54 protein-coding genes and 1 pseudogene (2 of these 55 only partly in view) are annotated in these 56437 nt (G+C 61.2%); 42 read left to right on the top strand and 13 right to left on the bottom strand.

Features of this window, described 5'->3' with window-relative positions; genetic code table 11:
• The 4 genes and pseudogenes from cls to ACGLWX_RS01080 form a co-directional block, all read left to right on the top strand.
• Positions 1–1016 carry the 3' portion of a cardiolipin synthase gene (gene cls / locus ACGLWX_RS01065; RefSeq protein ID WP_396236632.1) on the top strand. Its footprint begins 403 nt before the window's first position, so 1016 of the gene's 1419 nt are visible here — the last part of the coding sequence; its start codon lies beyond the left edge, outside the window; its stop codon occupies positions 1014–1016.
• Positions 1017–1049: 33 nt separating this feature from the next.
• Positions 1050–1967, top strand: a complete 918-nt coding sequence (locus ACGLWX_RS01070; RefSeq protein ID WP_396236634.1) for a LysR substrate-binding domain-containing protein — start codon at positions 1050–1052, stop codon at positions 1965–1967.
• 159 nt (positions 1968–2126) lie between these two features.
• A pseudogene (locus ACGLWX_RS01075) lies at positions 2127–3026 on the top strand (YihY/virulence factor BrkB family protein); the annotation flags it as partial.
• Between the two features lie 21 nt (positions 3027–3047).
• A complete protein-coding gene (locus ACGLWX_RS01080; protein WP_396238148.1) occupies positions 3048–3323 on the top strand; it encodes an acylphosphatase in 276 nt (91 codons plus the stop codon).
• A gap of 39 nt (positions 3324–3362) precedes the next feature.
• On the opposite strand, the gene ACGLWX_RS01085 is transcribed toward ACGLWX_RS01080, so the two are convergent.
• On the bottom strand, positions 3363–4310 hold the full coding sequence (locus ACGLWX_RS01085) for a D-2-hydroxyacid dehydrogenase (RefSeq protein WP_396236636.1): 948 nt from the start codon (positions 4308–4310) through the stop codon (positions 3363–3365).
• A 187-nt stretch (positions 4311–4497) separates the two neighbouring features.
• Here ACGLWX_RS01085 and ACGLWX_RS01090 point away from each other — a divergent pair, with 187 nt between their 5' ends.
• The 13 genes from ACGLWX_RS01090 to ACGLWX_RS01150 all read left to right on the top strand — a co-directional run bounded on the left by ACGLWX_RS01090 (position 4498) and on the right by ACGLWX_RS01150 (position 15685).
• Positions 4498–4815, top strand: a complete 318-nt coding sequence (locus ACGLWX_RS01090) for an FmdB family zinc ribbon protein (RefSeq protein ID WP_396236638.1) — start codon at positions 4498–4500, stop codon at positions 4813–4815.
• A 64-nt stretch (positions 4816–4879) separates the two neighbouring features.
• A complete protein-coding gene (gene aspS / locus ACGLWX_RS01095; protein ID WP_252108739.1) occupies positions 4880–6661 on the top strand; it encodes an aspartate--tRNA ligase in 1782 nt (593 codons plus the stop codon).
• A gap of 144 nt (positions 6662–6805) precedes the next feature.
• Positions 6806–7357 carry a crossover junction endodeoxyribonuclease RuvC gene (ruvC, locus tag ACGLWX_RS01100; protein WP_396236640.1) on the top strand — a complete coding sequence of 184 codons (552 nt, stop codon included), beginning with the start codon at positions 6806–6808 and terminating at the stop codon, positions 7355–7357.
• A gap of 119 nt (positions 7358–7476) precedes the next feature.
• Positions 7477–8085, top strand: a complete 609-nt coding sequence (gene ruvA, locus ACGLWX_RS01105; RefSeq protein ID WP_396236642.1) for a Holliday junction branch migration protein RuvA — start codon at positions 7477–7479, stop codon at positions 8083–8085.
• A gap of 59 nt (positions 8086–8144) precedes the next feature.
• On the top strand, positions 8145–9182 hold the full coding sequence (gene ruvB, locus ACGLWX_RS01110) for a Holliday junction branch migration DNA helicase RuvB (protein WP_396236644.1): 1038 nt from the start codon (positions 8145–8147) through the stop codon (positions 9180–9182).
• Positions 9179–9625: a tol-pal system-associated acyl-CoA thioesterase gene (ybgC, locus tag ACGLWX_RS01115; protein ID WP_396236646.1), complete on the top strand. Its 447-nt coding sequence runs from the start codon at positions 9179–9181 to the stop codon at positions 9623–9625. The genes ruvB and ybgC overlap by 4 nt, the downstream gene beginning before the upstream one ends.
• A gap of 114 nt (positions 9626–9739) precedes the next feature.
• Positions 9740–10420, top strand: coding sequence for a protein TolQ (gene tolQ / locus ACGLWX_RS01120; protein WP_252108744.1), 681 nt, complete (start codon positions 9740–9742; stop codon positions 10418–10420).
• Positions 10421–10431: 11 nt separating this feature from the next.
• A complete protein-coding gene (tolR, locus tag ACGLWX_RS01125; RefSeq protein WP_252108745.1) occupies positions 10432–10875 on the top strand; it encodes a protein TolR in 444 nt (147 codons plus the stop codon).
• 7 nt (positions 10876–10882) lie between these two features.
• Positions 10883–12094 (top strand): cell envelope integrity protein TolA, encoded by a 1212-nt coding sequence (tolA, locus tag ACGLWX_RS01130; protein ID WP_396236648.1) that lies wholly within the window; start codon positions 10883–10885, stop codon positions 12092–12094.
• A complete protein-coding gene (tolB, locus tag ACGLWX_RS01135) occupies positions 12094–13380 on the top strand; it encodes a Tol-Pal system beta propeller repeat protein TolB (RefSeq protein WP_252108747.1) in 1287 nt (428 codons plus the stop codon). The genes tolA and tolB overlap by 1 nt, the downstream gene beginning before the upstream one ends.
• A gap of 76 nt (positions 13381–13456) precedes the next feature.
• Complete coding sequence (pal, locus tag ACGLWX_RS01140) at positions 13457–14005, top strand: peptidoglycan-associated lipoprotein Pal (protein WP_252108748.1); 549 nt, start codon at positions 13457–13459, stop codon at positions 14003–14005.
• An 84-nt stretch (positions 14006–14089) separates the two neighbouring features.
• Positions 14090–14905 (top strand): tol-pal system protein YbgF, encoded by an 816-nt coding sequence (gene ybgF / locus ACGLWX_RS01145; protein ID WP_396236650.1) that lies wholly within the window; start codon positions 14090–14092, stop codon positions 14903–14905.
• Between the two features lie 18 nt (positions 14906–14923).
• Complete coding sequence (locus ACGLWX_RS01150) at positions 14924–15685, top strand: YciK family oxidoreductase (protein ID WP_396236652.1); 762 nt, start codon at positions 14924–14926, stop codon at positions 15683–15685.
• Positions 15686–15734: 49 nt separating this feature from the next.
• On the opposite strand, the gene ACGLWX_RS01155 is transcribed toward ACGLWX_RS01150, so the two are convergent.
• Complete coding sequence (locus ACGLWX_RS01155) at positions 15735–16439, bottom strand: HAD family hydrolase (protein WP_252108751.1); 705 nt, start codon at positions 16437–16439, stop codon at positions 15735–15737.
• Positions 16440–17183: a bifunctional 2-polyprenyl-6-hydroxyphenol methylase/3-demethylubiquinol 3-O-methyltransferase UbiG gene (gene ubiG / locus ACGLWX_RS01160; RefSeq protein ID WP_252108752.1), complete on the bottom strand. Its 744-nt coding sequence runs from the start codon at positions 17181–17183 to the stop codon at positions 16440–16442. It abuts the gene before it with no gap.
• 207 nt (positions 17184–17390) lie between these two features.
• Between ubiG and ACGLWX_RS01165 the strand changes: the two genes are divergently transcribed.
• The 15 genes from ACGLWX_RS01165 (at position 17391) to yidD (ending at position 35798) form a co-directional block, all read left to right on the top strand.
• Positions 17391–18680 carry a nucleotide sugar dehydrogenase gene (locus ACGLWX_RS01165; protein ID WP_396236654.1) on the top strand — a complete coding sequence of 430 codons (1290 nt, stop codon included), beginning with the start codon at positions 17391–17393 and terminating at the stop codon, positions 18678–18680.
• A 9-nt stretch (positions 18681–18689) separates the two neighbouring features.
• On the top strand, positions 18690–19511 hold the full coding sequence (locus tag ACGLWX_RS01170) for a hypothetical protein (protein WP_396236656.1): 822 nt from the start codon (positions 18690–18692) through the stop codon (positions 19509–19511).
• 85 nt (positions 19512–19596) lie between these two features.
• Positions 19597–21447, top strand: coding sequence for an autotransporter assembly complex family protein (locus ACGLWX_RS01175; protein WP_396236658.1), 1851 nt, complete (start codon positions 19597–19599; stop codon positions 21445–21447).
• A gap of 9 nt (positions 21448–21456) precedes the next feature.
• A complete protein-coding gene (locus ACGLWX_RS01180) occupies positions 21457–25884 on the top strand; it encodes a translocation/assembly module TamB domain-containing protein (protein WP_396236660.1) in 4428 nt (1475 codons plus the stop codon).
• Positions 25885–25893: 9 nt separating this feature from the next.
• Positions 25894–26514 (top strand): peptide-methionine (S)-S-oxide reductase MsrA, encoded by a 621-nt coding sequence (gene msrA / locus ACGLWX_RS01185; protein WP_396236662.1) that lies wholly within the window; start codon positions 25894–25896, stop codon positions 26512–26514.
• Positions 26515–26722: 208 nt separating this feature from the next.
• On the top strand, positions 26723–28105 hold the full coding sequence (gene gorA / locus ACGLWX_RS01190; RefSeq protein WP_396236664.1) for a glutathione-disulfide reductase: 1383 nt from the start codon (positions 26723–26725) through the stop codon (positions 28103–28105).
• A gap of 248 nt (positions 28106–28353) precedes the next feature.
• Positions 28354–28935: a diaminobutyrate acetyltransferase gene (gene ectA, locus ACGLWX_RS01195; RefSeq protein WP_252108758.1), complete on the top strand. Its 582-nt coding sequence runs from the start codon at positions 28354–28356 to the stop codon at positions 28933–28935.
• A gap of 99 nt (positions 28936–29034) precedes the next feature.
• A complete protein-coding gene (gene ectB, locus ACGLWX_RS01200) occupies positions 29035–30306 on the top strand; it encodes a diaminobutyrate--2-oxoglutarate transaminase (RefSeq protein WP_396236666.1) in 1272 nt (423 codons plus the stop codon).
• 64 nt (positions 30307–30370) lie between these two features.
• On the top strand, positions 30371–30766 hold the full coding sequence (locus ACGLWX_RS01205) for an ectoine synthase (RefSeq protein ID WP_252108760.1): 396 nt from the start codon (positions 30371–30373) through the stop codon (positions 30764–30766).
• A gap of 259 nt (positions 30767–31025) precedes the next feature.
• Entirely contained in the window at positions 31026–31859 is an 834-nt protein-coding gene (locus ACGLWX_RS01210) for an ATP-dependent zinc protease (RefSeq protein WP_396236668.1), read from the top strand.
• 63 nt (positions 31860–31922) lie between these two features.
• Positions 31923–33446 (top strand): inactive transglutaminase family protein, encoded by a 1524-nt coding sequence (locus ACGLWX_RS01215; protein ID WP_252108762.1) that lies wholly within the window; start codon positions 31923–31925, stop codon positions 33444–33446.
• Entirely contained in the window at positions 33443–34444 is a 1002-nt protein-coding gene (locus ACGLWX_RS01220; protein WP_252108763.1) for an alpha-L-glutamate ligase-like protein, read from the top strand. Before ACGLWX_RS01215 ends, ACGLWX_RS01220 begins: the two co-directional genes overlap by 4 nt.
• 33 nt (positions 34445–34477) lie before the next feature.
• The gene (locus ACGLWX_RS01225) at positions 34478–34939 is read left to right on the top strand and encodes a transcriptional repressor (protein WP_396236670.1); all 462 of its coding nucleotides are present in this window, start codon (positions 34478–34480) and stop codon (positions 34937–34939) included.
• Between the two features lie 36 nt (positions 34940–34975).
• Positions 34976–35437 (top strand): phosphoribosyl-AMP cyclohydrolase, encoded by a 462-nt coding sequence (hisI, locus tag ACGLWX_RS01230; protein ID WP_396236672.1) that lies wholly within the window; start codon positions 34976–34978, stop codon positions 35435–35437.
• Between the two features lie 55 nt (positions 35438–35492).
• The gene (gene yidD, locus ACGLWX_RS01235; protein ID WP_396236674.1) at positions 35493–35798 is read left to right on the top strand and encodes a membrane protein insertion efficiency factor YidD; all 306 of its coding nucleotides are present in this window, start codon (positions 35493–35495) and stop codon (positions 35796–35798) included.
• Here yidD and ACGLWX_RS01240 read toward each other — a convergent pair.
• Both ACGLWX_RS01240 and ACGLWX_RS01245 read right to left on the bottom strand, forming a co-directional pair.
• Positions 35795–36211, bottom strand: coding sequence for a SufE family protein (locus ACGLWX_RS01240; protein WP_252108767.1), 417 nt, complete (start codon positions 36209–36211; stop codon positions 35795–35797). The genes yidD and ACGLWX_RS01240 overlap by 4 nt on opposite strands.
• Before the next feature lie 47 nt (positions 36212–36258).
• Positions 36259–37380, bottom strand: a complete 1122-nt coding sequence (locus tag ACGLWX_RS01245; protein ID WP_396238150.1) for a tyrosine-type recombinase/integrase — start codon at positions 37378–37380, stop codon at positions 36259–36261.
• Positions 37381–37614: 234 nt separating this feature from the next.
• Between ACGLWX_RS01245 and ACGLWX_RS01250 the strand changes: the two genes are divergently transcribed.
• Entirely contained in the window at positions 37615–38655 is a 1041-nt protein-coding gene (locus ACGLWX_RS01250; RefSeq protein ID WP_396236676.1) for a DNA-binding protein, read from the top strand.
• Positions 38656–38695: 40 nt separating this feature from the next.
• Here the strand turns inward: ACGLWX_RS01250 and ACGLWX_RS01255 are convergent, their stop codons facing one another.
• Together ACGLWX_RS01255 and nfuA are read right to left on the bottom strand one after the other, a co-directional pair.
• On the bottom strand, positions 38696–40336 hold the full coding sequence (locus ACGLWX_RS01255) for a BCCT family transporter (protein WP_252108770.1): 1641 nt from the start codon (positions 40334–40336) through the stop codon (positions 38696–38698).
• Positions 40337–40619: 283 nt separating this feature from the next.
• On the bottom strand, positions 40620–41222 hold the full coding sequence (gene nfuA / locus ACGLWX_RS01260) for a Fe-S biogenesis protein NfuA (RefSeq protein WP_396236678.1): 603 nt from the start codon (positions 41220–41222) through the stop codon (positions 40620–40622).
• Positions 41223–41501: 279 nt separating this feature from the next.
• Here nfuA and metH point away from each other — a divergent pair, with 279 nt between their 5' ends.
• The 3 genes from metH (at position 41502) to ACGLWX_RS01275 (ending at position 47591) form a co-directional block, all read left to right on the top strand.
• A complete protein-coding gene (gene metH, locus ACGLWX_RS01265) occupies positions 41502–45218 on the top strand; it encodes a methionine synthase (protein ID WP_396236680.1) in 3717 nt (1238 codons plus the stop codon).
• 179 nt (positions 45219–45397) lie between these two features.
• On the top strand, positions 45398–47053 hold the full coding sequence (locus ACGLWX_RS01270) for a nitrite/sulfite reductase (RefSeq protein WP_396236682.1): 1656 nt from the start codon (positions 45398–45400) through the stop codon (positions 47051–47053).
• Positions 47043–47591 carry a DUF934 domain-containing protein gene (locus tag ACGLWX_RS01275; protein WP_396236684.1) on the top strand — a complete coding sequence of 183 codons (549 nt, stop codon included), beginning with the start codon at positions 47043–47045 and terminating at the stop codon, positions 47589–47591. Before ACGLWX_RS01270 ends, ACGLWX_RS01275 begins: the two co-directional genes overlap by 11 nt.
• 91 nt (positions 47592–47682) lie before the next feature.
• Here ACGLWX_RS01275 and smrA read toward each other — a convergent pair whose 3' ends face one another.
• Positions 47683–48285, bottom strand: a complete 603-nt coding sequence (gene smrA / locus ACGLWX_RS01280; protein ID WP_252108775.1) for a DNA endonuclease SmrA — start codon at positions 48283–48285, stop codon at positions 47683–47685.
• A gap of 137 nt (positions 48286–48422) precedes the next feature.
• Between smrA and ACGLWX_RS01285 the strand changes: the two genes are divergently transcribed.
• The 4 genes from ACGLWX_RS01285 (at position 48423) to pdxH (ending at position 50719) form a co-directional block, all read left to right on the top strand.
• The gene (locus ACGLWX_RS01285) at positions 48423–49001 is read left to right on the top strand and encodes a gamma-glutamylcyclotransferase family protein (RefSeq protein WP_396236686.1); all 579 of its coding nucleotides are present in this window, start codon (positions 48423–48425) and stop codon (positions 48999–49001) included.
• A complete protein-coding gene (gene wrbA / locus ACGLWX_RS01290) occupies positions 48998–49621 on the top strand; it encodes an NAD(P)H:quinone oxidoreductase (protein WP_252108776.1) in 624 nt (207 codons plus the stop codon). The genes ACGLWX_RS01285 and wrbA overlap by 4 nt, the downstream gene beginning before the upstream one ends.
• A complete protein-coding gene (locus ACGLWX_RS01295) occupies positions 49618–50007 on the top strand; it encodes a DUF2069 domain-containing protein (RefSeq protein ID WP_396236688.1) in 390 nt (129 codons plus the stop codon). The genes wrbA and ACGLWX_RS01295 overlap by 4 nt, the downstream gene beginning before the upstream one ends.
• Positions 50008–50074: 67 nt before the next feature.
• On the top strand, positions 50075–50719 hold the full coding sequence (gene pdxH, locus ACGLWX_RS01300; RefSeq protein ID WP_396236690.1) for a pyridoxamine 5'-phosphate oxidase: 645 nt from the start codon (positions 50075–50077) through the stop codon (positions 50717–50719).
• A gap of 69 nt (positions 50720–50788) precedes the next feature.
• Here the strand turns inward: pdxH and ACGLWX_RS01305 are convergent, their stop codons facing one another.
• Complete coding sequence (locus ACGLWX_RS01305; RefSeq protein ID WP_396236692.1) at positions 50789–53536, bottom strand: GNAT family N-acetyltransferase; 2748 nt, start codon at positions 53534–53536, stop codon at positions 50789–50791.
• 99 nt (positions 53537–53635) lie between these two features.
• On the opposite strand from ACGLWX_RS01305, the gene ACGLWX_RS01310 reads away from it, so the two are divergent.
• Together ACGLWX_RS01310 and ACGLWX_RS01315 are read left to right on the top strand one after the other, a co-directional pair.
• Positions 53636–54589, top strand: a complete 954-nt coding sequence (locus ACGLWX_RS01310) for a histone deacetylase family protein (RefSeq protein WP_396236694.1) — start codon at positions 53636–53638, stop codon at positions 54587–54589.
• Between the two features lie 86 nt (positions 54590–54675).
• Positions 54676–55308 carry a helix-turn-helix domain-containing protein gene (locus ACGLWX_RS01315; RefSeq protein ID WP_396236696.1) on the top strand — a complete coding sequence of 211 codons (633 nt, stop codon included), beginning with the start codon at positions 54676–54678 and terminating at the stop codon, positions 55306–55308.
• A gap of 6 nt (positions 55309–55314) precedes the next feature.
• On the opposite strand, the gene ACGLWX_RS01320 is transcribed toward ACGLWX_RS01315, so the two are convergent.
• The 4 genes in view from ACGLWX_RS01320 to tusD are tightly spaced (at most 49 nt apart) and all read right to left on the bottom strand, a layout consistent with a single transcriptional unit that may run on beyond the window.
• Positions 55315–55665 carry a TusE/DsrC/DsvC family sulfur relay protein gene (locus ACGLWX_RS01320; protein ID WP_396236698.1) on the bottom strand — a complete coding sequence of 117 codons (351 nt, stop codon included), beginning with the start codon at positions 55663–55665 and terminating at the stop codon, positions 55315–55317.
• 1 nt (position 55666) lies between these two features.
• The gene (tusB, locus tag ACGLWX_RS01325; protein WP_396236700.1) at positions 55667–55954 is read right to left on the bottom strand and encodes a sulfurtransferase complex subunit TusB; all 288 of its coding nucleotides are present in this window, start codon (positions 55952–55954) and stop codon (positions 55667–55669) included.
• A 25-nt stretch (positions 55955–55979) separates the two neighbouring features.
• A complete protein-coding gene (locus ACGLWX_RS01330) occupies positions 55980–56345 on the bottom strand; it encodes a DsrE family protein (RefSeq protein WP_396236702.1) in 366 nt (121 codons plus the stop codon).
• Between the two features lie 49 nt (positions 56346–56394).
• A protein-coding gene (gene tusD / locus ACGLWX_RS01335; RefSeq protein ID WP_396236704.1) for a sulfurtransferase complex subunit TusD crosses the window boundary here: on the bottom strand, positions 56395–56437 show its final stretch. It continues 347 nt past the right edge of the window; only the last 43 of its 390 coding nucleotides appear in the window; its start codon lies off the right edge, out of view; its stop codon occupies positions 56395–56397.

The raw sequence follows: 56437 nt of genomic DNA on the forward strand, positions 1-56437 counted from the left end.
CAGACTACCTGCTGCTGCAATTTTTCATCGTACGTAACGACCGGCTTGGCCAGGCATTAAAAGCGCGCCTGCTCGAAGCAGCCCGGCGGGGCGTACGGGTTTATTTTCTCTACGATGAACTTGGCAGCCGCAAACTGCGCGACAGCTACTTCAAGGAGCTTGAAAGCGAAGGAGTAGCCATTAGCCCCTTTGGCTCATCCCGGGGGTTCAAGCACCGCTTTCAGCTCAATTTCCGCAACCACCGCAAGATCATGGTGGTGGACGGCAAAAAAGGGTGGGTCGGGGGCTTTAACGTTGGGGTCGAGTACTTGGGTGAAAACCCGCGTCACGGCCCCTGGCGTGATACTCACTTGGCGCTTCGGGGCCCGGGCGTACTCGGCCTTCAGGAAGCCTTTTGGGAGGATTGGCACTGGGCGACCGGAGAAGTCATCACCCTGAATTGGCATGCGGAAAACCACGCCCAAAGGGATCATCAGGTGGTGATCGTACCCTCAGGGCCAGCAGACAAGCACGATACCGCCAGTCTTTTGGTACAGCAGCTAATCCATAGCGCCAACGACCGGCTCTGGGTGACAAGCCCCTATTTCGTACCGGATCAGGGCGTTCAGGACGCGCTTCGCTTGGCGGCCATGCGAGGAGTGGACGTACGCGTGATGATCCCCGAGCGCCCGGACCACCTTCTGGTGTTTCTTTCGGCCTTCTCCTTTTTACCCGACATGCTGCGTGCCGGAGTGAAAATATACCGTTATCTTCCTGGTTTTTTGCACCAAAAAGTCATGCTGATTGACTCGGAAGCGGCAACCGTTGGCACCGTCAATCTGGATAACCGTTCGTTTCGTCTTAATTTTGAAATTACCGCGTATATGCCGTCTGAATCCTTTGCGCTAGACGTTGAGCGAATGCTGGAAGAAGACTTTACCCAATGTCGTCGCGTCACGATCGACGAAATTCGCAATCGTCCGCTTTGGAAAAAGGTCGTGTCGAGAGCCGCGTATTTAACCGCGCCCATTCAGTAGCGATTGCATGAAGGCCGAACCAAGGAGAACCGGGTGAATCTGGAAACCAAATGGCTCGAGGATTTCGTCGCGCTGGCCAATACGCGCAGCTTTTCGACCTCCGCGCGGCAGCGCCACGTCACTCAGCCCGCCTTTAGCCGGCGTATTCGCGCGTTGGAGCAAGCGCTGGGTACCACGCTGGTGGATCGCTCGACCACCCCGATCGGGCTAACCGCGGAGGGCCAGCTTTTTTTGGTCACTGCGCGCAACCTTGTCGATCAGCTCAACGAATCGCTGAACCACCTGCGGGGCTTATCGATTGCCAACGAGGCGCTGGATATCGTCGCGGCGCACTCGCTTGCGCTGAGTTTCTATCCGCCTTGGATATCGCGACTCCAAAAAGGGGTAGGGGAGCTGCCTACCCGATTAGTGGCGATGAACGTTGGCGAAGCGATTCACGTGCTGCGCGAGGGCAACTGCGATTTGATGCTCGCCTATTTCGACCCCTTTGCCACCATGCAGCTCGACACCAAGGTCTTTCCCTCGTTTTCGATTGGCAACGTCAAAATGCTGCCTGTATCGCTTGCCGACCCCCAGGGCAAGCCGCTGTTCACCCTCGACCAGCCCGAGCCGGTGCCATATCTGACCTATAGCCAAGGCGCTTTTTTGGGGAAAAGCGTGCATATGGTGCTCAAAAACGACCCGCGTCGGTTGAACCTGCGCACGGTGTACGAAACCGCGATGGCGGAAGGGCTGAAAGGGATGGTGCTGCAAGGCGTGGGCATGGCCTGGATCCCGGATTTCTGCATTCGCGAAGAGCTCAAAAGTGGCCGGCTGGTACGCGCCGGCGACGAGAGTCTCGATATCCCGCTGGAAATCCGCCTTTACCGCTGCTCGCTGGTCCATAAGCCCGGCGTCGAACGGCTGTGGCGCCAGATGATGAAGCTACCCCGCGACTTTTTGCAGGCCTGATGGTCACTCGGCTCAGAGCCGATGATTGTATGCCCACAGACAGGTTCTGCCTACAGCACGACAACGCTGCGAGGCAGGCTATAGTTAGGTATGCTGTTATTGATTTTAAAAGCGCTCGATATAAGGCGCACTTATAAAGCATTTTGCAAGGGAATCAACATGCTAATAAAACGAAGGCTGCTTTTTTGGTGGCAAGTGGTACAGGATGCCATCGCGCTCTGGCTCGAGCGAAACGCCTTTAGCTATGCAGGCTCGCTGGCCTTTTACACCCTTTTTTCGCTCGCGCCAACGATCATCATCGCGGTGACGGTCATCGGTATGGTGCTTGGCGAAGAGGCCGCCCAGGGGCAAATCGTCGCTCAGCTGCAGGGAACGCTCGGACTCGATGCGGCCTCCGCCATCGAGCAAGCGGTGGCCCAATCGCGTATCGAGGAGTCGGGCTTGCTGCCAACGCTTTTGGGCTTTGGAGCGCTGCTAATCGGTGCGACCACCGTTTTTGGGCAGATGCAGTTCTCGCTCAATACGATCTGGGACGTGACCGCCAAGCCTACCTCCAACAGCGTATTCATCTTCATCAAGACGCGCCTTTTATCGCTCACCGTCGTACTTGCCATTGGCTTCATCCTGCTGGTATCGCTGGTATTGGGCGTCGTGGTGCGGGGCATGCTGCAGGCCGCCAACTATATCGTGCCCTATATCAGCTTTTTTACCCGCACGGCGGAGTCGCTGGTGTCGCTAGGCATGGTAACGCTGCTGTTCGCGACCATCTTTAAGGTGCTGCCGGACGTTGTACTGCGCTGGCGAGACGTGTTCATCGGCGGTTTGGTGACAGCCATTCTATTCACCATCGGGCGCAATTTGATCGCCATTTATCTCGCCTATACCGCTACGGCCTCGACCTACGGGGCGGCGGGCTCGGTGGTCATGGTGCTTTTATGGGTTTATTACAGCTCGCTGATTTTGCTGTTCGGCGCGGCGTTTACACGCTCGCTGTTGACCCGCCGCGGGCGGGCGATCATACCGCGCAATAGCGCCGTTCGCGTCAAGCACGAGTTCGTCAAGGAATTCAAGGAGGCTGACATGTCGACCAAAAGCGTACGGGCGTTTGTGACCGGCAAGGTGCAGGGCGTCAACTTTCGCAGCACCACGCGGGAAAAGGCGCTGGCCACTAGCATCAGCGGCTACGCTAAAAATCTCTCCGACGGTCGTGTCGAGGTACTGGCATGCGGGAAAGAAGAGGCAGTTGATTCGCTCGTCGAGTGGCTATGGCAAGGCCCAGAAGGCGCTCATGTGACCGACGTGAGCATCGAGCAGATCAAGGAGGCCCACGTGCCCGAGAGTTTCACCACGGCCTGAAGGTGAAGGCAGTGGTGAAACCCGTTTTACAGGAGCGCCTCAGGCGCTCTTTTTGTAAGAGTCGATATTCTCGGCGGTCAAACGAACGATGTTCTGACGCGCTTCGGGGGTGATCCAGGCGTTGTGCGGGGTGACGATCAGATTGAGCGGCTCGCGAGTGGCCAGCGCATCCAGCAGCGCGTGCCCCTCGCGGGGTGGCTCTTCGGGCAGAACGTCCACGGCAAGCCCGCCAATCTGGCCGTCGCGAAGCGCTTGCAGCGCGGCGTGCTCATCGATGATGCCACCGCGGGCGCAGTTGATCAGTAAAAGCGTTGACTTCGCTTTCTCCAGTCGCGCCTGGTTGATCAGGTGCTTCGTCTGTTCGTTGAGCGGGCAGTGCAGGCTGATCACATCGGCTTGGGGCAGCAGCTCATCGAGACTTTGGCGCTCGTCATTCGCCTCGTCGCCGGGTCGGGCCGCAAAGCGCACGTTCATGCCAAACGCCTCGGCCAGGCGCGCCACCTCGGAGCCGAGCTCCCCCTGGCCGACCATGACGAGCTGCTTGCCTGCAAGCTCCAGTGTCGGGTAATCCTGCAGGCAGAAAAAGGCGCTCTGCTGCCAGTCTCCGGCGGCGACGTCCTGCTGATAGCGCGGTAGCCGCGCCGCCAAGGTGAGCATCAGCATCAGCGTGTGCTGAGAGACGCTTGCCGTACCGTAGGCGGTGACGTTTTTCACCGCGATGCCGTTGTCCCTGGCGGCGTCCATATCGATATTGTTGACCCCGGTGGCCATCACGCAGATCAGCTTGAGCGAGGGCAGGGCGTCGAGCACGTCGCGGCCGAGTTTGACTTTGTTGACCAGCGCGATCTCGACGTTCTTGAGCCGATCAAAAGCCTCTTCCGGTGCCGTCTGGTCGAAAACCTCGAGCGATGACACGCTGTCACGGATGGCGGTGAAATCGATATCAGGACCCATGCTTTTCGCATCGAGCATTACCGCGTGGGGCATTTGATGATCTCCATATAGGCGGCGGGCCCTGCCAAACCTTGCTTGGCAGGGGGCACAAAAGGGTATAATGATCGGCTTTGCGGGCCACTGTCTTGGAATTTATGACCACAGGCCACATATTGTCACGGCCCAACGACGCTTGGGTCATCGACGTCCTGTCCAGTTGAGCTTTTCAGGAGCCATCAACATGCCCATCTATGAGTATGAGTGCAAGGCCTGCGGTCATCGCATGGAAAAATTACAGAAAATCAGTGCCGACCCGCTAACCCACTGCCCGGCATGTGCCCAGGACGAGCTTTCAAGGCTGGTATCGGCGGCGGGCTTTCGCTTGGCCGGTGGCGGCTGGTACGAAACCGATTTCAAAACCGGCGGCAAGAAAAACCTTGCCGCGGACAGTCAAGGCACCTCGAGCGCTAAGGATAGCACCGGTGCGAAAAGCGACGCGCCTGCGTCGAGCGGCTCGTCAAAAGGCGGTTCATCAAAGGATAAGGGCGCCGCGGCCTAGCCGCGCCGGTCACGGCGCGATGCTCGCGCCACTTTTATTGCCACGTAACAGAACAGGATGAAACATGCGCAGCCATTATTGCGGCCAGCTTAACGAAACTCTGGTAGATCAAACGGTGACCGTTTGTGGATGGGTCCACCGTCGCCGTGATCACGGCGGGGTCATTTTCCTCGACATGCGCGACCGCGACGGTATTGCGCAGTTCGTCGTCGACCCGGATACCGCCCAGGCGTTCGAAACCGCCGACCGTGCTCGCAATGAATACGTGCTGCGTATTACCGGCCGCGTCCGTTTGCGCCCGGAAGGCACCCAGAACCCCAACATGCCTACCGGCATGGTGGAAGTGCTGGCGAAGGACGTCGAGGTACTCAACACCGCCGCCACGCCGCCGTTCCAGCTCGACGAGCACGGCAAGGTAGGCGAGGAAGTGCGCCTCAAGCACCGCTACATCGATCTGCGCCGCCCGGACATGATCGAGAAGCTGCGCCTGCGCTCGCGGATCTCCCACAGCGTACGCGCGTTTCTCGAAAACGAAGGCTTTCTTGATATCGAGACGCCGGTACTCACCCGGGCAACGCCGGAAGGCGCGCGGGACTACCTGGTCCCGAGCCGCACCCACGCCGGAGAGTTCTTCGCGCTGCCGCAGTCCCCGCAGCTGTTCAAGCAGCTTTTGATGGTCGCCGGCTTCGATCGTTACTACCAGATCGCCAAGTGCTTTCGTGACGAGGACCTGCGCGCCGATCGCCAGCCGGAGTTCACCCAGATCGATATCGAGGCCTCTTTTGTGGAGGAGAGCGATATCATGGGCATCACCGAGTCGATGATTCAGAAGCTCTTCAAGGAAGTGCTCGACGTGACGCTTCCCGACTTCCCGCGCATGACCTGGCAGGAAGCCATGGACCGCTTCGGCTCCGACAAGCCGGATCTGCGCATCCCGCTCGAGCTGACCGACGTCGACGACCTGATGAAGCAGGTCGACTTCAAGGTCTTCTCTGGTCCGGCCAACGCCGACGACGGCCGCGTCGCCGCGCTCAAGGTCAAGGGCGGCGCCAGCCTCTCGCGCAAGGAGATCGACGAGTACACCAAGTTCGTGGGTATCTACGGCGCCAAAGGCCTGGCCTGGATCAAGGTCAACGAGCGCGCCAAAGGGCTCGAGGGCCTGCAGTCGCCGATCGTCAAGTTCATGGAGAACGTGGTCGAAGAGCTTCTGGACCGCGTCGGTGCCGAAGACGGCGACATCATCTTCTTCGGTGCAGACAAGACCACTGTGGTCAACGAAGCGATCGGCGCGCTGCGTGTGAAGCTCGGTGCCGATCTCGAGCTCTACACTCAGGAGTGGTCGCCGCTGTGGGTCGTCGACTTCCCGATGTTCGAAACCGACGGCAGCGGCCGCTTGAGCCCGCTTCACCACCCGTTCACCGCACCGTCCTGCTCGCCGGAAGAGCTCAAGAACAACCCGGCCCAAGCGCTTTCGCGCGCCTACGATATGGTGCTCAACGGCACTGAGCTCGGCGGCGGCTCGATCCGTATCCACGATCAGACCATGCAGCGTAGCGTGTTCGAGATTCTGGGCATCGGTGAAGAGGAAGCTCAGGAGAAGTTCGGCTTTCTGCTCGACGCGCTCCAGTACGGCGCGCCGCCCCATGGTGGCTTGGCCTTCGGCCTCGACCGTCTGGTGATGCTGATGGCCGGTGCGAAGACCATTCGTGAAGTGATCGCCTTCCCGAAAACCCAGAGCGCGGCGTGTCTGATGACCGACGCCCCGGGCGAGGTGAGCGCCGAGCAGCTCAAGGAGCTCAACATCCGTCTGCGCCAGAAAGCGAAAGCCGAAGACGCCGCGCAGTAACGTCGTCTCGCTATCGAGCAGGCTCAAACACCGGCGTTCGCGCCGGTGTTTTCGTTTCAGGGCGTTTTGCTATATAGGCAAGCGTCACAGCTTTGCCGGTTGAAAAGCAGTCCGTTGTAGAGCAGTTCGTTGGAGAACACCAGCATGAATGAACGGCCCATTGAGCCGCCCCGGCGCATTCTGGGTATCGACCCGGGCTCGCGAATTACCGGTTACGGCGTGATCGAGCTGGTCAACGCAAGGCCGGTCTACGTTGCCAGCGGCTGTATTCGCACCGCCGACGGGGCGCTGGAGCAGCGTTTGGCACAAATTTATGCCGGTCTTGCCGAGGTGGTCGGGCTTCACCGGCCTACTGAGGTGTCCGTCGAGCGCGTGTTTCTGGCCAAAAATCCGGATTCCGCGCTTAAGCTCGGCCAGGCCCGGGGCGTGGCACTGGTATGTATGGCCAACCACGGCCTGGGCATCGCCGAATACGCCGCCCGCCAGATCAAGCAGGCGGTGACCGGCCAGGGCGGGGCGGACAAGTCTCAGGTGCAGCATATGGTCACTGCGATATTGAATCTCTCCGCCACGCCCCAGGCCGACGCCGCCGACGCTTTGGCAATTGCGCTTAGCCACGCCTACGCGGGCCAGGGGCTTCTGGCCACGCCCGCGCGCGGCGCCAGGCGTCGCTCTAGCGGCCGCTGGCGGCTTTGACCGCGCCTTGAGGCCCCGGCACCACTGGTCATAAGTACAGAGTCGTCATATAGTAACCCCGGTTTCGAGCGCTGCCTGCCAGCGCTTGATCATCTTTTGGTTTGGGAATGAGGTCGTTCATGATTGGTCGTTTAAGCGGCGCGCTGCTGGAAAAACACCCCCCTTGGGTGGTCGTCGACGTGCACGGCGTCGGCTATGAGCTGGAGGCCTCGATGACGACCCTCGTGGCGCTTCCCGCCCCGGGCGAGCCGGTCTCGCTCTATACCCACCTGACGATCCGCGACGACGCACACCTGCTGTACGGCTTTGCCCGGGAGCACGAGCGGGCACTGTTTCGCGCGCTGATCAAGGTCAACGGCGTGGGGCCGAAGCTCGCGCTAGCGATTCTTTCCGGCATGGACGAAGACGCCTTCATGCGCTGCGTACGCGACGATGACGCCAAGGCGCTGACGAAGCTTCCCGGTGTGGGCAAAAAAACCGCCGAGCGGCTGATTATCGAGATGCGCGACCGCTTCCCGGAATGGGAGCGCGGCGAGTACGCGCCGCTGGCCTTGGAAGGTGCCAACGGCGAGGCGGCGCCTCGCGACAATACCGCTGACGCCGAAGCCGCGCTGGTGAGCCTGGGTTACAAGCTGACCGAAGCCGCTAAAATGCTTTCCGACCTTGACCCGCACCAAAGCACCGAGGCGCTGATCAAGGCGGCGCTGACGCGGCGCATGGGAGGCTAAGTGAGCGCACCCACCGATTCCATGCCAGCCAATTCGACGCCAGCCAGTCACGGGGTACTATGCTAGAACACGACCGGCTCATCGCCGCCGCGCCGGAACAGGGCGAAGTGCGGCTCGACCACGCCATCCGGCCCAAAAAGCTTCACGACTACATCGGCCAGCCGCGCGTGCGCGAACAGCTCGAGATCTTCATCGGCGCGGCGCGCCTGCGCGAAGAGAGCCTGGATCACACCCTGGTGTTCGGCCCGCCGGGGCTTGGCAAGACCACGCTTGCCAACATCATCGCCACCGAAATGGGCGTCGGGCTCAAGTCCACGTCGGGCCCGGTGCTCGAGCGCGCCGGCGATCTCGCCGCGATGCTCACCAATCTTGAGCCGGGCGACGTACTCTTCATCGATGAAATCCACCGGCTCTCGCCGGTCGTCGAGGAGATCCTCTACCCGGCGATGGAGGATTTTCAGCTCGATATCATGATCGGCGAAGGCCCGGCGGCGCGGTCGATCAAGCTCGACCTTCCGCGCTTCACGCTGGTTGGCGCGACGACCCGCGCGGGGCTTTTGACCTCGCCGCTGCGCGACCGCTTCGGCATCGTGCAGCGCCTCGAGTTTTATAATCTCGAAGAGCTGACCGAGATCGTATCCCGCTCGGCGAGGCTTTTGAACGTCGAAACTGACGAGGAGGGCGCCATCGAAGTGGCGCGGCGCTCGCGCGGCACGCCGCGGATCGCCAACCGGCTTTTACGCCGCGTGCGCGATTACGCCGACATCAAGGGCGACGGCGTCGTTAACGCTGCGTTGGCGGACGCCGCGCTCAATATGCTAAACGTGGATCATCACGGGCTCGATCACATGGATCGGCGTTTGCTGCTCGCCATGATCGATAAGTTCGATGGCGGCCCGGTCGGCGTGGATTCGCTCTCGGCGGCGATCGGCGAGGAGCGCGACACCATCGAGGATGTGATCGAGCCTTACCTGATCCAGCAGGGGCTTATGATGCGCACGCCGCGTGGGCGAATGGTGACGCGCCAAGCCTGGCTGCATTTCGACCGCGTGCCCCATGAGCAGAGCGTCGATGTGGAAGGGGAACGCCGCCCGTGAGCCAATCCGAACAGCTTAAAAGCGAACAACCACAGGCGTTTCACCTGCCGGTGCGCGTTTACATCGAGGATACCGACGCCGGCGGCATCGTCTACTACGTTAACTATTTGAAGTTCATGGAGCGCGCTCGCAGCGAATGGCTACGGGCATTGGGCTTTGCCCAGCAAACGCTGCTGGACGAAGGCACGCAGCTAGTGGTATACCGCTTGGCTTGTCACTACAGCAGACCGGCAAGGCTCGACGATGCGCTCAGCGTCGATGCGCATGTCGAGAGCATGGGCCGCTGCAGGATGACGTTCGAGCAGCGCGTTTGGCGAAATGAGGAACTCCTTTGCCGCGCGACAGTCGAGATAGCCTGCCTTGACCGCCAATCGCTGCGCCCCCGGGCCTGGCCCGAAGCGCTTAGCGAGCTTTTTGCCGAGCGCCAGACGTCATCGGCCTGACGCTTAAGTGCGGCGCTTTAGAAGCATTTGAGCGGGGCTTTGTATTTAACCGACGGACCACCCAGGCGCGTTTGCGCTGACTGACCAATGAGGGCCACTGTGAACGATAACACCATGTCTATCCCCCACCTGATAATGAGTGCCAGCACCGTCGTACAGCTGGTCATGCTGCTGCTAGTGGCGGGGTCGATCCTCTCATGGGTGGTGATTTTCCAGCGCAGTATCGCCCTGCGTCGCGCCAAGCGCGAGTACAGCGAGTTCGAAGAGTCGTTTTGGTCCGGGGTAGATCTCAACGAGCTTTACCGCGACATTCCCGCCGACGACCCGCGCCACGGCGCCGAGCACATCTTTCAATCCGGTTTTCGCGAGTTCAACCGTTTGATGCCCAAAACGCGCAACCCGGACACGGTTCTGGAAGGCGTTCAGCGCAGCATGCGGGTAGCCTGGTCGCGCGAAGAGGACCGTCTGACGCAGCATCTGACGTTTCTGGCCACCGTTGCCTCGGCAAGCCCTTATATCGGTCTTTTCGGCACGGTGTGGGGCATCATGGGCTCGTTTCAAGCGCTGTCGTTTTCCCAGCAAGCCACGCTTGCCACCGTCGCGCCCTGGATCGCCGAGGCGCTGATCGCGACCGCCATGGGCCTTTTCGCAGCTATCCCGGCGGTCATTTTCTATAACCGCCTCTCCAACGATGTCGGCCGACTACTGGGCAAGTACGAAGACTTTGCCGAAGAGTTTCACGCCATTTTGCATCGCAATCTGCAGGGTCGCGATAGCACCAAAAGCGTCGGCTAAGGGAGTTCGCCATGCACGGGCCATTCAATCGCGGCGGCAAGAAAAAGCCGATGGGCGAGATCAACGTCGTTCCTTTCATCGACGTCATGCTGGTACTGCTGGTGATCTTCATGATCACGACCCCCATGCTGACCCAGGGCGTTCAGGTCGACCTGCCCCAGGTCAGCTCCGAGCCCATCGAGGATCAGGAAGACAATGATCCCATCATTATCTCCGTCGATGACGAGGGCAGCTTCTATATCACTTTGGGCGAAGACACCAACAGCGTCACCATCGACGAAGTTTCCGAGCGCGTCGTCGCCATTTTGCAGCGCGTGCCCAATACACCGGTCATGGTACGTGGCGATCGCAATGTGCCTTACGGTCAGATCGTGGTGCTGATGAGTACGCTTCAGCGTGCGGGCGTCGCCAACGTGGGGCTGCTTTCCGAGCCGCCGCAGGACGCTCAAGGGTAACGCTTTTATGGCCCATGACGCTTTTCGTGATCCCCAGGACGTCGGCTACACCTGGCCTACGGTGCTCGCCGTGGCGGTGCACGCGCTGATTCTTCTTTTCAGCCTCGTGAGCTGGCCATCGTCCACCGAGGAGCCGGATACTACCTCGATCGTCCAGGCGACGTTTGTGAGTACCGAAACCTTCACCGACCAGGCGCAGCAGGCGATCGAGCAGCAGGCCGCGCTCGAAAGCGGCGCCAGTAGCGACACCCAACAGGCGCCGGAGCCTGCGCCGGAACCCGAACCCGAACCGCAGCCAGAGCCTGAATCAGAGCAAAGCACTGCCCAGGCTGACGCCGAGGCGGCAGCCGAAGCCGCCGCGGCGGAGCGCGCCCGGGCGCTGGAAGAAGCCGAAGCCGAAGCGGAGCGTCGCGCCGAGGAGGCCGAGCAGCTTGCCCAGGAGCGCGAAGCCCAGGCTCAGGCCCGCGAAGAGGAGGCCCAGCGGCTCGCCGAGGAGCGTGCCGCCGAAGAGCAGGCCCGCGCCGAGGCGGAAGCCGAACAGCAAAGGCTTCGTGAAGAGCAGGCCCGCCAGGAGCGCGAAGCCGAGCGCCAACGCGAGGAGGAAGCGCGCCGCGAGGCAGAAGCCGAAGCCCAGGCCGAGCGCGAACGCCAGGCCGAAGCGGAAGCCGAGCGTCAGCGCGAAGAGGAAGCACGCCGCGAAGCAGAAGCAGAAGCAGAAGCCCAAGCCGAGCGCGAACGCGAACGCGAACGCGAAGAGGCGGCACGGCGTGAGCGGGAAGCAGAAGAGCAGCGTCAGCGTGAGGCCGAGGCACAGCGTGAACGCGAAGCCGAAGCACAGCGTCAGCGCGAGGCGGAAGCCGCCATGCAGCGCCAGCTCGAAGGCGAGGCGGCGGCTGCCGCGGCCAACGCCCAGCAAGCGCAGCAGGCGGCGAACAACTTCAGCAACCTGGTGCAGCGCGCGGTGGAGCAGGCCTGGATCATCCCGGGAGGCGCCGACAATCTGCGCGCGGTAATAAGTGCGCGCTTGGGGCCCTCGGGAGAAGTTCTATTGACTAATATAGTAACGTCGAGCGGCAACAGCGCTTTCGATCAATCCGCCGTTCAGGCGGTCGAACAAGCCGCACCGTTTCGCGAACTGCTACAGCTAACGCCGGAACAGCAGCGCGATATACGATCGCGTCCGATAAACTTTAACTTCACTCCATCGGGGGTACGTTGATGCAGACCTTGAGTAAAGCCTGGCTATTTTGTGTGCTGCTGCTGATCAGCAGCGTCGCAAGTGCCAACCTGACGATCGAAATCACGCGTGGCAGTGACCAGGCACTTCCCATTGGCGTCGTGCCCTTCGAAGGGGGCGAAGGCTTCCCGGAAGACGTGGCGCAAATCGTGCAGGATGACCTGGAGCGTAGCGGCATGTTCGCGCCGCTCGAGCGCAGCGCCATGTTCGAACGCCCAAGCCAGGCAAGCGACGTTGAGTTCGGCACGTGGCGTTCGCTGGATACGCGGTACCTGGTGGTCGGGCGTGCCCAGCAAACCGGCGGCGGCTATCAACTTCAGTTCGATCTGATGGATATCAGCGGCCAAACGCGCATGATCGGCGAAACCGTCAATGTCAGCGGCAACGACTTACGCGGTGCTGCCCACTACATCAGCGACCAGGTATTCGAGGCGATCACCGACATCCGCGGCGCGTTCTCGACTAAAATCGCTTACGTCACCGCTCAGGGGCTGGGCGATAACATGCAGTTTGGTCTGTACGTGGCGGACGCCGACGGTGCCCGCAGCCAGCAGGTGCTGACGTCGGATCAGCCAATCATGTCACCGGCCTGGTCCCCGGATGGACGTAAACTGGCCTATGTTTCCTTTGAAACCGAGCGCCCGGCGATCTATATTCAGGATGTTTCGAGCGGTCAGCGCGTACAGGCGACCTCGTTCGAGGGCATCAACGGCGCGCCCGCCTGGTCGCCAGACGGCCGCCGCCTGGCAATGTCGCTTTCCAAGGATGGCCAGCCGGATATCTACGTACTCGATATCGGCAGCCGCTCGCTCAACCGCTTGACCGACAGCAACAGCATCGACACCGAGCCGGCCTTTTCGCCCAACGGCGCCAACATTTTGTTCACCTCGGATCGCAGCGGCGGCCCCCAGATCTATCAGATGTCCGCCAACGGCGGTAACGCCAACCGGGTGACTTACACCGGCAACTACAACGCTCGCGGGCGCTATTCACCTGAAGGCGATCAGATCTTTTTGGTCCACCGATCGGACCGCGGTTATCAGGTCGCGCGCCAGGAACTCGACGGTGGCCGGTTGGTGGTCTTGAGCGAGTCAACGCGGGATGAATCTCCTAGTGTTGCGCCGAACGGGACCATGGTAATCTTCGCTACCCAACAGGGTGGAAGTGGCTTTTTGAGTGCCGTTTCGGCGGATGGCCGCTCGTCATTCAGACTGCCGGCAGCACAGGGTGAAGTACGCGACCCCGCGTGGTCTCCCTTTTTAAACTGACGTTCAATTCCAAAACGTTGAACGACAGAAACGTTGAACAACATTGAATTCTGTTTTTCAGGCAAGGAGTCTGATCATGCAACTTAAGCCATTGGCTCGCTCTCTAGCAGTCGCATTCTCCATTCTGGCCGTTGCGGGCTGTTCGAGCACCGGCGGCACCCAGGACGGTGACGCATACGGTAGCCAAAGCGGCAGCACCGCTGGTACCGGTACCGGTTCCGGTATGGGCACCAGCGGTACCGGTCAGTACGGTTCCACTTCTGGCTCCGGCGCCGGCCAGCAGGCCGACTCGCGCATTCCCGAAGTGCGGACCATCTACTTCGATTACGACCGCGATACGATCAAAAGCGAGTACGAATCCGTCGTGATGGGCCACGCGCGCTATCTGCAGGCCAATCCCAACGCTCGCGTGACCCTCCAGGGCCACACCGACGAGCGCGGCACGCGTGAATACAACATGGCGCTTGGCGAGCGTCGTGCGCGCGCCGTTCAGCGCTTCTTGAACATTCAAGGCGTTTCGCCGTCTCAAATGAGCGTTGTCAGCTACGGCGAAGAGCGCCCGGCAGCCAGCGGTCAGGGCGACAGCGCCTACTCGCAAAACCGTCGTGTGGTCTTTAGCTACTAATTCGGCTAACGGGTCAGACGGTTAGACGTTAAGCTATCAAGCGCCCCGGGGCAGTACTGCCTCGGGGCGTCTTTGGGAGTCATCATGAATCACAGTCTCAAACGTTTTTTTGGGAGGCTGTGCGGTGCGGGAGCCATTGCGCTCCCGCTGTCCGTATTGCCTCTCGCGGTGCTCGCTCAGCAGCCGCTGGTTCAGGACATGTCCTCCGGTTCCGGCGGGTTCTACTCGCAAACCCAGCGTCAGGAAGCCTCTGGCGGTAACCTGGTACTGTTCAATCAGGTCGAGGAGCACCAGCAGGAGATTCAGCGCCTACGGGGTCAGATCGAGGAGCTGCGCCATCAGATGGAGCAGCTCAAGCGCCAGTCGCAGCAGCAGTATCTCGATATCGAAGACCGCTTGATGAACCTGCAAAGCGCCCCGGCGTCCGCGCCGGCAGCGCCCGCTACACCGCAAGTCGAACCCGAGGCCGCCGAAGAGGTGGCCGCTCCGTCCTCGTCACAAGCCTCGTCAAACAACGTCAGCGAAGACGCGCAAGCGGACTATCAGGCCGCCTTCGCCCACGTTCAGGCGCGCCGCTTTAGCGAAGCGATCGATGCCTTCAACGATTTCGTCAGCGCCCATCCGGATACCAGCCTGACCGCCAACGGCTACTACTGGCTGGGTGAGCTTTACGCCGCCGAGAACGAGCTATCCGCCTCGGATGATGCGTTTAGCCGCGTCATCAACGACTTCGACTCAAGCTCCAAGGTGCCGGATGCGCTTTACAAGCTGGGCTTGGTCAAGGCGCGCCAGGGCGAAACCGAGCGCAGCCGCGAGCTGCTCGAGCAGGTGCGCGACGATTACCCGCAAAGTAGCGCCGCCGGCTTGGCCAACGACTTTCTTCGCCAGTCCGCCGGATAATTCACCCCGAGGTTATGCATGACCTGCAAGATCGATTATCAGGCCCGGCCTGACTTGCTCAAGGATCGCGTTATTCTGGTCACCGGCGCCGGTGACGGTATCGGCCGCGTTGCCGCGCTCGACTACGCAAGGCACGGCGCCACCGTCATTTTGCTGGGCCGCACCCTCGAAAAGTTGGAGCGCGTGTACGATGAGATCGAAGCCCAGGGTAGCCCCCAGCCGGCGATCTTTCCGCTCAATATCGAAGGGGCGCTGATCGAGGACTACGACGATATGGCAAGGCGGCTGGACCGTGAGTTTGGCCGCTTGGACGGACTGCTTCACAACGCCGGGCTTCTTGGCACCCTCACGCCTTTCGAGGAGTACGATCCGGAGCTCTGGGATCAGGTGATGCAGGTCAATATCAATGGCCCGATCTGGATGACCCAGTCGCTGTTACCGCTTCTGGACAGCGCCGACGATGCTTCGCTGATTTTCACCTCATCGAGCGTGGGCCGAAAAGGGCGGGCGCAGTGGGGCGCCTATAGCGTTTCGAAGTTCGCCACCGAGGGCTTTATGGAAGTGCTGGCCGACGAATTCAAGGCGCACGAACATCTTCGTATCAACACGCTCAATCCGGGCGCGACCCGCACCGACATGCGCGCCGGCGCTTACCCGGACGAAGATCCTGCCACGCTGCGCACCCCGGAGCAAATCATGCCCACCTATCTGTGGCTAATGGGCCCGGATAGCCGCGGCGTGACCGGCCAAAAAATCGACGCCCAGCCCCCCAAAGCCTAATGGGGCTTGAATGGCCGAGCGGCGGCCAAGGCGTAAGGACGTTAGCGCGTCAAAACGTGGCCAGCCGCTCGACCAGGTCTCCGCAGGTTTCAAACCAGATATCGGCGGGCCATGTACGGTAGTCGTCCTGCTCGCTGATATAGCCGTAGCCCACCGCAATGGCGGTCATGCCCGCCGCTTTCGCCGCTTCGATATCCCGCCGATGATCGCCAACGTACCAGCAGTGCGCCGGGTCGATCGCAAGGCGCCGCGCCGCTTCCCACAGCGGCTCCGGCTCCGGCTTTTTCACGCTTAGATCGTCGGCGCACAAAAGCGCGCCGGGTTCCAAAGCCAGCGCCTCCAACAGCGGCAGGGTATAGCGGCGAGGCTTGTTAGTGACGATCCCCCAGGGCTTTTGTTCGCCATGCCAGCCGGCAAGCCAGGTGTCCAGCGGTTTGAACACCTGGCTATGGGTGGCAACGGCCTGCTCGTAGGCATCCAGCAGATACTGGCGCGCCTCTGCGTGGCCCTCGGCGTCCGACGCAAGGCCGATCGCCAGCGTCACCAGAGCGCTGCCGCCGTTGGAGACTTCCCGGCGAATCTGCTCGAAGGGCAGGGGCGGCTGGCCGTGAAAGCGGCGCAGCGCGTTGGTGGCATTGGCCAGATCCGGCGCGGTGTCGACCAGCGTGCCGTCCAGATCGAACAAGACGGCCTTGGGCGCAGGTAGTGCGGCGCTTGCCGGCTCGGTCGCGTTACAGGTAGAGGCGTGAGGCATTCAGTGACCCACCCGGCGGCAGTACATCATGTAGTTGACCGAGACGTCGTTGGCCACCAGCTTGTAGCGCTTTGTGAAGGGGTTGTAGGTTAACCCGGTCTGCTCGCGCACCTCGAGTCCCGCCTTGCGCGCCCAGCTCGCCATTTCGTGAGGCCGGATGAATTTGGCGTAGTCGTGGGTGCCGCGCGGTAGCAGGTTCAGCACGTACTCGGCGCCGACGATAGCGAAGGCGTAGGACTTCGGCGTACGGTTGATCGTCGAGAAGAAAACGTAGCCACCGGGGCGTACGAGCGTGCAGCACGCGCGGATGACCGAGGCCGGGTCCGGCACGTGTTCGAGCATTTCCATGCAGGTAACGACGTCGAACGCTCCCGGCATCTCGTCGGCCAGGGTTTCGACGCTAACGTTACGATACGCAAGCTCGACGTTTTGATGCTCGGCGTGCACCCGCGCCACCCCCAGCGGTGCCTCGCCCAGGTCGATCCCGGTCACGTCGGCGCCGCGGCGCGCCATCGATTCGCTTAAAATTCCGCCGCCGCAGCCCACGTCGAGCACTTTTTTGCCCGCAAGCCCGGCGCGAGCGTCGATGAAGTCAAGGCGCAGCGGATTGATCTCGTGCAGCGGTTTGAACTCGCCTGTCTCGTCCCACCACTGGTTGGCAAGTGCTTCAAACTTCGCCACTTCCGCTTGGTCGACGTTACCTTGATAGCGATTGACGGTGCTATCCTCTGGGGTCGCTTGCATGGGTTCACTCCCTTATCCTGTCAGCGCGAGACGTTACCCGGCGCCCGTTTACCAAAAAAATTGGTTACATTAAGCTACAAGGTGGCATCCACCCCCGGGTTTTGTATTATTGCATTCTAACCACTCCAGGCGCGAAGCGCATGAAAAGGACGTCGACATGACCCAAAAGGCCCTGTTTATCCGGCAATTGCGCAAGGAGCGTGGTTAATGCGCGTACTTCTTTACGGTAGCGAACTCAGTGCCGCGACGGCAGCGGCGGCGCTCGCCTTCGTTGGTCACCGCATCGACTGGCTTTTGCATGAGGACGCCCCCTGGGGGGTGATTTCCACCCTCGACTGGCTGCGCCGTGAGCCCGAACTCATGGCCCATATCGATCAGGCCTTCGAGCAGCAAACGCTTCGCATCGTGACCTCGCTCGACGAGGCCGCGCCCATGGACGTGGTGTGGCTGGCTTTGTCACCGGAGCAGCGCCGCTCGGCCGATGCGCTTTTGAGCGCGCCGCTTTTTCGCGAGCATCGCGCGGTACTCATCAATAACTCCACGTTCCCGGTTGGCGATACCGAGCGCCTCAATACCCTGATGGGCGAACAGCACGGTAGCGTCGCGCTGCCGGACACCCTCGAGGAGGGGCGGGCCTGGGCGTCGTTTACGCGCCCGACCCGCTGGCTTTTGGGCTGCGACGACGCCCAGGGCGAGCAGATCGCTCGCGAGCTTTTACGCGCGTTCAATCGCCGCCGCGATGTGTTTCAACTAATGCCGCGCCGCGCCGCGGAACTTTCCAAGCTCGCCATCAACGGCATGCTGGCCACCCGCATCAGCTACATGAACGAAATCGCCGGCCTCGCCGACACGCTGGGTGTGGACGTCGAGCACGTGCGCCAAGGCATGGGCGCCGACACGCGCATTGGCTTTGAGTATCTTTACCCAGGCTGCGGTTTCGGCGGCCCCAATTTTTCGCGAGACTTGATGCGTCTGGCCGACGTACAGTCGCAAAGCGGGCGCTACTCCGCGCTGCTCGAGCAGGTCATGGATATCAACGAGCAGAAAAAAGAGACGCTTTTTAGAAAGCTCTGGACGTTTTTCGAAGGCGATTTGGCCGGCAAGACCGTGGCGATCTGGGGGGCGGCGTTCAAACCCGGCACCGCACGCATCGACCATGCGCCGGTACTCACACTGCTGGAGGCGCTCTGGGCTCAGGGGGTGAAGGTACAGCTTCACGACCCCGCCGCCACCCCGGCGCTTGCCGCGCTGCTCGGTGAGCGCGAGGATCTGACGCTTTACACCGACGACCCGTACCAGGCCTGCGAAGGGGCGGATGCGCTGATGCTGGTCACCGAGTGGAAAAACTACTGGAACCCGGACTGGCATCGTCTGACCGAGCTTTTAAATGCTAAATTGATCCTGGACGGACGCAATATTTTCGATCCGGCTTTCGTTGCCAGCTGCGGGCTGCGCTATCGAGGCATCGGCCGTCGCGCCGACCCAACGACCCATTGAGGAACTTTAATGTCTGACGCCACCCCGTCCCAGCGTATCGTGCCCGACGTGGACCAGAGTCTGGGCGCCCAGCATCTGCGCCATCGTCGAGGCCCACGCCTTTGGCCGCTGTGGCTCGTACTGCTGCTGGTCATCGCGCTACTGGCGGCGCTGGCCGCAGGGCTTTGGTACGAGCGCGAGCGCCTTCTGGACGAGGTTCGCCGGGTAAGCGGTGAAGTCTCCAACCTGCACGCGCGGCTCGACTCCAGCGACACCGACGTGGTCGACTCGGTCAGCTACATGCAGGCTCAAATGACCACGCTGTTCCAGGAACAGGAGCAGCTGGCGTTGCGTTTGACCAACACCCGCGAAGAGCTTTACGGGCTTTTGACCGATGGCGAGGACACGGTATCGCTGGAGGCGATCGACGAGCTTCGCGAAACGCTGACGGCGCAGCGCGAGGCCGCCGAGCTCAACGAGCGCCAGCTCCAGGCCGTACGCAGCTCGGTAAATGCGCTCGAGCAGGCGGGCACCGCCGGGCGCCAAAACCTGCTCGAAGAGGTGGCGTCTCTAGACCAGAACACCGCCGAGCGGGTCGCCGCGTTGGAAGAACGGCTGGGCCGCGAGCGCGTGACTCTCGACAACCAGCTCACTACGCTTCGCGGCGAGCTCGACGCGCGCCTGGACGAACTCGCCGAGGCGGCCCAAAACGCCGAAACGGGTATCGACCAGCAGGCGCGCGAGCGCGCCACCGCTTCGCTCAACGAGCGTATCATGGCGCTTGAAAGCGACGTTCGCCAGGTGCGTCAGGCGCAATTAGCGTTTAGTGCTCAAATGGAAATGCTGCGATAATTCAAAAAAGGGTGAAAACGCCAGGGCGAAGGGTATCGCCCGGCCTTCACCTGTCGCCCGTCTGATCAGGTAAAAGAAGGAAACCATGCAACGATACCGTCAGCGATTTACGGCGATGCCCGTAGCGTTCTACCTGGCAGCCCCTTTGTTGATGATAAGCCCGCCGCTTTGGGCGCTGGAAGCCACCATCAGCGGCGTGTCGGGCCCGGTCGAAGAGAACATCGACGCCTACCTTCAAAATATCGATGAAGAGCGCTACACCGACCTGCGTTTGGAAGGCGAAATTCGCCAGCGCACTCAGGAAGCGATGCGCGTATTCGGCTACTACGAGCCAGAGGTGGAGGTGACCCTCGCCGAACCGGTTCGAGTACGTATCGAGCCCGGCCCCCAGGTGCGCATCGAAACGCTGTCTATCAACATCGAAGGCGACGCTCAAGACGACCCGCCGTTTCAACAGGCGCTGGACGACTTTCCGCTCGAAGAGGGTGACGTGCTCGAACACGAGCCCTGGGATCAACTTGGCTCTGAGTTCTCCGGGCTTGCCATCGAGCGAGGCTACTTCGACTGGGGCTTTACTGACCGGCGTATGGAAGTGCGCCCTTATAAGGAAAGCGCGCGTCTCTACATGGATTTCGATAGCGGCCCGCGCTACCGGTTCGGCCAAACTCGCATCGTGGGAAGCCATATCGAGCCCGAGCGGCTCAAACAGATGCAGGGCTTCGAGCCCGGCGACCCCTATCTTGCCGAGTCGATCGCGCTTTACAACCAGCGCTTGGGCGAGACCCGCTGGTTTCGCTCGGTGACCGTACGTCCGCGCCTGCAAACGGCGCAAGAGCTCGTCGTGACGCCGAGCGGTGGCGGGGCGGCCTGGTACGACTCCGCCACCGCCTCCCAGCCAAAGCGTCCACGGCTCTCGAGCGCCGCCTTTGCAAGCGCCTTGAGCGTTGGCCAGCCCAACGACTACCGCCTGCCGATCGATGTCACCGTCGAGCCCGCCGATCGCCATCAGTTCGAAACCGGTATCGGCTACGCTACCGACGTCGGTCCCAGGCTTCGTTTTGGCTGGCAGCAGCCTTGGATCAATAGCCTCGGTCACAGTCTGAACCACGACCTTTATATTTCCGGGCCGGATCAGCGCTTTACCGGGGTTTACAACATTCCCCTCGAAGACCCACTTCGCGACAACTACCGGCTGCAGTACGGTATTCGTCAGCGTGAAGACAACGACACCGAGTCGCTCGAGGGCACGGTAGAGTTCGCTCGGCGCTGGGAGTTCGACAACCGCTGGGTGCAAACCCTTTACGTGCGCACCACCTACGAGGACTTCACCCAGGGTAATCTTTCCGACGAGGTGTGGCTCTACTATCCCGGCATCCAGTGGTCGCGCACGCGCACCCGGCCTACGCGATTTCCGCTCTGGGGCGATCGCCAGCAGCTCTCGCTGGAGTACTCCGATACGCTTTGGGGCTCGGACGCCACGTTTTTACGCGTGACCGGCGATACCGAATGGATTCGCACCCTGGGCGACAGCAACCGCTTTTTGGCGCGCCTGGGAGTCGGTGCCATCGAAACCGACAATTTCGATAAGATTCCACCGTCGCTGCGCTTTTTCACCGGCGGCGATAACAGCGTGCGCGGCTACTCCTTCGAGAGCCTGTCGCCGCGCTCTGACGACGGGCTTTTGCGCGGCGGCCAGCAGATGTTGACCTCGACGCTCGAGTATCAGCGTCGGGTTACCGGCGCCTGGTGGGGCGCTGCGTTCGTCGACAACGGCAACGCCTTCGACGACTGGAGTGCCGACGATCTCAAAACCGGCGCCGGCGTCGGCGTGCGCTGGATCTCGCCGGTTGGCCCCATCCGCTTCGACGTCGCCCATCCTTTCGACGATGAAGACAACGACTACCGTATCCACTTCTCTATCGGCCCCGAGTTTTAGGAGCGCATTTTGGCAGACGTTGCAAAGAAAAAGCCGCGAACGAAAAAGCGGCTCTCCTCGGGTGCGCGTACCCGACTGGCCGTTTGGAGTGTGATTCGCCTGTTGATCCTCGTGCCGCTGTGGCTGTTTGGTCTTATCGCACTGGTACTGGGCGCCGCACTGTCGCCTTGGGGAACGGCACAGCTCTTCTCCCAGGCCGAGAAGCGCGGCTACGTTAGTTATGAGGCGCAGTCCGGCGGCCTGCTCGACGAGTTCACGCTACAGGGCTTTCGCATGAACGTTGCCGGCGTACAGGTCGCCATCGACGACCTGGAGCTTCGCTGGGCCGACGACTGCTTGCTTTCCGGCCGGCTCTGTATCGACACGCTACGCGCCGACGGCGCCGACATTCGCTTGGCCGCGAGTCAAAACGAGCCGGAGCCACCGCCGGACAATCAGCCGCCGCTTCGTATCACGCTGCCGTTTCCCATCGAACTTCGCGAACTGGTGTTGAACGATACCGCCGTCACGCTCGGTGACGGCACGCGCATCACCTTCGACTCGCTGACCAGCGCTGCGGTTGCCGAAGGCCAGAGCGTGCGCCTGGCCCCCACGGAGCTAAATCAGCCGCGGGTCTATCTGCCGCCGTCACCCGGCGTGCGCCTGACCCAAGGTCTCGAGACGCCGCTGGACGCCACCGGTATCGACGGTGCCATCGCCGTGCACACCCCGCCGGAACCCGAGCCGGTAGAGGAGGACGCTGGCGTACTGGTCACCGAGCAGGGCCGTACCCAGCTTCCCGACATCATGCTGCCAATCGACGTTATCGTCGAAGAGCTTGCCATCAACGACTTCGCCCTCGAAGGCGCGATCGATTACAGCGTCGAGCGGCTCACCCTGGTGGGCTCGGCGATCGAGCACGACATCGCCATCGACACCTTCTACGTGCTCACCCCGGACGCCGAGGTGAACCTTGACGGCACGATCCGCCTGGCCGAGGAGTATCCGCTCGAGCTGAACCTGGCCACCACGCTCTACCTGCCGGAGCGCTTCCCCGAGCTTTCCGGCAACACGGTGTCGCTTGCGCTGTCCGGCTCGCTTGCCGATCTCAAAGGCGAGCTCGATACCGAGGGGCTGGTCAACGTCGTGCTGGATGCCAGCGTCGACGTGCTCGACCCGCTGTTTGCGTTCGACGTGCGCCTTCAAACCGACGAGCTCCAGTGGCCGCTCACCCCGGTGGAGGGCAGCGACGCTGAGCCCATCCGCGTCGAGGATCTCGACCTTCGCGCCAGCGGCAATCTGGAAGCCTTCGCGGTGACCGTCGATGCCGAGGGCATCGATAACACGCGCCTGGACGGGCAGGTGGATCTCGACGACCCGAGCTACCCCTTTGACGTGCGCTTGCAAAGCGAGCGTTTCCAGTGGCCGCTCAACGTGCCGGAAGACGCCGACACCGCCGCAGAGCCCTTCGTGGTGCAGAATCTGGACCTGCACGCCAATGGAAGCCTGGAGGCATTCACGGTGACGCTGGATGCCGACGGCGTTGAGAACACCCGGCTCGAGGCGCGCGCCGATATCGACGATCCGAACTATCCGTTCTCCGCGCGTCTGCAAAGTGACCGGCTGCAGTGGCCTTTGACCACGTCCGAGAGCGCCGACGTCACCCCTTGGGTGGTGCAGAACCTGGATCTGCGCGCCGACGGTGATATTAATGCCTATAACCTGGCGCTCGACGTCGAGGCCGAAGGCCCGGACGTGCCGCTTCTAACGCTGAATCTGGAGGGCAGTGGCGACATCGGCGCTTTTGATTGGTCGACGCTTGCGCTTCAAATCGACGAGAGCCGCCTGGCAAGCCAGGGGCGCGTGAGCTGGGCCAACGCCATTACGCTGGACACCACGATTCGCCTGGATGACTTCGATCCGTCGCACTTCGTTGCCGATCTCGACGGCTCGCTAAGTGGCGATATCGAGCTTGGCGTGCTTCAACAGGGCGAGCGCTGGCTGATCGATCTGCCCGCGCTTTCCATCGACGGCGAGCTTCGCGATTACCCGCTCACGCTGGAAGCATCCTTGAACGCCAACTCGGATCTCGAAGCCGACATCGATCGTCTGGTCTTCACCCAAGGCAACAACCGCCTGACCGCTCAGGGCCAGGCAAGCCAGCAAGCGCTGTCGATCGATGCCGACATCGCGCTCAATCAGCTGCAAACCATTCATCCGCAGCTCGCCGGGCGTCTTGCCGGCGATATTCAGGCCCGCGGCAGCATCGAGCAGCCGCAAATCAACGCCACGCTTGAAGGCAGTGACCTGCGTTTTGCCGACAACAGCGTCGAGCGGCTTTCGCTCGACGCCGATATCAGCGGCATCGACGACCCGCGTTTGGACATAGACCTGTTGCTCGACCGGGCCGTGGCCGGCGGCCAAACGCTTCAACGCCTGGAACTGACCCTCGAGGGCCTGCTTTCCCAGCACACGCTATCGCTTGAGGTGCAGGGTGACGATACGAGCGCTTTGCAGCGCGCCGAGCTTGCACTGCGCGGGCGTTTCGATCAGGCCAACCAGCTTTATCAGGCTAACGTCACACCGCTTGAGATCGACTCCGACGCCGGCGATATTCGACTCGAAAGCCCGCTGGATCTTCGCTACAACCTGGCCAACGGCCAGGCGCGGCTATCGCCGTTCTGCCTGCGCCGGCTCGAAGGCGGGCTCGTGTGCTCGACAGAGACGATCAATGCCTCTGCCGACCAGGGCCGTGCGCTTTTGACCGTACGCGAAGTGCCGATGGAAGCGCTCGAGCCGTTTCTGCCCGAGGAGTGGCGTCTGGATGGCGATACTACGGCGGACCTGGGGCTCTCCTGGAGCCAGGGTGGGGCGCGCTGGCAGGCCGATGTCGAGCTTTTGAGCGAGCTTGCGATCACCGCGGTCGACGGCTACGGCCAGCCGGTGCGCCTGCCGGTGATCAATTTGGATGCTCAGATCGACGCCAACCAGGCCAATGCCAACGCCAGCGTGGTGCTGTCGCTGTCCGAGGCAGGGCGTTTGGCGCTGGATCTAACCGTGAGCGACCCGATCGGCCGAGGCGGGCTCGACGGCGAACTGCGTGCCAGCAATATCGTGCTCGGGCCTTATATGCCGCTGGTCGCACAGCTCGACGAGCTTCAGGGCGCGCTCAACGGCACGGTTTCGATTGGCGGCACGACCGCCCAGCCGGATTTGCAGGGCACGCTGGCACTTCGCGGCGTGCGCGCCCGTGGCCCGGACATTCCGGTCGACGTTCAGGACGGCGAGCTTGCGCTGCGCTTCGACGGCGGCCAGGGCAGCATCGACGGCTTCATTGCCGCCGAGCGCGGCCGGCTCAACATCACTGGCGACGCGTACTGGCCGGAGAACGAGCAGTGGCGGGCGGGTGTCGATCTGAACGCGGTTCAGGAGCCGCTACTGGTCGTGCTACCTCAGTTCGGGCGCCTCGAAGCGGCGCCGAACATTCGCATTCGCGTCAACCCGGAGCGTCTCCAGATTCGCGGCAACGTCGACATTCCCTGGGCGCGTCTCGAAATCGGCAGACTGCCGGCCTCGGCGATCACGCCGAGTGGGGACGAGATCATCATCACCGAGCGCGAGGACCGCGAAGCCGAGCGCATTGCGCGGCTTCGCACCGCCAACGGCGAAGGCCCGAGCGCGGCGGACGAACTCGCCGCTGGCGGCATGGAGATCGACATGCTGATCACGCTGAACCTGGGCGATGACATGGAGCTCTCCGCCTACGGGCTGGAATCGAACCTGGCGGGCAATCTGGAGGTGCGCCAGGACAGCGGGGCGCTTCAGCTCTTTGGCGAAGTGAACCTGGTGGACGGGCGCTTCCAGGCCTTCGGTCAGGATCTGCTCATTCGCCGCGGTCAGCTGCTGTTCAGCGGCCCGCCGGGGCTTCCCGTACTCAATTTCGAGGCGATCAGAAACCCGGAAGTGACCCAGGACGACGTGATCGCGGGGCTTCGCGTCACCGGCACGGCGGAAACGCCGAACGTGGCGATCTTCTCGGAGCCGGCGATGCCGGAGAGCAGCGCCCTCTCTTACGTGCTTCGCGGGCGCGCCCCGGATTCCTCCGGCGGGGTCGATAGCGCCTTGACCACGGCGCTGATCGGCATGTCGCTTGGACGCACCGGCGGGGCGGTCGGCTCGATTGGGGAAGCCTTCGGCATCAACGACTTGACCCTGGATACCACCGGCGCCGGTGACGAAAGCCAGGTCGCGCTCAGCGGTCAGCTCACCGACGATTTACGAATTAGCTACGGCGTGGGAATCTTTTCACCCATCGCTGAACTAACCTTACGCTATACGCTTTGGCGTAATTTCTACGTTCAGGTGGTTACCGGCACGAGCCAGGCGGTCGACTTGATCTACACCTTCTCGCGTCCGGGTTCTCCGACGATACTTCCACCGACACTTCCACGGCAATAAGAGGTGGCCATGACACTCTTTTCCAGAACATCGGGATCACTGCCAGGCCGTGATACGCCGATCGAAACCAGCGAGACCCACACCGTCAACGGCAACGCCTTGAAGGGGCCGATACCTGACGGCTTCGAGGAGATCGTCCTTGGCATGGGTTGCTTTTGGGGCGTCGAGCGTCTTTTTTGGCAAATGCCCGGGGTACACGTGACCGCGGCAGGCTACGCCGGCGGCGAAACCCCTAACCCGACCTATGACGAAACCTGCACCGGGCGCACCGGCCATACCGAGGTGGTGCGAGTGGTCTATGACCCCGACAAGGTCTCGCTTGCCACGCTCTTGCGCACCTTCTGGGAGGAGCACGACCCAACCCAGGGCAACCGGCAGGGCAACGACATCGGTAGCCAGTACCGCTCGGCGATTTTTGTCACGACCGAGGCCCAGCGTGAACAGGCCGAGCAAAGCCGCGAGGCGTATCAAAAGGCGCTGGATGAGCAGGGCAAAGGGCGCATCACCACCGAAATTTATCCGCTGGACAGATTCTACTACGCCGAGGGCTATCACCAGCAGTACCTGGACAAGAATCCGGGCGGCTACTGCGGTTTGAAGGGCACTGGCGTGACCTGCGCGATTGGCTAAGCTTCATTGATCCACGCTCAGCCAAGCGGCAAACGAGCCGGTCGCCTGCGTTTTACAACCTGTCCGCCTTTTCCGCTCGCTCGGGCCACGCTCGAGCGAGCGGCTTACGTTCGAGAAGACGACGGTTCAATAAGACGGCTGTTAAAGTAGGCAGCTGTTCCAAGAGACGACTGTTCGATTGGAGTGTATCGAGCTGCAAGGAGTGTTTATGTCGGCGCAAGCTGATTTTGATTACGATCTACTGGTTATCGGCGCCGGTTCCGGCGGCGTGCGCGCCGCGCGCACGGCGGCGGCTCGAGGCGCACGGGTGGCCATCGCCGAAGACCGTTACCTGGGCGGCACCTGTGTCAACGTTGGCTGCGTGCCGAAAAAGCTCTACGCCTACGCCTCCCACTTTCGCGATAGCTTCGACGACGCCGCGGGCTACGGCTGGCACCTGCCGGAGACGCCGACCTTCGACTGGCCGACGCTGAGAGACAACAAGTCCAGCGAGATCAAACGGCTCAACGGCATTTACCAGCGCCTGCTGGAAAACGCCGGCGTCACGCTCTATAACGCCCGAGCGACGCTCAAGGATGCTCATACCGTTTCGCTGAGCTCTGCGAAGGGCGAAAGCGAGGTGAGCGCGGCCAAAATTCTGCTCGCCACCGGCGGCTGGCCCTGGGTGCCGGATTTCCCGGGCAGCGACCTGGCCGTCACCTCCAACGAGGTGTTCGACCTGGACACCTTCCCCAAGCGCTTTTTGGTGTTGGGCGGGGGGTATATCGCCGTGGAGTTCGCCAGTATCTTCAACGGACTGGGCAGCGAAGCTCACCTGATCTACCGCCGCGAGCTCTTTTTGCGCGGCTTCGATGACGAAGTGCGCGCCTTTACGCGCGACGAGATGAAGAAAAAGGGCGTTAACCTGCATTTCGACGTCAACATCGAACGCATCGAGCGCGGCGACGATGGCCTGAACGTCACGCTCACCAGCGGCGACACGCTGACCGTCGATACCGTGCTGGTCGCCACCGGGCGCCGTGCCAACGTCAGCGGCCTGGGGATCGAGACGCTGGGCATCGAGCTCGACGACAGCGGCAAGATCCCCGTCAACGAGCGCTTCGAGACCAATGTGCCCTCGATTCTGGCGCTCGGTGACCTGATCGATAGCCCGGAGCTTACGCCGGCGGCGATCGCCGAGGCGATGCAGATCGTCGAGCATCACTTTGGCGATACCAAGCCGGAGCCGCTGGACTACGAGCGCGTTCCCACAGCGGTGTTCTGCCAGCCCAATATCGGCACCGTCGGCCTGACCGAAGAGGCCGCCCGGGAGCGCTTTGCCAACATCCGCGTTTACCGTACCGACTTCAAACCCATGAAGCACACGCTTTCCGGTAGCGACGAGCGCATGCTGATGAAGCTGGTGGTTGATGACGAAAGCGACGTGGTGGTCGGCGCGCACATCGTCGGCGAAGAGGCGGGGGAGCTGATTCAAAACGTTGGTATCGCCGTCCGTGCCGGGCTTACCAAGGCCGATTTCGACCGCACTCTTGGGGTTCACCCAACCGGCTCCGAGGAGCTCGTCACTATGCGCGAACCCTCGCGTACCTGACTCGCACTCTTGCGAGGTTGAACCGGATCGATTCATGACAAGCGGGCGAAAGCCCGCTTTTTTATACCACTTCATTGAAGTTGGACTAAGCTTTTAACAGTCACTGAGAGGATCGATATCCAGTACAGCATTACCCGCCATGTATAATTAAAAATTATCGAAAAGGGAGCCAAGGATAATATGCGCTTTGAGTTATACACCGTCAGCTGTTATGATCTTGCAGGAATTCGCAACGGCGAAGTATCACCATGAGCATGCCTTCAACGCCTTTTACCCCTTCTTTTGACTTGGCGCGGCCGACAGTCGCCGACGCCGTGGTCGGTAATGAGCAGACGCCGCTCTATATTCGCAAGCCCAACGCCGACGACGGCTGGGGCATCTTCGAGCTGGTCAAGGCGTGCCCACCGCTGGACGTCAACTCTGCCTACGCCTATCTGCTACTCGCCACTCAGTTTCGCGATACCTGCGCCGTGGCGACTAATGAAGAGGGCGAAATCGTCGGGTTCGTTTCCGGCTATGTGAAGGACAACGCCCCAGACACGTTTTTTCTGTGGCAGGTCGCGGTGGGAGAGAAAGCGCGCGGTACCGGTTTGGCGCGCAGGCTGATCGAGGCCATTATGTCGCGCGACGAGCTCAGCGACGTACACCATATGGAAACCACCATCACGCCGGATAATCTCGCGTCCTGGGGGCTTTTTCGCCGCTTGGCGGCGCGCTGGCAGGCACCGCTCAACAGCCGCGAATACTTCTCGACAGAACAGCTTGGCGGCGAGCACGACCCGGAAAATCTCGTGCGCATCGGGCCGTTTCAAACCGATCACATCGTCTAGCTCGATCAAGCGCCGCGCGACACCTTGAAAATTCATCGAACCGTCTCAAGGTTTTTGTAAGCGCTTGAGACAGGAAATTTTTTTGAAAGGGAGGTCATAATGCAGACCCAAACGTTTGAACGGATGGAATCCAACGTACGTACCTATTCGCGTTCGTTTCCAGTGGTATTCACCAAGGCTAAAAACGCCCGTTTGACCGACGAAGACGGTCGCGAGTACATCGATTTTCTCGCCGGTGCCGGCACGCTGAACTACGGCCACAACAATGCCCACCTCAAAGAGGCGATGATCGATTATCTCGCTTCAGACGGCGTGGTGCATGGGCTGGACATGTGGACTGCCGCCAAGCGTGACTACTTCGATACGCTCAACGAACTGATTTTCAAGCCGCGCGGGCTCGACTACAAGGTGCACTTGCCGGGGCCGACCGGCACCAATGCCGTCGAAGCCGCCATTCGCCTGGCGCGGGTGGCCAAAGGCCGCCACAACATCGTGACCTTCACCAACGGCTTTCACGGCGTGACCATGGGGGCGTTGGCGACCACCGGTAACCGCAAGTTCCGCGAGGCTACCGGCGGCATTCCGACCCAAGGCGCAAGCTTTTTGCCCTACGACGGCTATATGGGCGAGCACGCCGATACCCTCGACTACTTCGAAAAATTGCTGGCGGACAAGTCCGGCGGGCTCGATATACCCGCGGCGGTCATCGTCGAAACCGTGCAAGGCGAGGGCGGTATCAACGTGGCGAGCCTCGAGTGGTTGAAGCGTTTGGAAGGCATCTGCCGTGACCACGATCTTTTATTGATCGTCGACGATATTCAGGCCGGCTGCGGGCGTACCGGCAAGTTCTTCAGCTTCGAGCACGCCGGCATCAAACCGGACATGGTCACCAACTCCAAGTCGCTGTCCGGTTTCGGCCTGCCGTTTGCTCACGTGTTGATGCGCCCAGAGCTCGACCAGTGGAAACCGGGCCAATACAACGGCACGTTCCGCGGCTTCAACCTGGCCATGATCACCGCGACCGCCGCGCTGAAAAAATACTGGTCCAATGATACCTTCGAGCGCGACGTTCAGCGCAAGGGTCATATCGTCGAGGAGCGCTTCAAGACGCTGGCCAAACGCCTGTCGGATAACGGCATGCCCGCCAGCGAGCGCGGTCGCGGTTTGATGCGCGGTATCGACGTGGTCGACGGCGATATCGCCGATGCAATCACCGGCAAGGCGTTCGAGCACGGTTTGATCATCGAAACCAGCGGCCAAGCCGGCGAAGTCGTCAAGTGCCTGTGCCCGCTGACCATCAGCGATGAAGACTTGATCGAAGGCCTCGATATCCTGGAAAAATGTGTCGACGCCGTGATTAGCGGTAAATAACGGATTCACACGCCAAGCCATCGTTTCGGCGGCCATCGACGGCCGCCTTACAAGGAGCACACCGATGATCGTTCGCAATCTGGAAGAAGCCCGCAAGACCGACCGCCTGGTGACCGCTGAAAACGGCAACTGGGACAGCACGCGTCTGGTGCTGGCCAGCGACAAGGCCGGTTTCTCGTTTCACATTACCCGGATCTTTCCGGGCACCGAAACCCACATTCACTACAAGAACCACTACGAAGCCGTGTTCTGCTACGAAGGCGAAGGTGAAGTAGAAACCATCGCCGACGGTAAAATCTGGCCGATCAAGGCCGGCGACATCTACATGCTCGACCAGCACGACGAGCACCTTCTGCGTGGCAAGGAAAAGGGCATGACCGTGGCGTGTGTCTTCACACCGGCGCTGACCGGCAAGGAAGTACACCGCGAAGACGGCTCTTACGCGCCGCCGGAAGAGTAAGCGTCGTTCGTTGCTCATTGATGTAACATCTAAAAGACGGCCCAAAGAGGCTGTCTTTTTTATGGCCGGGTTGTTCGATGTTTTGAGCTTGTGCCGGGTAGCCAGTTTCTGCGTTTCAGACCAATAACTCTTGGTTCGCATAATATATATTATGTTAAATATGATATTCGCTATTGGGTAAAACCCTTAACATCATTGGACAACCGCACATACTTCTTCATATTATCCCTGCTCTTGTTTGGTAAGGGACTTCCGATCTATGCGCACGAAACTGACCTGGCTGATGGCAGGCATGCCGCTATTGGTAGCTTGCGCTGCTCAACCGCCGGCGCCCCAAGAGCCCCCGCCGCTTGGAGATGCCGCGTTCAACGCTCGCATTACCGAGCTCGAGACCACGCTTTTAGCGCAGTGTGACGCCCAAGCAATGGAGTCACGCCAAACGAGCCAGTACGAAACGCTCAGATCCAACATGCATGAAGTGGGCAATCTACTGCGTGTTTTGCAAAAGGATGTGGCGACTATCGAGGCGCGCGGTGACGAGCCGATCATCGTGCGTGAAGAGTGTGAAGCACAGCCGGTGCAAACCTCGAAAACGGTGCTTGGGCGCAGCGAATGGATCGGCTTTCCAGCCATCGGCACCTACCTCAAGGCGCGTATCGACTCCGGGGCCTCGACATCGTCGCTGTCAGCGTCCGACATCACGCGCTTCGAGCGTGACGGCGAAGATTGGGTACGCTTCAAGCTCGCGCTCAACGACGAAGACGTGGCGGTCGAGCGCGTTAAAGACGAATGGGTCGAAGCACCGATCCAGCGCCGCGTGCGCATCGTCCAGGCCTCCGGTGAAGAGTCGCGCCCGGTCATTTCGCTTTTGATGACATTGGGGCCCATTCGTGAAAACGTCGAATTCACGCTCAATGACCGCACGCATCTGGATTTCCCGGTGCTGCTGGGACGTCGCTTCATGATGGACATTGCCACCATCGACGTCGCCCAAACCTACATTCACGATCGGCCCGAGTTTCCCGGCGGCGAGCCTGCCGACCAGGCCGCTGACGATGAAGTCTCTGAAGATCAGGACGATACGGAAGAGTAGCCGCTCTACGTCATCGAGCATCGCTCTCCCCCTGTCGCTTAATGCCGAAAGGAATCAACCTTCATGTCACGCTTGGCGTTTTATTTAATCGTGGGCTTTTTGCTGGTCGTAGGTATCGCGGCCAGCATCCATCGTCACGTTCAGTTCGAAATTCCCTGGACCCCAGGCGAGCAGCGCCAAGTGTGGGAAATCGAGGCGGTGATCACGTTCAACGCCCAGGACGGCCCGGTTCAGGTGGATCTGGCGCTGCCGTCCCACCAGGCGGGCTATCGCGTGTTGACCGAAAACACAGCCTCCTCTGGCTATGGCCTGGCTTATAGTGCTGACGAGCTGGGCCGCCAGGCGCAGTGGACCATCCGCAACGCCGCCGGCAGTCAGCAGCTTTACTACTCGGTGCAGATGCTGGTATCGCCTGAGGCGCGCGCGCCCATCCAGACACCGCCCGGGCTTTCGACACCCACGCCCTGGGGCGCACCCTACGATACCGCCGCCGAGCAGATCATCGAGCGTGCCTGGGCACGAAGCGCCGATAACGCCACCTTTACCCGCGAGCTGATCCTCGATCTCAACGGCGAACGCCAGGCCGAGAACGCGCGGCTTCTGTTGAGCCAGGAGACACCGACGGCGCTGATCGTGCGGCTATTGAACCAGGCCGGCGTCCAAGCGCGGGAAATTAGCGGCCTGATGCTTGAGGATGCGCGCCGGCGCCAGTCGCTGACCAGCTGGATTCAGGTATTCGACGAAACCGGCGAGCAGTGGGCGGTATTCAACCCGACCACCGGCGAGCGTGGCCGCCCGGACAACCTGCTGCTGTGGGAAACCGGCGGCCGCGCAGTGCTCGAAGTACAGGGCGGCACCAACTCCCAGGTCAGCTTCTCGATGCTGACCCACAACCAGCCGGCCTCGGCGGCGGTGCGCAACCACCGCTCGGACAGCACGCTACTGAACTTCTCGATTCACAGCCTGCCGCTGGAAGAACAGGCGCTGTTCCAGACCATTCTGCTGATTCCTATCGGGGCGCTGGTGGTCGTGCTGCTGCGCGTGTTCATCGGGGTGAAAACCTCGGGCACCTTCATGCCGGTTCTGATCGCGCTGGCCTTCATTCAGACCACGCTACTGACCGGGTTGGTCGGCTTTCTGCTCATCGTCGCGGTGGGCCTGGTGATCCGAAACTACCTGTCGCATTTGAATTTGCTGCTGGTGGCCAGGGTTTCGGCGGTCATCATCACGGTTATCGCGATCATCGCCGCCTTCACCGTGCTCGCTTACCGCATGGGCCTTTCCGCGGGGCTCACCGTCACCTTCTTCCCGATGATCATTCTGGCCTGGACCATCGAGCGCATGTCGATTCTTTGGGAAGAGGAAGGCCCGAAGCAGGTGCTGATCCAGGGCGGCGGCAGCCTGGTGACCGCGGTACTGGCGTATCTGGCCATGAACAACCCCTGGATTCGCCACATCACCTTCAACTTCCTCGGCGTGCAGCTGATTTTGATGGCGTTCATCCTGATGCTGGGTAACTACACCGGTTACCGCCTGCTCGAACTGCGCCGCTTCAAGCCGATCACTGAAGACGAGAAGCCCTCATGAGCTGGTTCAAGGATTGGACCTGGCCTTCCAGGCTAAGCGATAAAGGCATCATCGGCATGAACCGGCGAAATATTCGCTACATCGGCCGCTACAACTCGCGAAAGCTCTACCCACTGGTGGACGACAAGCTCAAGACCAAGCTTCTGGCCCAGCGCTACGACATCACCACCCCCGCGCTGATCGGCACGGTGAGTACCCAGTTCGGCGTCAAGCATATTGGCGAGATGCTTACCGGCCACAAGGGCTTTGTCATCAAGCCCGCCAAGGGCAGCGGTGGCAAGGGGATTCTGGTCATCGAAAATGTTGATGATGACAACGTTTTCATCAAACCAAGCGGCGCGCATTTGAGCCTGGTCGACATCGAACGCCACGTGTCGAACATTCTCTCCGGGCTCTACTCGCTTGGCGGCTCGCCGGACGTGGCGGTGATCGAAACGCTGATCAACTTCGATGAGAGTCTGATGGCCTACACCTACGAAGGCGTACCGGACATTCGCGTCATCGTGTTCAAGGGCTACCCGGTGATGGCCATGATGCGCCTATCCACCGCCGCCTCCGATGGCAAGGCCAACCTGCACCAGGGCGCGGTCGGTGTTGGCCTCAACATCGCCACCGGGGCGGCGCTCAGAGGCGTTCAGTTCGATCGCCCCTGCTACAGCCACCCCGATACCGGCCATGACTTGGCAAGCCTGGTCGTGCCGCAGTGGGATACCCTCTTGAACCTGGCCGCCGGCTGTTATGAAATGACCGGCCTTGGCTATCTGGGCACCGATATGGTGCTCGACCGTGTTCACGGGCCCATGCTGTTGGAGCTCAACGCCCGGCCAGGGCTCGCCATTCAGATGACCAACGGTGAGGGACTCCGCCGGCGGCTCGATCTGATCGAACGCCAGCCCGATGGCGTTGGCGCCAAGGAGCGCGTAGCGTTTGCCCAGCATCACTTCGCGCGCCAAAGCGAGCTGGTCAGCACCCCTGACACAGAGTCGGCGAGCGCGTAAACTAGCCCCACCATGTTGACCCGGTCGCTGAAGATGAAAACCAATACGTTATTGCAACAAGCCGAATCGCAATGCATCAATCGGGGCGTGCGCTTCACTCCGATTCGCAAGCGCGTGCTCGAGATGATTGCCGATAGCGGCGGCGGCCTGAAAGCCTACGACCTGCTCGACCAGCTCTCCAGCGAACACGCCGCCGCGCGCCCACCCACGGTGTACCGCGCGCTCGAGTTTTTGATCACCGAAGGCTTCGTTCATCGCATCGAGTCGCAAAACGCCTATATCGCTTGCGCCTGCCCCGAGCACACCCACGGTTTTCAGCTGCTGATTTGCCGCCTCTGCGGCCACGTCGAAGAGCTGCACCTGGATGCGATCAGCGACGAGCTGGTCGGTCTTGCGCGGGAAAAAGGCTTCAACGTTGAGCGTCAGACCATCGAGCTTCAGGGCTACTGTGCCACCTGTCGGGAAAGCGTTAAGGAAAACGACGCCGACGACTGACTTTTTAATTAGTGACCCTTCAAACGAGTACCCGCCATGTCCCGTTTCGACCAGCACGCCTCGCTTTTCAAGGCGCTCGAATCCGCCGGATGCGATGAGACGCTGCCCTCGACCCAAACGCTGTTGGACGAGGCCAGGTTTAATAGCGACGGCTTGATTCCCGCCATTGCCCAGCAGCACGACAGCGGCGAAGTGCTGATGATGGCCTGGATGAACCGCGAGGCGCTCGAAGAGACTCTCTCGACGGGCCGGGTCTGCTACTACTCCCGCTCGCGCGGCAAGCTCTGGCGCAAGGGCGAAAGCTCCGGCCAGCAGCAGGCGCTGGTGGCTGCCGCCTTCGACTGCGACGCCGACACCGTGCTTTTGCAGGTCGATCAAACCGGCCCGGCGTGCCACACCGGCCGGCGCAGCTGCTTTTATATCGCCCTCGACCGCGAGAAAGCCGCTATCACCAGCGAGCCGCTGATCGATCCAGCCACGCTTTACGCCAAGCGCTAACGTGAGCGCCTGGCGGGCAGTCAAAAGAGGCCTCGTCAGAGCCCTTGGCGCCCTGATGATCGGGCTGATCCGACTCTACCAGTACACTTTGAGCCCCCTGCTCGGCCCGCGCTGTCGCTTCTGGCCGAGCTGCTCCTCCTACACGATCGAAGCCATCCAGGTACACGGCCCGCTAAAGGGCGGCTGGATGGCGTTCAAGCGTATTATCAAATGCCATCCGGGCCACCCCGGCGGCATGGACCCGGTGCCCGGCGGGCGCAGCGAAGCGCTTTGCCGCGAAGATGAAGCCGGCCGCGATAATGCCCGTGTAGGAAACACCTCAACCGACAAAACGCCCCGTCGCTGCGATCACATCGACTAGGCGCTTTGCGCGACCTGATAGATGCGCTCGAGCATGGCGTGCAGGCCGTTGCTGCGCGTCGGTGACAGGTGCTTGTCGAGGCCCAGGTCCTGCAGAAAGTGCGGCTTCGTGGCGGTGATCTCGGCCGGGGTGCGCTCGCTGTAGATGCGCAGCAGTACGCCGATGAGCCCGGAGACGATCGCGGCGTCTGAGGTTGCCTTGAACACCAGCTTGTCGCCCTCTTTCTCGTGGTTCATCCAAACGTTGGACTGACACCCCTGGATCTTATACTCCTCGGTTTGCCACTCGGCGGGAAAGTCGGGCAGCTGCTTGCCCATGTCGATGATGTACTGGTAGCGATCCATCCAGTTGTCGAACATCTCGAACTCTTCGATCAGTTCCTGCTGGGCAAGCTCGGGGCCGGGCGTGCTCATGGTCTCTCCTTGAAGGCTCTAGGCAAAATTGGCCGCCATTATAACGTTCAATCGCGTTGTTTTGTTGGTGAAACACCAATTCGGTGGCGCTGCTGCTCGTCATGCCACTGCTCGGCCTCGGTATGCAGGTAGCGACTGGTGGTTTCAAGGCGCGCGTGGCGTGCGCTTTGGGCAAGGTACCTGAGCTCAATGCCCGACTGCGCCTGGTGGGTAATCGACGTATGGCGCAGCCAGTGGGGTGTGGCGCGGCGCAGGGCCTCGACCTGGGCCGGCGCGCCCTGCTCCGCTTCCAGCGCCTCGGCAGCCTGGGCGAATACTCGTTTGATCAGCCGGTAGAGCTGGTTGTCGCTGATGCCGCGAACGCCGTCGAGCGCGCGAAGAAGCGGCGTTGCCTCGTCAAACGTAGGAAGCGAGGGCAGCCCGAGAGCCAGGCGCCACTCGGCAAGTTCCCCAAGCATGTCTTCGGGTAGCGGAATACGCGCGGTTTTCTGCCCTTTCCCGGTCACTACCCACCACCAGCGCCCTTCTCTAAAAACGAAATCTTCCATGCGCGCGCCGGCCATCTCACTAATACGCGGGGCCAGCAGATAGGCGAAGCTGAAAATGAACCGGCACCGCGCCCACTCATAGCGCTGCCGGGTACTCGCGCCCTCCCCCACATCTCTATTCAACCAGCACCAAAGCCACTGCCAAAGCGCATACTCCAGGTAGCGTTCGACACTTTGCGTCTGGTTATTGAGCCGGCGCGACTTGTCGCGCATCAGCCGAAACGGATTGTGCGCGACCCACCCGGCCTCGACCAGCCAACCGTAAAGCCCTTGCAGTATCACCAGGCTTTGACGCCGGCTCGACGGCGACAGCCCCGCACGAAACGGCCGCCAAGCGGGGCTCGAGCGCGGCGCCCCGACCCCTACCCAGCGCGAGGCCGGCTGCGGGTCTTCGAGAAACGCCTCGAATTCACGCAGCCCTTCCCGGTCGAGCTCGATCAAACGCCGCTGCGTGCTCGAAAGCCACAGCAGCAGGCGCTCAGCCTCACGCCGGTACGTCTTGAAGGTTTGCGGGCTCTCGCGGTACTCGGCCAGCCACAGACCGACCGCGTCGGCGTCGCTTGAAGCCGTAATACGGGCACCACCTTCTGCCCTATCGACGACGTCAAAAACCCTTGAAATATCATCGTTTTGGAGGGTGTATACTATGTTGCTCACTGCGCTCTACCTCTTTTAGTGCCTCATGCCTCTCGTCAGATTCTGCCGTCACGACTCCTAAAACTCAAGATAATACGTGTAATCTTGAATTTAATAATTATTTGATAAATAAAATTACGTATTACATTTTACGTAAATTTGTTTTCACCGAAGAGTTGTCGCAAAATAGCGCTTTTAACAGTCATCAGGATCAGCATCATGGCGCGTAGCGGCATTCAGTACGGCGACGTTCAGCAGGCGATCGATACGCTGTTGAGTCAGGGCGATACTCCCAGCGTTCAGCGCATTCGCGAGGTGCTCGGTACCGGCAGTTTCACCACCATCAGCGAGCACTTTCGTCAGTGGCGCAGCGAGCGTGAGCAAAACCGCGACGTGCCGCCCCCCAAAGGCGTGCCGGAAGTCGTGGTGACGATGGCAAGCGAGCTATGGCGCGAGGCCCAGGAGGTGGCCAACCAGGCGCTGGCCCACTACCGCGAAGATGCCACCCGTCAGATCGATGAGGCCAGGGAAGCTGCCGAGCGCGCCGATCAGCTCGCCCTCGACGCCCAGCAGCGCGAAAACGCGCTCGCCGAGCATCTGCGCCATACCGAAGCACGGCTGGAAACACTGAACCGCGAACTCGCCACGCTGGAATCAAACCAGGGCCAGCTCGTCGAGCAGGCAGGCCGCGCAGAGCAGCAGACAGAACGCACCCAAAAGGCATTCGAGGCTTTAGAGAAGCGCTATCACGCGCTCGAAGAGAGCGGCCAAAAGGAGCGCCAGGCGCTTCAAAGCGGCTGGGAGCAGCGGTTGAGCCAGGAAGAGGAGCGCAACGAAGCCTCGGAAGGCAAGCTCATGGCGCTATTGGATACGCTGAGACAGGAACGCGCCCAGCAGGACAAGGCGCATCAAAAGCGCGTCAGTCAGATGGAGCAAAAACTGAGTGCTCTGGAAGAGTCGCTGGCGAGCCAAAAGCAGGTACTGCAGCAAAAAAGTCGCGATGAGCAAAACGCTCAAGAGCATTTGAAGCGGCTCGAGCAGGAGAATCAGAGCCTCAAGGAGCAAAACGCAGCGCTTGCGCAAGAGCGCGAAGAGATCGAGCAGCGACTTATAGAGACCCGCTCGAAAGCAAGCGAGGCCAACGCCTGGCAGCAGGCGCTTAACGAGCAGGTCGAAGCACTCCATCGCAAGCTTCAGGAGCTGCCTCAAACCCTTGAAGCGGCGCGCCACAAAGAAGAGACGAAAAAGCCACCCCGCTGACGGAGTGGCCTTGAAATGTGAACCGATTAGAACCAGGCGCTCAGGTTTGTGGCTTCGGCGCCTCGTCCTCGGATTCCTCGGGCAGCTCCCAGGTGCCTTCCTCGCTCCAGGGATCGTTCTCCGGAAACTCCTCGATGTTGATCTCGGGGTCCGAGTAGTCCGGCTGGTAGCGCAGATCATACTTCGCCGCGCGCACCATCGAGATCATCAAGAGCACCGCGATCAGCAGAAGCGGCACGCCGCTGACGATACTGGCGGTTTGCAGCGTTTCGAGCCCGCCCAAAAACAGCAGTGACATGGGCAGAAACGACAGCGTAAACGCCCAGAACAGACGATGAAATTTCCCCGGCTCCTCTTCCAGATTCTTCTCCGCTGCAGACGAGAGAATGTAGGCGATAGAGTCGAAGGTGGTCGCGGTGAAGATCGAAAGCAATATCACCACCGCCGCCGTGACCAGCCAAGTCAGAGGCAATTCGCCGAGCACCGCGTAAAACGCCGCGTTGGCGGAGGTGTCGTTCATGATCTGGATAACGTCCAGAGTGCCGCTCAACTGCAGGTAGAGCCCGTAGTTACCTAGAATGATGAAAAACAGCGCGCAGCCGAGCGAGCCGAAAAAGATCGACCCTGCCACCATGGTCTTGATGCGCCGCCCCTTGGAAATACGCGCGATGAAAAGCCCGACCGTGGGTGCGAACACCAGCCACCAGGCCCAGTAGAAGACCGTCCAGCTACGCGAGAAGCCGGTATCCTCGAAACCGCCAAGCGAACCGAAGGGTTCGGTCCAAGTCGCCATGCGCACGAGATTGCTTAGCATCAGGCCGATCGAGTTGAGCCCGGTATCCAGAATGAACACCGTGGGCCCGGCCACCAGAATGAACAGCAGTACGCCAAGACCCAGCCACATGTTGATGTCGGACAAAAGCTCGATACCGCCCTTGAGGCCGCGCCAGGCGCTGGCGGCGAAGAGCGCCGTGGTACCTATCAGCACCAGAATCTGGCTGAAGGCGTTCGGAGTGAAGTTGAAAAGATTGCCCAGACCCTCGTTGACCAGCGGCACCAGAATGCCCAGTGACGTCGCACCGCCGCCCAGCATGCCGAAGATGAACAGGATATTGATGACATTGCCCAGCCAGCTTCGCGCGAGCTTCTCCCCCAGCACGGGGCGAATCGCTTCGCTGATGCGCAGCACCTTGTTCTTGCGCACGTGCAGAAAGTACGCCATGGGCAGCGCCGGCACGAGATAGATCGACCAGGCGATCGGCCCCCAGTGGAACATGCCGTAGGTGGCCGCCCAAGCGGTCGCCTCTTCGGAAAACGGCTCGAGATGAAACGGCGGCGACTGCAGGTAGTACATCCACTCCACCATTCCCCAGAATACCACCGCCCCACCGATACCGGCGGCGAACAGCATCGCCCCCCAGGAGAGCAGCGAAAACTCCGGCTCGGTATCGATATCGCCAAGCTTTATCTGGCCGATATCGCTGAACACGATGTAGAGCATGAAGCCCAGTGAGGCGAGCCCCATCCCCAAATAGAGCATGCCGAAATTGCGCGACACGAACTGCTGCGCCGCCATGACCCAAACGCGCCCCACTTCAGGAAAGAGGATCAAAGGCAGCGTAACCAGCAACAAAAGGCCCAGCGAGCCGAAAAAGATCGGCTTGTGAATATTGGATAACATCGGCGATGTTTTAATGATCTTGTCTCCCGAACTTGTTAGTAGCGGTATTAGTGATTGAACTCAAAAGCGCGAGGCTCGCGCCGCCCGTCTCTACTCAACCATACTACCGAGCGCCGTTTTATCAATTGAGGGAAGCAGTCTAGCGTTGACTGTAGGTTAAAACGTCGCTGTCGACCGGCACAGTGTCATCGACACGGGCGTCACAAATGCAAAAAAAAGCGCCCCGCTATAGCGGGGCGCTTTTTACTGGAAAGCATGCTCGATAGAGCCTTTCAAGCACGCATCAATAGTAAGCGTTGGTGGTATCCGTATGGTCGGTCACATCGCGAATGCCGGAAAGCTCCGGAATGCGCTCGATCAGCGTTTTCTCGACGCCGTCCTTTAGCGTCAAATCCACCGCCGCGCAGCCTTGGCAGCCGCCACCGAAGGCGAGGATCGCCACCTTCTCTTCGGTCAGCTCGATCAGTTTGATCTCGCCGCCGTGGGCGGCAAGGCCCGGGTTGATCTCGCTATAAAGCACGTAGTTGATGCGGTCTTCCAGGGGGCTATCCGCATTCACCTTGGGCATCTTGGCGTTGGGCGCCTTGATGGTGAGCTGCCCGCCCATGCGGTCGGCGTTGAAATCCACCACCGCCTCTTCCAAAAACGCCAAGCTGTTCTTGTCGAGATAAACGTTGATCTTCTCGAGTTCGAGCAGCACGTCCGTGGGTTCTTCTTCACCCGGGCGGCAGTAGGCCAGGCAGGTTTCCGCGTAGGGGGTGCCGGGCTGGGTGATAAAGATACGCACCGCAATGCCATCCACGTTTTGCTTTTCCAACAGTTCCGCGAGATAGCCCTGGGCGCTATCGGTAATGTCGATGCCGGGCGCTTCGATAGTCGTGGTCATGAGCGGTTTAATCCTCCTGTGGTAGCGGCGGTGCCGCGTCACATGTCATTTGCCTCTATGGTAAGCAAAACCGACTGCGGACACAATCCCGACCATTTTAGTAAACTATTAGTTCCAGCGGCGTTTAATCGCCCTGCCACCGTCGATTTGGCGCGAAAGCCTGGCCAGGTGACGCCCCGAGTGCTGCCCCGGGCAAGCGCGTTTGATATGATGAGCGCCATTTGCGTCGATGTTCGCGCCGAACTTCCCTGATTGCGCTGTTGGAGACTCCCCTTCGCCATGGCTTTACGAGATATGACCGCATCGCTCACCCAACGTCTTTCCCGAAACATCCTGCTTCTGGATGGCGGTATGGGCACCATGTTGCAAAACGCAGCGCTCAGCGAGGCGGAGTTTCGTGGCGAGCGCTTCAAGGAGTGGCCGTCGGATCTCAAGGGTAACAACGATCTGCTGGCGCTGACCCAGCCCGAGCTGGTCGCGCGCATCCACCGCGACTACCTCGAGGCCGGCGCGGACATTCTCGAGACCAACACCTTCAACAGCACCCGTCTCTCCCAAGCTGACTACGGCATGGAAGCGCTGGTGGTCGAGCTCAACCGCGAAGCCGCGCGGCTTGCACGTCAAGTGTGCGACGACGTGACTGAGGCGACCGGCGTGCCGCGCTTCGTGGCCGGCGTATTGGGCCCGACCTCGCGCACCGCCTCGCTCTCACCGGACGTCAACGACCCGGCCAAGCGTAACGTCACTTTCGACGCGCTGTATGAGAACTATTATGAGGCGGCGGCGGCGCTGATCGATGGCGGCAGCGACCTGATCATGATCGAGACAATCTTCGACACGCTCAACGCCAAGGCGGCGATCTACGCGCTTGAAGTGCTGTTCGAGGATCTGGGCAAGCGCCTGCCCGTAATGATCTCAGGCACTATCACCGACGCCTCCGGGCGTACGCTGTCGGGGCAGACGACCGAGGCGTTCTGGAATTCGGTACGCCACGCCAAGCCCCTGACCGTCGGGCTCAACTGCGCCCTCGGCGCCGAGGAGCTGCGCCCGTATCTCGAAGAGCTCTCGACCCGCGCCGACACCTACGTCTCTGCCCACCCCAACGCCGGGCTTCCCAACGAGTTCGGCGAGTACGACCAGACCCCCGAAGAGATGGCGGCCATCGTCGGCGAGTTCGCCCAAAGCGGGCTGGTCAACATCATCGGCGGCTGCTGCGGCTCGACCCCGGAGCACATTCGCGCCATTGCCGACGCGGTGCGAAGCGTTGCGCCGCGCCAAGTTCCGGAGCGCTCGAAGGCGTGCCGGCTCTCCGGGCTCGAGCCGTTCAACATCGAGGCGGACTCGCTGTTCGTCAACGTCGGTGAGCGCACCAACGTCACAGGCTCCGCGCGCTTCAAGCGCCTGATCGTCGAGGAGGATTTCACCACCGCGCTGGAAGTCGCACTCGAGCAGGTCGAGAACGGCGCCCAGGTGATCGACATCAACATGGACGAAGGGATGCTCGAATCCCAGGAGGCCATGGAGCGTTTCTTGAACCTGATCGCCGGCGAGCCGGACATCGCCCGCGTGCCGATCATGATCGACTCCTCCAAGTGGGAGATCATCGAAACCGGGCTCAAGTGCGTGCAGGGGAAGGCGGTGGTCAACTCGATCTCGCTAAAGGAAGGCGAAGCCGCCTTTCGCGAGCAGGCCACCAAGTGCATGCGCTATGGGGCCGCCATCGTGGTCATGGCGTTCGACGAAGAGGGCCAGGCGGACACCTTCGCGCGCAAGACCGAAATCTGCGAGCGGGCGTATCGCCTGCTGGTCGACGAGATCGGCTTTCCCGCCGAAGACATCATTTTCGATCCCAACATCTTTGCCATCGCCACCGGCATCGAAGAGCACAATAACTACGCGGTGGACTTCATCGAAGCCTGCCACTGGATTCGCGAGCACCTGCCCCACGCCATGATCTCCGGCGGCGTCTCCAACGTGTCGTTCTCCTTTCGCGGCAACAACCCGGTGCGCGAGGCGATCCACTCGGTGTTCTTGTACCACGCGATCAAGAACGGCCTCTCCATGGGTATCGTCAACGCCGGCCAGCTCGCGGTTTATGACGACCTGCCGGCCAAGCTTCGCGATGCGGTCGAGGCCGTGGTGCTCAACCGCCGCGATGACGCTACCGAGCGCCTTTTGGACATCGCCGACGAGTACAAGGGCGACGGCAGCAGTAGCCCGAAAAAAGAGGATCTTGAGTGGCGCGGCTTCCCGGTGAACAAGCGCATTGAGCACGCGCTGGTCAAGGGCATCACCGCCCACATCGAAGCCGACACCGAAGAGGCCCGCGCCCAAGCCGCACGCCCCATCGAGGTGATCGAAGGCCCCTTGATGGACGGCATGAACGTGGTCGGCGATCTGTTTGGCGCCGGCAAAATGTTTCTGCCCCAGGTGGTTAAATCCGCCCGCGTCATGAAACAGGCGGTGGCGTATCTGATTCCCTACATCGAGGCGGAAAAGAGCGAGGACACCCAGGCCAAGGGCAAGATCGTCATGGCCACGGTGAAAGGCGACGTGCACGACATCGGCAAGAACATCGTCGGCGTAGTGCTTCAGTGCAACAACTACGAAGTGATCGACCTGGGCGTGATGGTGCCCGCCGAGAAGATCCTCAAGGCCGCCGAGGAGCACAACGCGGACATTATCGGCCTCTCCGGGCTGATTACGCCGTCGCTTGACGAGATGGTTCACGTGGCGAAAGAGATGCAACGCCGCGGCATGGACCTGCCGCTTCTGATCGGCGGGGCCACCACCTCGAAAGCGCACACCGCGGTGAAAATCGAGCCGCAGTACGAGCACCCGGTGATCTACGTCACCGACGCCTCGCGGGCCGTCGGCGTGGCCGGGCGCCTTTTGACGCCGAGCCTGAAGGCGGAGTACGTGCAGAGCATTCGCGACGAGTACGTGGTGGTGCGCGAGCGCAACGCCAAGCGCCGCCCCAAGGCGGCGGATCTCGACTACACCCAGGCGCGCAAGCGCCGCTTCAAGACCGACTGGAACGAAGTGACGCCCGTCGCCCCTTTGCAGCCCGGCATCACCGTGTTCGAGAACTACGATTTGCGCGAATTGGTCGAGCGCATCGACTGGACGCCGTTTTTCATGAGCTGGCAGCTCGCCGGCAAGTACCCGAAGATTCTCAACGACGAAGTCGTCGGCGAGGCGGCGCGCAACCTGTTCGAGGACGCCCAGGTGATGCTCGAAAAGCTGCTCTCCGAGGGCCATATCCACGCCCGCGGGGTAATCGGGCTGTGGCCGGCGAACACGGTGGATGACGACGTCATCGAGGTCTACTCGGATGAAAACCGCGAGCAGGTCGTCGAGCGGCTGCATCACATTCGCCAACAGACCACCAAAGGCCGGGACGGACTTTGCTATAGTCTCGCGGACTTCGTCGCGCCGAAGGAGAGCGGCAAACCCGACTGGATCGGCGGCTTCGCGGTCACCACCGGTCACGGCGTCGACGAACTCTCGAAAGCCTACGAAAAAGCCGGCGACGACTACAGCGCGATCATGGTCCAGGCGCTGACCGACCGGCTGGCGGAGGCGTTTGCCGAGCGCATCCACGAACGGGTGCGCAAGGAGTTCTGGGGCTACGTTAAAGACGAAACGCTCGATAACGACGCGCTGATCGCCGAGAAGTATCAGGGCATTCGCCCGGCGCCGGGTTATCCCGCCTGCCCGGACCATACCGAGAAAGCGACCCTGTTCAGGCTTTTAAACGCGACCGAGAACACCGGGCTCGCTTTAACCGAGAACTTCGCCATGTGGCCGGCGGCAGCGGTGTCCGGCTGGTACTTCGCCCACCCGCAGTCGAAGTACTTCTCGACGGGCAAGATCACCCGCGACCAGGTCGAGGCACTGGCGGCGCGCAAGGCCATGAGCCTCGAGGAGCTCGAGCGCTGGCTTTCGCCGGTACTCTCCTACGAGCCAGAGCCGGTAGCCAGCGCTTCGGCTTAAAGCTGTGGCCTATGGCGTCGGCTTTACAACCGGCGCCGGCGTGGATACGCTTTATAAATATCATTCAAGAATAAAAAGATAATTATATATTCTTTCATAGAATATGCCGATCTACGTTAAGGTGACGGCACTAAACCGTCCGTCCCGACGTGACCATTTCGCCATGCAGGACCGTGCACATGTACCGTTACGATATTCACGACCAAACGCTCGTTGACGAGCGGGTCGCTCAGTTTCGCGATCAGATGGAGCGTTACCACGCCGGCACGCTCGGTGAAGAGGAATTTCGCCCGCTGCGCCTGCAAAACGGTTTGTATATTCAGCGCCATGCGCCGATGCTGCGTATCGCCATTCCCTATGGCATGCTCGCCGGTCATCAGTTAAAGGCGCTGGCCGAGATCACGCGCCGCTATGACCGTGGCTACGGCCACTTCACCACGCGCCAGAACCTGCAGCTCAACTGGCCGGCGCTGGAAGACGTGCCGGACATTCTGGGCGAGCTCGCCAAGGTGCAGATGCACGCCATCCAGACCAGCGGCAACTGTATCCGTAATACGACCAGCGACCAGTTCGCCGGTATCGCCAACGACGAAGTCGAAGACCCGCGCCCTTGGTGCGAGCTGATCCGCCAGTGGTCCACGCTGCACCCGGAGTTCGCTTACCTTCCGCGCAAGTTCAAGATCGCGGTCAGCGGTGCCGACCACGACCGCGCGGCGATCCAGGTTCACGATATCGGCCTGCGCTTCTGGTACAACGCTGAGGGCGAGCTGCGTGTTAAGGTACTCGCCGGTGGCGGGCTGGGCCGTACGCCGATGATCGCCGAAACCGTGCGCGAGGACCTGCCCTGGCAGCACCTGCTCACCTATCTCGAAGCCTGCGTTCGCGTCTATAACCAGTTCGGCCGCCGCGACAACAAGTTCAAGGCGCGTATCAAGATTCTGGTCAAGGCGCTGGGCGTCGAGGAGTACCGCCGCCGCGTCGAAGAAGAGTGGGCGCACCTGAAAGACGGCCCGCAGACGCTTAACCAGGCAGCAGTGGATGACGCCAAGCGCCACTTCCCCGAGCCCGAGCGCCGCCCAGTCGATGAAAGCGCCATACAGGCTTTCGAGACATTACGCGGTGAGAACCGCGCCTTTGCGCGCTTTGTCACCAACAACGTGACCGACCACAAGGTGCCGGGCTACAAGGCGGTAACGCTCTCGCTCAAGCGCCGCGAGCACGCACCGGGCGATGTGACCGCCGACCAGATGGACGCGGTGGCGGATCTTGCCGACCGTTATGGCTTCGGTGAAATTCGCGTGACCCACGAACAGAACCTGGTGCTATCAGACGTGCCGGTCGACGAGATCGAAACGCTTTGGCAGGAGCTCGAGGCGCTCGGCATGGCCAACCCCACCGTCGGCACGCTCAACGACATCATCTGCTGCCCCGGCGGCGACTACTGCAGCCTGGCAAACGCGGTTTCGATCCCGATCGCCCAGTCGCTGCAGGAGCGCTTCGAGGATCTCGACTTCCTCTATGACCTAGGCCCGATCGATCTCAATATTTCGGGCTGCATGAACGCCTGCGGTCACCACCACGTCGGCCATATCGGCATTCTTGGGGTCGATAAAAAGGGCGAGGAGTATTACCAGGTCTCGATCGGCGGTAACTCCACCGATGACGCCTCGCTTGGCAAGATTCTGGGCCCGTCGTTTTTCCGCGAAGACGTGCCCAGCGTGGTTGAAAAAGTGCTCGAAGTGTACGTGGCCGAGCGCCACGAGGACGAGCGTTTTCTCGATACCTACCGCCGCATCGGTCTGAAACCCTTCAAGGAGCGCGTGTATGCCCACTGATGCCAACGACGCCGCTGCACAGGAAGCGGCATCCACGCCGGTTCACGTCGACCACCTGATCGTTGACGGCGAACTTGCCGCCGAAAACGCTTGGTGCGTCTCTTATGACGCTGAGGCTCTACCCGAGCAACTGCCGGCGTTCGTGCCGCTGGCGCTCTGGCGCGAGCACGCCGAAGACACCGACCTCGCCCCGCTTTTGACCAGCGATACCGAGCTGACACCGGCGCTGGGTGAAGAGCTTAAGCAGGTCCAGGCGGTGGCGATCGACTTCCCCGCGTTCACCGACGGTCGCGGCTACAGCCTGGCGCGGCTTCTGCGCGAGCGCTACGGCGTCACCGGCGAGCTTCGCGCCGTGGGCGACGTGCTGATCGACCAGCTCAACTACATGGAGCGTTGCGGCTTCAACGCCATGGCGTTGCGCCAGGATCAAGACCCGGAGACCGCCCTGCGCGCGCTCAAGGCATTCAGCGTGCGCTATCAGACCGACGTCCAGACGCGCTCCGCGCTGTTCGAGCGCCGCTTGGCCTCTGCCGAGTAACAACTTTGGAAAACCGAGCGGCCGCTTCTTGGCCGCTCATTTAAAAGGGCAGCCCTCGGGCTGCCCTTTTTGTCGTTGGTGCATCGGCACGCTAGCCGCGGCGCTTTTGCTGGCGCTCGCGGTTATTGGCCTTGGCCCGGTCACTTTTGCGCAGCATCACCCAAGTCGCTCCGAGCCCACCGTCGGAAGACTGCGCCGAGACGTACGCCTGAACCTCGTCGAACTGGCAGAGCCACTTTGCCAGGTACGAGCGCAGCACGTTGGCGGGGCTGTCGATCTCACGCCCGCGGCCGTGAACGATCATTACCGAGCGCAGATCGTGACTATAGGCGTCCTGGATAAAGGGAAAGAGCATTCGCCGACACTCGGCGAGTGGGCGCCTCAACAGGTGGAGCTGAGCCTGAACGGGATAGCCACCGTGTTTGAGTTTATCGACCACGCCCTGCTGGATACCCTCGCGGCGATACTCGATGGGGTCGAACGGTGGCAACAGATCGACGAAGTCGTCGGACAGAAAGTTGTTCTGCTCAGTAGCCGCCTCGGCGCTTTCACGCCGGGCCAGCTGCGCCTCGGACGGGCGAGAGCGCCGGTCGCCCGTATCCGCCCGGCGGCCCTTTGCCAGGGGTTTCACATCACCGACAAAAGCGCGAAAATCCATGTCCTCACGAAAGTCATCACGAAGTGGCTGATTCATGGCGGGCTCCTCGGAGTGGGTGCAATCGATATCCTGGCATAAAGCGGCGCCGGGCTTAAGGGCTCTCTTTTCAAAGGGCGCTCTTGCATAACGCGTTTTGCATCATACAGGGTCGGCTAACACTACAAGGATAGAACATGATCTGGATAAAAAGGGGGTTGGCCTTGGCGCTACTCGCCGTGCTGGCCGTGGCGCTGTGGCTCTGGCTGACCATGCTGAGCCCCTGGTTTTACGAGCGCCCGGCCCACATTGAGCCTATCGAGCAGCGAAGCCATCAGGTATTCGTCTACGGCACGCTGCGTTTTGCTCCGGTGCGCTGGGTGGTGATGCTGTCCACCGGCGAGGCGCAAGCTGACGCACTCAGCGGCTTTACCAAAAACGGCCTCGATCTTTCACCATCCCCGCAGGGCTCGGTTCAAGGGCTTCTGCTCACCGTCACGCCTCGGGAGCTTTCTCGGCTCGACCGCTACGAGCGGCTGGGCGTTCGTTACCGCCGTGAAGAGGTGGAGCTTGAAAGCGGCGAAGCCGCGTGGGTCTATCGGCGCCTGAGCGCATCATCCAACGCGGCTGCGCCAAACGAGCAGGCTCTGGTAGGATATAAGTTAGTGGCGCTTGCCGGCTCAGGCATCCCGGCTCTGCCGGGCTACGACCTGCCGGCGGCGAACGACGCAATTGATCCGCGCGCCAAGACTCGGCTTTTCAAGGACACCCCATGAGCGACAACACCCCTTATATTCTGGTTCTTTACTATTCGCGCTCCGGCGCCACGCGGGAGATGGCGCGCCAAGTGGCGGCGGGGGTTGAAAGCGTGGCAGGTATCAAGGCGCGGCTTCGCACGGTGCCGTCGGTCTCTCCCACCACCGAGGCGGTTGAAAGCGAGGTGCCGGAGGAAGGCGCCATCTACGCTGACCTCGAAGATCTTCGCCACTGTAGCGGTCTGGCGCTGGGAAGCCCCACTCGATTTGGCAACATTGCCGCCCCGCTCAAGTACTTTCTCGATACCACGAGCAATCTCTGGATGAACGGCGCGCTGATCGACAAGCCCGCCACCTGCTTCACCTCGACCTCGAGCATGCACGGCGGTCAGGAGAGTACGCTTTTGACCATGCTGGTGCCGCTTTTGCACCACGGCATGGTCTACGCGGGCATCCCCTATAATGAAACCGAGCTGATCGAGACCCAAACCGGCGGCACGCCCTACGGGGCGAGCCACGTGGCCGGCGGGCGTAGCGACCGGGTGATCGACGAGCACGAGCGTGCGCTGTGTGTCGCCCAAGGCAGGCGCGTGGCGCGGCTGGCGGTGGCGCTCGAGGCGCTTCGCGAGGCATCCTCATGAGGCAGTGGCTTCTCGATCTGGAGCGCCGTCATGGGCGGCAGGCGCTTAGCGAGAAAACGCGCCGGGTGGTGTTGGTCAGCTTCGTGGTACTGCTGGGGCTTGTAATGCTGCGCGGCTTTCAGGTTCAGGGGGACGAATACAGCTGGCGCCCGGTACTGGCCTTCGCCCTGCCACTGTTGCTCTTTTTGCCGTCGATCATCGGCAAGCGGCCCCGGGGCCACGCCTGGCTCGCCTTCGTCAGCCTTTTATACATCGCCCAAGGCGTGATGTTTGCCGCGGCCACCGGGCAGTTTCTGCGCGGCGCGCTTGAAATCGCCGCCGCTGCCGCGCTGTTCGTCGGCTCGCTTGGCTATGCCCGGTTTGGCCCTCAAAAGGCGCCGCGCTGACCGCCTCGGTGAAAACGATAGTCAATACAAATCAAGATACTCAACAACGCTTCAGGGAGCAGCGATCATGAACCGCGATATTGCCGATGTTCGGCGCGACTACGAAGGCGGGCTGTTGGAAGAAGCCGTCATGCCGGACGACCCGTTCACGCTTTTCGACCAGTGGTTAGAGGCCGCTCTCGAAAGCGATGGCCAGGACGCCAACGCCATGACGCTGGCCACCGCCGATAGCCAGGGCCACCCTCACGCCCGCGTGGTGCTGTTGAAAGGGGTCGACGCCCAAGGGCTGGTCTTTTATACCAACTACCACAGCCATAAGGGCAGCGAGCTTGCCAACGTGCCCTTTGCGGCGGCAACGTTCTGGTGGCCGGGTCTTTCTCGCCAGGTACGAGTCGAGGGGGCGGTCGAGCAAGTCGCCCCGGAAGAGTCTGATGCCTATTTCCAGAGCCGGCCACGGGGTAGCCAGCTTGGCGCTTGGATCGCGACTCAAAGCGTAGTAATTCCGGATCGCAAATGGATCGAGGAGCGCCAGGTTCGCTTCGAGCACGCCTACGATGGCCAGCCCATTCCGCGGCCGATCCATTGGGGCGGTTATCGCATCAAGCCGGACATGATCGAATTCTGGCAAGGCCAGCCTAGCCGTCTGCACGACCGGGTGCGTTTCGAGCGCCAGGATGACGGCCCCTGGAGCCGTTTTCGCCTCGCGCCTTGATACACGCGTTGAAAAACGCCCCTGGCAGCAAAGGCTGCCAGGGGCGTTTTCATTCACGGAGTTGAAGGTTCAATCCGGCAGGCTTTCAAGGCGATGGCGCTGCCAATCGCTGTCCGGCTCGTTGAGACGTAGTACGGCATCGATCACCTGCTCGTCCATGTTGTAGCGGCTGGTGAACCCCAAATGCTTCATCAGCGCGCGCATCGGGTGATTATCCATCATGATTTTGCCGATCATTTCGATGGTGCCCACGCTCTGGCAATAGCTGATCATTTTTTCCATCAATAGCTTACCGATTCCCAACCCTTGCAGATCGTCACGTACGATGATCGAGAACTCGGTACGCAGGTTATCGGCGTCGTTGTAGACCCGCACCACCCCCAGCATCTCCTTGCTACCGTCGTCGTGCTGGTGCTCGGCGATGAACGCCATCTGACGGTCGTAGTTGATGTGCGAAAGGATCGAGAGATCCCGCTGGGACAGGTTCGACTTGTTGTGGAAGTAGCGAAACCGAATGCTCTCCTCGGAAAGCCGGGTGTGAAAGCGGGTAATCAGCGGCGCATCCTCGGCACGAATCGGGCGCACTTCGACCTGCCAACCGTTTTTAAGCGTGACCCACTCACGAAGCTCTTCCGGATAGGGCATGATCGCAAAGCGCGCCGGTGGGCCGAGATCCATGGCGAAATCCACCGCGAGCAGCCCATCGCGGTTCAACAAAAGCGGGTTGAGCTCGAGCCCGCGCAGATCCACCAGATCCGAGGCCATCTGCGAAAGCTTCACCAGCAGCTGGCAAAGTCGCTCTATGTCGCGCTCCGCCTCTCCAGAGTGCTCGCGAATCAGCGAGGCGGCGTGGGTGCGCCCCACCATGTCCGCGGCCAGGCTCATGTTCAGCGGCGGCAGCGCCACCTGGCGATCTGCCAGCACATTCACCTTGTAGCCGCCGATCCCGAACACGATCAAGGGGCCGAACACCGGGTCGCGAGTGATGCCGGCGCAGATCTGCATCGAGTGCTTGCCGCGCTGCATTGGCTGCAGGCAGTACTCGCGAATGGTGTATTCGGGAAACTTTTCCTGCACCTTGTCGCCCAAGCGCTGAACGCCGTCGGCGACCTGGCTTGGGGTGTCCAGATCCTGCAGCAGCCCGGCGGAGATCTTGTGCGGGTGGCGGCGGTAACGGTACGGGTGGCAGTTGCCATCGTGCACCACCTTGAGTGCCTTGGGCCCGACGAAGTGCCCCTGCTCCTTGAGCGCATCGCTCGGTTTTTGCAAATAGACGCTCGGCGCGGTGGGGATTCCGTAGGCCTCGAGCACTTTTGCGGTTTCCGAGTGAGTGAGCGCGTAGCGTCGCTGCTCTTTGGCTATCGCGATTAGCTCTCGGCAAGCTTGGCGGTCCGCGGGACGGGTATTGAAGGTCAAACTCGGCGGAATCTCATGCAAAAGCGCCTGTACCCGCTGGTAGTCGACCATGTGCATGAACGCCTTGACCGCTTTTTCCGGCGAAATATAGGTGGGAATACCCGCCGCACTACACGTGCTGCGCGCCTTCGAGGCCTCTTTTAGGCCCATCCAACTGGTCAACAGATTGCGCCGAAAGCGCTTGCGGTTATCGATCAGCGCCTGAGCGGTTTCGACCGAGGGTGCCAGGCGGGTCGGTGCATGTACGACCAGTACCGCGTCAACGTTGGGGTCGGCGGTAACGATCTCCAGCGCCTCGACGAAACGCGCGGGCGTCGCGTTGCCGCCCAAGTCCACCGGGTTCTCGCCGGGCTTGCTTCGGTCCACCTTGCGCTCGGTAAGCTGCGTCTGCGTGGCGTCGCTGAAAACGGCGAGCTTGCCGCCGGCACTAATGAGTTTGTCGATCGCCAGCATCGCCGGACCCAGGCCGTTGGAGACCACTGCCAAGCGGTCGCCGCGCAGAGGGCGCATGCGTGAAAGCGTCTCTAGCGCATCGAACAGCTCATCGGAATCATTGACGCGAACCACCCCAGCGCGAGCAAAGGCGGCGTCGAAGACCACGTCGCGGTTAGCAATGCCCGGCGTTGGTGCCATGTCGGAAAGATCTGATTCTGGCGTACGTCCGCTTTTGATCGCCAGCACCAGGCGATTGCGCGAGGCGTCGCGCACCGAGGTCATGAAGTGCTGGGCATCCTTGATGCGCTCCAGGTGAAGCAGAATCGCCTGGGCCGGCGAGAACTGGTTCACGTAGTCGATCAAATCCGGCAGCAGTACATCGACGCTGTCGCCGACGGTGATCAGGTGAGAAAAGCCCACGTCGCGCCCCGCCGCCCAGTCGATCATCGCATTGGCAAGCATGCCGGACTGCCCCAGATACGCCACCCGCCCGGGCTTGACCGGCTGGCTGGCGTAGGAGACGTTGAGCTTTTTGCTGGGAACGATCAACCCCATGCACTCCGGGCCCAGCACACGAATGCCGGACTCGCGAGCAGCCTGAAGCATCTGCTCGCGAATCGAGCCTTGGCTGCCCTGCTCGCGGTCCAGATACGCCCCGCCCGAGAGCACCAGCGCCGCGCGCACGCCTTTTTTGCCCAGCGCCTGAATTAGCGCTGGCGCGCCTTCCACCGGCGAGCAGATCACCGCAAGCCCCGGCGGCGCCGGCAGCTCATCGATGCTGGCAAAGCACGGCACGCCGAAAACCTCGTCGTAGCCTTTTAAATTGACCGCCCAAAGTTTACCTTTGAACCCACCCTCCTGGAGGTTGCCGAGCACCAACCCGCCCAAGGACTCCGGCTTTTCAGAGGCGCCAAAAACGGCGATCGTTTGCGGCTCGAAAAAGTGATGTAAAAAGCGGGTGCTCACGAACGCATCTCCTGGGAGTATTTCATGTACGACTTATGATCAGTGTCGCGCACGCACTCATAGCGATTAAGGTAGCCTGACATTGAATGGAGCGCCTGCATGATTACCGCCTACCTTACCCATCCCGACTGCGTCTTGCACCATATGGGCCCGGACCACCCGGAAAGTCCCGCGCGGCTCGAGGCCATACGGGCGCGCCTGTCGCTGGACGGGCTCTTGCAGCAAACCATGCAGGGCGAGGCCAGGGAAGTCGAGCCGGCAGCGCTCGAGCGGGTTCACGCAAAGCGCCATCTCGAAGCGCTCGCGCGCTGCCTCCCGGAGCAGGGGCTCACAGCGCTCGATAGCGATACGCTGATGAACCCGGATACGCTCAGAGCGGCCCGGGTAGCGGCGGGCGCGGTGGTCAAGGGCATTGATCAGGTGTTCAAGCGCCAGGCCGACAACGTGTTCTGCGCCGTGCGCCCGCCGGGCCACCACGCCGAGGCCGCCGAAGCGATGGGGTTTTGTTTTTACAACAACGTCGCCGTTGGCGCAGCCCACGCCCGCGAGCACCACGGTGCCCAGCGCGTCGCGATTCTTGATTTCGACGTTCACCAGTGCAACGGCACCATCGATATCTTCAAAAATGATCCCAACGTGTTGATCTGCACAAGCTACCAGTTCCCCTTCTACCCCTGGCGCTATCTCAAAAGCGAGTGGCCGAACGTGGTCAATACCCCGCTCGAGGCGGGTACGGGCAGCGCGGGTTTTAGATCGGCGGTCGAGCAGCAGTGGCTGCCCGCGCTTCACGACTTCAAGCCGGATCTGGTGCTGCTTTCTACCGGCTTCGATGCCCACCGCGACGACCCCATGGGCGAGCTCGAGCTGGAGGACGAGGATTACTACTGGATAACCTGCCAAGCCATGGAGATTGCAAAGCGTTACGCTGAAAACCGCTTGGTGTCGGTCCTCGAGGGCGGCTACAACCCGAAATCACTAGCCAGCGGCTGCAGCGAGCACCTCAAGGCGCTACTGGGGCTGCCTTTCGAGGCCACCCCCGGCGCCGGCGCATAAGCGCCGGGTGAAACGGCGTAAAGGGCAATCGTGATAACATGGCGCCTTGACGAGGGTAACGACAGGCAACAGGACGGCGCTGATTCATGACCGAGACGTATGACGAGCACGCGGCCTTAAGGATCGCTTCGGGGCGCAAGGAGTTCGTCGAGCCGCTTCGCTTGGGCGCCAGGCTCAAGGAGATTCGCCTGGCCAATACCTGGACGCTCGAGGATGTCAGCCGACGTACCGGCATCGCCCGCTCGACGCTATCAAAAATCGAAAACGACCAAGTCTCGCCGACCTTTAGCGTCGTTCAGAAACTCACCTCCGGGCTTGCCATCGACCTGCCCCAGCTGTTCACCCCACCCAGGCGCGAACACTACACCATGGGCCGGCGCGATTTGACGCCCAAAGGCAAGGGCCAGCTTCACCCTACCCCAACTTATGAACACGAGCTTTTGGGTCACCAGCTAGCCCAAAAGCGCATGATCCCCTTCAAGACGGTCGTGCGGGCGCGCAGTTTCGAGGCCTACCAGCAGTGGGTACGCCACGACGGCGAAGAGTTTTTGATGGTGCTGGAAGGCGACATACTGCTCTACAGCGAGTTCTACGCCCCTCAGGCGCTGTCCGAGGGCGATAGCATCTACTTCGACAGCGACATGGGCCACGCGCTGGTATCGACCAGCGTCGAGGATGCAGTGGTGCTGTCCGTATGCACGCGAGGCGATTTAATTTAACCACCTTTAAAGGCAGTTGGTCGGCTTGGGCAGCCCTGCCAAGCGCGCCACGCGCCGCGCCGGGCTTTCCGGAAACAGCGACATCAAATAAAGCGAGTTGCCCTTCTCTCCCCCCAGCGCTTGGCGCGTGGCTTTGACCAGCGGCCGCATGGCCGGCGCCATTTCGAAACGAGCATAAAACTCCCGGACGACCGCGATGATTTCCCAATGTGCTGGCGTCAGGGCCAAGCCCTCATCATTGGCCAGCGCCTCGGCTACCTCATTGCTCCATAACGTTTGATCAACCAAATATCCTTCAGGATCTAATTTTATAGTGTTATTAACATCAAGATAACGGTATAAATTTTCATCTTTCATATTAGTACCAGGTCACACTTCGTTCATGGCGCTCGGATAGCGCTACGAATCCCGCCATGTCCACCATGGATAACGCTTGATTTTCGGCGATTGCAAAAAGCCCTCGTGATACCAGGTCTTCCTGAAGTAAATACAACCGGCCTTTACACTGCTCGAACCCGGCCCATTCGGGCTTGAGGCACGCTTGAACGGCTTTTTCGATCAGCACGACTTCGTCGCTTTCAGCTACCACACGCAGCATCTGCGTCGCGCAACTCGCGTCGACCTGCTGATTTAAAATATGCAGCATGCGCCCTCCTTAACATCGACAACCATTAGAAATGAAGCACGTCTCTCGAACACTGATAGAGCGCTGCCATCTCGTCCTGCGTGATGACCCGCGCAGCCTCGATGAGCTGCGAAGCGTCGAGGCCCTGCTCCGCAAGGCTACTCTCGGGCACCAGCAGCGCTTCGATGTCGTACATTTCAAGCATCTCTAGCGTGGGCAGAATGGCCTTCTGCCCCGGCGCGCCAGCCTGCTGCGCCTTCACCAACGCCAGCGCGCCGTCACCTGCGAATAAAAGCGTGACCGGCTCGCCGAACGCTGCAGCGACCAGCGCCACGTCAAGCCCTTCTCTCAGCGTGTTGGACGCAAAGGGAGCGCTTGTCAGCGTGATCAGACGGACGGAGTGCTCGGTCATCTTGTGCCTCTGGTGGAGAGTTGGGAAAACAGGTTCGGGGGTTGAAGCGTCAGGCGAAGGTAATGAATCGGTCGCAGCTTTTTTGCAGCGTT

Origin of the sequence: Halomonas sp. HMF6819, assembly GCF_044335525.1 — a bacterium.
Taxonomy (GTDB): domain Bacteria; phylum Pseudomonadota; class Gammaproteobacteria; order Pseudomonadales; family Halomonadaceae; genus Vreelandella.

Bases quoted from the DNA above. Each gene is read 5' to 3' on its own strand.
- ACGLWX_RS01080 (WP_396238148.1), top strand. From the start codon at position 3,048: ATGTCGACCAAAAGCGTACGGGCGTTTGTGACCGGCAAGGTGCAGGGC.
- ACGLWX_RS01085 (WP_396236636.1), bottom strand. From the start codon at position 4,310: ATGCCCCACGCGGTAATGCTCGATGCGAAAAGCATGGGTCCTGATATC.
- ACGLWX_RS01090 (WP_396236638.1), top strand. From the start codon at position 4,498: ATGCCCATCTATGAGTATGAGTGCAAGGCCTGCGGTCATCGCATGGAA.
- aspS (WP_252108739.1), top strand. From the start codon at position 4,880: ATGCGCAGCCATTATTGCGGCCAGCTTAACGAAACTCTGGTAGATCAA.
- ruvC (WP_396236640.1), top strand. From the start codon at position 6,806: ATGAATGAACGGCCCATTGAGCCGCCCCGGCGCATTCTGGGTATCGAC.
- ruvA (WP_396236642.1), top strand. From the start codon at position 7,477: ATGATTGGTCGTTTAAGCGGCGCGCTGCTGGAAAAACACCCCCCTTGG.
- ruvB (WP_396236644.1), top strand. From the start codon at position 8,145: ATGCTAGAACACGACCGGCTCATCGCCGCCGCGCCGGAACAGGGCGAA.
- tolQ (WP_252108744.1), top strand. From the start codon at position 9,740: ATGTCTATCCCCCACCTGATAATGAGTGCCAGCACCGTCGTACAGCTG.
- tolR (WP_252108745.1), top strand. From the start codon at position 10,432: ATGCACGGGCCATTCAATCGCGGCGGCAAGAAAAAGCCGATGGGCGAG.
- tolA (WP_396236648.1), top strand. From the start codon at position 10,883: ATGGCCCATGACGCTTTTCGTGATCCCCAGGACGTCGGCTACACCTGG.
- tolB (WP_252108747.1), top strand. From the start codon at position 12,094: ATGCAGACCTTGAGTAAAGCCTGGCTATTTTGTGTGCTGCTGCTGATC.
- pal (WP_252108748.1), top strand. From the start codon at position 13,457: ATGCAACTTAAGCCATTGGCTCGCTCTCTAGCAGTCGCATTCTCCATT.
- ybgF (WP_396236650.1), top strand. From the start codon at position 14,090: ATGAATCACAGTCTCAAACGTTTTTTTGGGAGGCTGTGCGGTGCGGGA.
- ACGLWX_RS01150 (WP_396236652.1), top strand. From the start codon at position 14,924: ATGACCTGCAAGATCGATTATCAGGCCCGGCCTGACTTGCTCAAGGAT.
- ACGLWX_RS01155 (WP_252108751.1), bottom strand. From the start codon at position 16,439: ATGCCTCACGCCTCTACCTGTAACGCGACCGAGCCGGCAAGCGCCGCA.
- ubiG (WP_252108752.1), bottom strand. From the start codon at position 17,183: ATGCAAGCGACCCCAGAGGATAGCACCGTCAATCGCTATCAAGGTAAC.
- ACGLWX_RS01165 (WP_396236654.1), top strand. From the start codon at position 17,391: ATGCGCGTACTTCTTTACGGTAGCGAACTCAGTGCCGCGACGGCAGCG.
- ACGLWX_RS01170 (WP_396236656.1), top strand. From the start codon at position 18,690: ATGTCTGACGCCACCCCGTCCCAGCGTATCGTGCCCGACGTGGACCAG.
- ACGLWX_RS01175 (WP_396236658.1), top strand. From the start codon at position 19,597: ATGCAACGATACCGTCAGCGATTTACGGCGATGCCCGTAGCGTTCTAC.
- msrA (WP_396236662.1), top strand. From the start codon at position 25,894: ATGACACTCTTTTCCAGAACATCGGGATCACTGCCAGGCCGTGATACG.
- gorA (WP_396236664.1), top strand. From the start codon at position 26,723: ATGTCGGCGCAAGCTGATTTTGATTACGATCTACTGGTTATCGGCGCC.
- ectA (WP_252108758.1), top strand. From the start codon at position 28,354: ATGAGCATGCCTTCAACGCCTTTTACCCCTTCTTTTGACTTGGCGCGG.
- ectB (WP_396236666.1), top strand. From the start codon at position 29,035: ATGCAGACCCAAACGTTTGAACGGATGGAATCCAACGTACGTACCTAT.
- ACGLWX_RS01205 (WP_252108760.1), top strand. From the start codon at position 30,371: ATGATCGTTCGCAATCTGGAAGAAGCCCGCAAGACCGACCGCCTGGTG.
- ACGLWX_RS01210 (WP_396236668.1), top strand. From the start codon at position 31,026: ATGCGCACGAAACTGACCTGGCTGATGGCAGGCATGCCGCTATTGGTA.
- ACGLWX_RS01215 (WP_252108762.1), top strand. From the start codon at position 31,923: ATGTCACGCTTGGCGTTTTATTTAATCGTGGGCTTTTTGCTGGTCGTA.
- ACGLWX_RS01220 (WP_252108763.1), top strand. From the start codon at position 33,443: ATGAGCTGGTTCAAGGATTGGACCTGGCCTTCCAGGCTAAGCGATAAA.
- ACGLWX_RS01225 (WP_396236670.1), top strand. From the start codon at position 34,478: ATGAAAACCAATACGTTATTGCAACAAGCCGAATCGCAATGCATCAAT.
- hisI (WP_396236672.1), top strand. From the start codon at position 34,976: ATGTCCCGTTTCGACCAGCACGCCTCGCTTTTCAAGGCGCTCGAATCC.
- yidD (WP_396236674.1), top strand. From the start codon at position 35,493: ATGATCGGGCTGATCCGACTCTACCAGTACACTTTGAGCCCCCTGCTC.
- ACGLWX_RS01240 (WP_252108767.1), bottom strand. From the start codon at position 36,211: ATGAGCACGCCCGGCCCCGAGCTTGCCCAGCAGGAACTGATCGAAGAG.
- ACGLWX_RS01250 (WP_396236676.1), top strand. From the start codon at position 37,615: ATGGCGCGTAGCGGCATTCAGTACGGCGACGTTCAGCAGGCGATCGAT.
- ACGLWX_RS01255 (WP_252108770.1), bottom strand. From the start codon at position 40,336: ATGTTATCCAATATTCACAAGCCGATCTTTTTCGGCTCGCTGGGCCTT.
- nfuA (WP_396236678.1), bottom strand. From the start codon at position 41,222: ATGACCACGACTATCGAAGCGCCCGGCATCGACATTACCGATAGCGCC.
- metH (WP_396236680.1), top strand. From the start codon at position 41,502: ATGGCTTTACGAGATATGACCGCATCGCTCACCCAACGTCTTTCCCGA.
- ACGLWX_RS01270 (WP_396236682.1), top strand. From the start codon at position 45,398: ATGTACCGTTACGATATTCACGACCAAACGCTCGTTGACGAGCGGGTC.
- ACGLWX_RS01275 (WP_396236684.1), top strand. From the start codon at position 47,043: ATGCCCACTGATGCCAACGACGCCGCTGCACAGGAAGCGGCATCCACG.
- smrA (WP_252108775.1), bottom strand. From the start codon at position 48,285: ATGAATCAGCCACTTCGTGATGACTTTCGTGAGGACATGGATTTTCGC.
- ACGLWX_RS01285 (WP_396236686.1), top strand. From the start codon at position 48,423: ATGATCTGGATAAAAAGGGGGTTGGCCTTGGCGCTACTCGCCGTGCTG.
- wrbA (WP_252108776.1), top strand. From the start codon at position 48,998: ATGAGCGACAACACCCCTTATATTCTGGTTCTTTACTATTCGCGCTCC.
- ACGLWX_RS01295 (WP_396236688.1), top strand. From the start codon at position 49,618: ATGAGGCAGTGGCTTCTCGATCTGGAGCGCCGTCATGGGCGGCAGGCG.
- pdxH (WP_396236690.1), top strand. From the start codon at position 50,075: ATGAACCGCGATATTGCCGATGTTCGGCGCGACTACGAAGGCGGGCTG.
- ACGLWX_RS01310 (WP_396236694.1), top strand. From the start codon at position 53,636: ATGATTACCGCCTACCTTACCCATCCCGACTGCGTCTTGCACCATATG.
- ACGLWX_RS01315 (WP_396236696.1), top strand. From the start codon at position 54,676: ATGACCGAGACGTATGACGAGCACGCGGCCTTAAGGATCGCTTCGGGG.
- ACGLWX_RS01320 (WP_396236698.1), bottom strand. From the start codon at position 55,665: ATGAAAGATGAAAATTTATACCGTTATCTTGATGTTAATAACACTATA.
- tusB (WP_396236700.1), bottom strand. From the start codon at position 55,954: ATGCTGCATATTTTAAATCAGCAGGTCGACGCGAGTTGCGCGACGCAG.
- ACGLWX_RS01330 (WP_396236702.1), bottom strand. From the start codon at position 56,345: ATGACCGAGCACTCCGTCCGTCTGATCACGCTGACAAGCGCTCCCTTT.